This window comes from Psychroserpens luteus (assembly GCF_015319355.1).
Lineage (GTDB): Bacteria > Bacteroidota > Bacteroidia > Flavobacteriales > Flavobacteriaceae > Psychroserpens > Psychroserpens luteus.
In genome coordinates, this window is record NZ_JADILU010000004.1 from 1 (window position 1) to 57,671 (window position 57,671).

Consider the following 57,671-nt stretch of genomic DNA (forward strand, 5'->3'; position numbering starts at 1 on the left):
GTGATGATTTAAGACCTCTTTTACACAACGAAGTTTAAATTCATAATTATACTTGACTTTTCTTTCCATAAAAATACCCTCAAATAGTGTCTAACTTTTTGGGGGCAGTCTATTTTCTATTGGGTTTTTATTTGCTAAATTAGGTGCTTAATCACGCAATTAATCCCACACAGACACGTTAAACGAACCTCCTGATTTTAGTCTAAAAAATTGATTTGGTTGATTTATAAAAATTAAGAGCCAAACTTTAAGTTATCATATTTCCGAAGAAAACATTAATCAAACTTACTGATTTCCAAACCCATAACATAAAAATAATCATCTATTTTATTCCATTGTTGAGCAATTTCATATGTTTAAAAACCATTTTATCTCAAACACTTAACGCTTTAAAACTAAATAAGAAATATTTTATCATGAATGGATTCATAAAATAAATAATGAGATCCTGAAACAAGTTCAGGATGACGAGTCTTACTAAAAAAGGCTTTTCAACTCCTCAAAATCCAAACCACCATAATTACCACTACTCATTAACAACAAAGCTTTATCGTCAAAATTCTGAGAAAATAGAAAGGATTTAAAATCTTCTGGATTGGTATAAATAATCAAATCGTCACGCTCAAAAGCATTCGAAATTTGCTCATGAGTAACTTCTTCTAGTTTTTTGATTTCTACTGCATGAGGTGAGTAAAAAACCACTGCAACATCTGCAGCATCGAGAGCACCTTTATATTCTTTTAGAAACTCTGCATTTAAACTACTGTAAGTATGTAATTCTAAGCAAGCCACTAAAGTTCTATTTTCATATTGTTCTTTTACAGCGTTTGTAGTCGCTTCCACCTTGCTTGGAGAATGTGCAAAATCTTTATAAGCTACACTTTTAGAAGTTTCCGCAATTTTCTCTAGTCGTTTGCTTGCACCTTTAAATGTAGAAATCGCTTCGTAGAAATCATCTTCATCTATTCCCATATGCTGACAAATCCATTTGGCACCAGCAAGATTATTGAGGTTATGTTTTCCGAAGACTTCTATAGGCAAATCACCTTCAGATGTTGCTAATAATGTTTGTCCGTTTTCAACTCGATATTCAGGTGTTTGATATGCTATTTTACGAATTTGATTATCACTTGCTTCAACGACACGTTTTACCTCAGGATCTTCTTCGTTGTAATTTATGCTTCCGCCTTGTACAATACTATCTACAAAAATGGAGAACTGCTCCACATAATTCTCATACGTAGGAAACACATTAATATGATCCCAAGCAATCCCACTCATCAATGCAATATTAGGTTTGTACAAGTGAAATTTTGGTCGTCTGTCAATTGGTGAGCTCAAATATTCATCACCTTCTAGAACGATAAAATCATTATCCTCTGTGAGTTTAACCATCACATCAAAACCTTCTAATTGTGCGCCAACCATATAATCAACATCACGATCATGATAATGCATCACATGTAAAATCATAGATGTTATAGTCGTTTTACCATGACTTCCTCCAATAACAACACGCGTTTTATGCTTGGATTGCTCGTAGAGAAATTCTGGGTAGCTATAGATTTTAAGATTGAGTTCTTGTGCTTTTAAAAGTTCTGGGTTGTCTGCTTTGGCGTGCATTCCTAAAACGATAGCATCTAAACTAGAGGACACTTTCTCTGGAAACCAACCAAATGCTTTTGGCAATAAACCTTTAGCATCTAATCTTGATTTTGAAGGTTCAAAAATAGTATCGTCACTTCCTGTAACTTGATATCCTTTATTATGAAGTGCTAAAGCAAGGTTGTGCATGGCACTTCCTCCAATAGCTATAAAATGTACGTTCATGTGTTATGTTTTCTAGACGTTCAAATATACTAATTGAAGAGTTAAGTATAAAGTCTAAATAGATAACTTTTAATTAGAAGTTTATAAACTTTGAATCGTTGTTTTCTCTTCCTCAAAAACATCAATCTCAGGCAAATCTGTAATCGCCTTATCAATCCATTTTAAAGCATCTTCTTTATTTCTTCTGAATTTATAAATCTGCGCCAATCTATAATAAGCCCAAGCTTTTGGCACTCCGTCTTTAGCAGAATAATTATCAATATAAGTTAGCAAACACTTTTCGCCTTTATCTAACTCAATATTATACTCTGCACACACTTTCCCTATTTGATAATGCATCGCATTACGTTGATGTTTTTCTCCAGAGGCTTCTAGATTAGTGATGACTTTATCTGGTTGTTTCTCTTTTTGGTATAAATCGGTGAGTTTATCATAACAGGTTAATGAACCTCCTGTTTCTATAGCTAATTTGTAATATTTCTCTGCCAATTCTGGTTCGTCATCATATTCATAGATATACCCTTTTGCCAAATAGCCATCCACTTTAGAAAGTGCTTCCAACTCGTTTGCATATTTAAAAGACTTGCTTTTACTTCCACCAATAATTCCTGGTAGTTGCATGTATAATTCTACCAAAGCCCAACGTGTATCAATGTGTTTTGGGTCTAACTCTGCAGCTTTCAAAAAAGCATCTTTAACGTCTCCTATAATACCGAGTGCTTTTATTTTGCTTACGCTAAGTGCTTTCATACCTAAAGCACCACCATATTTATAATGAAAATTTGCATTATTAGGCTTCCCTTCTACTAATTTTTTATACTGAACGATTGCCTCATCCCATTTTTTCTGATGACCATAAGCATCTCCATATAATTCTAAAGCTTCAAGATCGCTTTGATGGATTTTAACGTATTGAGAAAGTAGTTGCTCTGCCTTTTTAAACTCTTTCTTATCAATGAGCTTTTTGGCATCATTTAATGACGACTGACTAAACATAAAAACAGGTACTAAGAAAAATAAAATAAAATGTTTCATGTATTAATATTTATAGTTTTTTTTTAAGGTCACATGCTGTTCGCTAATAATACATCATTAATGTGATAAAACATTAGCATGCTCGTTTCATACAACTACTTACGCAAAAAGGGCACCAAAAGATTTCAAACCTTAATGTGGTACTGTTTTTGATTTTCAAGTTACAAAGATAAATAGTTTACTCTAAAAATTATTAACTTCACTCAACCAAACTAAACAATCACTCATTTGTTGTTTTCTTCGGAAGAATAAAGGATTAATTTTCCTAAAATTTAAATTATGAAGCCAATTATAAGCGTATTAATGATATTATTATTTGCAAATTTTTCTAACGCTCAAACCGAAGACTATGCCAAACTTTGGCAGGAAGTCGATGAGTTTGAAAATCAAGGTTTGCCAAAATCTGCTTTAAAAATTGTAGAGGCTATTGAGAAAAAAGCGAAAGTTAGTAATAATACACCACAGGAAGTTAAGACGTTACTTTTCCGAAGTAAATATGCACTCATACTAGAAGATGAAGCGCAATTTAAAATTATTGGTGAGTTTAAAGATGCGATTGCAAAAAGCGAATCGCCTACAAAAAATGTGCTTCAAAATATGTTGGCTACATTGTATTGGCAGTATTTCACTCAAAATAGATGGAAGTTTTATAATCGAACGAAAATTGATAATTCAACAGACTCTGCAACTACTGATGTAGATTTTAGAACATGGGATTTACAGACTTTATTTGAGGAGATTCACAAAAATTATGAGCAGTCTTTACAAAACGGAATCATACTCCAACAAACCAAATTAGACGATTTTGAGGCGATTTTAACTTCACAACCTAATTCTAAAATTTACAGACCTACGCTTTTTGATTTATTATCACATCAAGCTTTAGTTTTCTATAAAACCTCTGAAACTAATATCACCAGACCTGCTTATAAATTTGAAATAGATGACCCAGAACTTATTGGGAATTCCAGTGATTTTTCTGCAATACGATTAGAATCTAAAGACACGATGTCCTTACAATTAAACGCTTTAAAAATTTATAAGAGTTTGATAAAGTTTCATTTACAGGATGAATCTCCACAAGCACTTGCAGATGTGAATCTAGAACGTTTAACGTTTGTTACACAACATGCCATTTTTGATCATAAAGAGACACTATTATTAGAAACTTTAGATCAGGAAAGCAAAAAATGGAATGCAGCAAACAATAGCGTAGCTGCACTATACGATTATGAAATTGCAAAAGTTTATCAAACACAAGGTAACAGCTATCAACCAAAAACGAATGAAACACATCGTTGGAAACTTAAAGAAGCTTTAGAACTTTGTGATACTGTCATCACTAAATATCCAAAAAGTCAAGGTGCAGAAAAATGCAACATTCTAAAATCTCAAATATTAGCGCAATCCCTTCAAATATTTACAGAAGATGTGTTACCCATAGATAAAAATGCGTTGTCATTAATTACATATAAAAATAGCAACAACATTCAATTTAAAATTGGAACGGTTACAGATGCTGAGTTAAAAATCATTCGTACGTATAATCAAACTGAAGAAAGGCTTAAGATTTTAAAAAACATGAAAGCGATTCAAAGCTGGACTTCTAATTTAAAAGACGAAAATGATTATCAAGAGCATAGCACAGAAATTGCAATTCCGAAGTTAAAAAACGGACGCTATATCATCTTCGGACAAGTACAAAACGATAACAAGACTTATGCGTTTAAAGAAATTCAAGTTTCAAATCTTGCTTACATTCAAAAAGAAGATCAAGGTGATGTCACCTATCAAATTATTGATAGAACAAACGGAAAACCTATACCGAACGCAAAAATTATTTTAGATTTTATCAAAAATTATAACGGAAATTATAGAACAGATAATTACACTACAGATGATAATGGAGAGTTCTTTGTCAAAAAAGCAGAATACAACCGTTCTCAAATTAAACTCACAATTAAAGCTAATAATGACACTGCTTTATTTGAAAGTTTACACCTGTACCGTTATTATAACTACGGAAATAATAAACCTAATTATCCGCTACACAAAGGATTCATATTCACAGACAGAAGCATCTATAGACCAGGACAGCCTTTATATTTTAAAGGAATCGCAATGACCACAAATGCCGATAAAACAGAAGTTTTAGCAAATAAAACCGTTAACGTTACACTTTACAACACCAATGGCGAAGAAGTAAAATCTTTAGAATTAGCGACCAATGAATTCGGATCTGTTTCTGGAGAATTTATCATACCTAATAATGGTTTAACAGGTAATTTCTCAATAAGATTAACTGGTGAAAATAACTTAAATGCCTATCAATCTGTTTCGGTAGAAGAATATAAGCGTCCAAAATTTGAAGCAAAATTTACACCTGTTACAAAGACCTATAAAGTTAATGATACAGTTACCGTAAATGGAAATGCGCTCGCGTATGCAGGCAGCAACATTACAGATGCAAAAGTGGTGTATCGTGTACACCGAAAAGTACAATATCCAAGATGGTACTATTGGTACAGACCTTATTTTAATTCTGAGCCACAAGAAATCGCTCATGGAGAAACGACTACAGATGCAGATGGTAAATTTGAAATAGACTTCAATGCGATACCAGATGCAAGTCAAGATAAATCTGCATTACCAACATTTAGTTATGAGATCACAGCAGATATTACAGATATTAATGGCGAAACGCGCAGTGCAACCACAAATGTAAATGTTGGGTATCATGCGTTGACTGCTCAAATTAGTATTGCCAACCAATTGGACAAACAAGATAGTAAGCAATCCATGTCTATAGATACCAGAAATCTAAATGGTGAGTTTGTAGCTGCAAAAGGAAACATCAAAATTTATAAACTTAAAGCACCAAATTCGGTTTTGAGACCTCGTCCTTGGGCAGCTCCAGATTATCAGGAGTTTACTGAAGCTGAGTTTAAAACCTTGTTTCCAAATGAAGCCTATACCAATGAACATGACTCTAAAAATTGGAAGAAAGGCGAACTTGTTTATGATAAAGATTTTAATACTGAAACCTCTAAAGAACTCCAACTAGGTAAAATCAAACGTTGGGAATCTGGAGCCTATTTGGTCATCCTAGAAAGTAAAGATCGTTTTGGTCAAGAGGTTAAAGATGAAGCTCAAACGATGGTTTATAGCAACGATGACAAAACCTTAGCAGATAATCAGCTCTTTAATATTGCTACAAATAAGACGTCCTACGGAATTAATGATACTGTAGAACTTTTAATTGGTTCTTCTGCGGAAGGGTTATTTCTTACTATAGAAGTTGAGAAAAATCATGACATTATAAGCAAGCAAGTCGTTGCAATTAATAACAATAAACAAACGATAAAAATCCCAGTATCTGCAGAAGATTTAGGTGGTTTTGTGGTGCATTATAGTTATGCATTTAAAAACAGTTTCAATAACGGAAGCTTAAATATCAACGTGCCTTATCCAAAAACAGATTTAGAAATAGAAACACAAACCTTTAGAGATAAATTACAACCAGGAACCGATGAAACTTGGCGTTTTAAAATCAAAGGCCCTAAAGGAGATAAAGTCGCTGCAGAACTTTTAGCAAGTATGTACGATGCTTCTTTAGATCAATTTAAAACACATAATTGGTCGTTTAATCCAATTCAACAAGCATCTTACTATTCGCAATACAGATTAAACTCTGGGAGAAGTTTTACAATGAATCCGTTTACAGTTAACAATTTACAAAGAGGTTCTGGTAACCATAGTGTTCAAGGATATGATGCTTTAAATTTCTTCGGACTCTATTTTAGCGATTATTACCACGGAAGGCAACAATACTTAAGACGTCAAAAAAACATAGTACCATCAACATTTACAAGTAAAAAATTAAAAAGCATAAAATCTGGTACAGTAGAAGGAATAATAAAAGATGAGAACGGAGAACCTTTACCAGGAGCAAATATTTTAATCAAAGGTACAGAAACCGGAATTACAAGCGATTTTGATGGTGAGTTTTCTTTAAAAGCTAAAAAAGGTGATGTCTTGGTTATTAATTTTATAGGAATGAAATCCTTGGAAATAAAGGTCGCGAAAGATAATTATTTTAGTGTGACACTTAATGAAGATAGTGCTGCTTTAGAAGAGGTTGTAATTACTGGCTATGCTGGTTCTACAAAGCGAAGTAAATTATCTAGTGCAGTTTCTACTGTTTCTGCAGAATCAATAGATGCTGCTGATATGGAAGCGGATGATTCTGATTACTATTTCAATATGAAAATAGCAAAAGTTATTCCTGGAGAGAATGTAGTTGGAGGTCTAACAAATCTTAATGTATTTGATGTACCAGAAAAACCAAACTTCGACGATGTAAAAATCCGTAAGAATCTTCAAGAGACTGCATTCTTTTTTCCGCAGTTACAAACCGATGCAGCAGGCAATGTGAGTTTTAGTTTCACAACACCTGAAGCTTTGACCAAATGGAAACTGCAATTGTTGGCTCATACAAAATCGTTAGAAAGTGCAATCTCTACTTTAGAAACTGTGACTCAGAAAGAGTTGATGGTCATCCCAAATGCACCACGTTTTTTGCGAGAAGGTGATAAAATTAGTATCAGTACTAAGATTGCAAATCTTACTGAAGGTACATTAGAAGGTGTTGCTATACTTCAGTTATTTGATGCGCTTACAGGAGAATCTATTGACGGTAAATTATCAAACGCTTACAATGATTTAGGATTTAAAGTTTCAGCAAAAGGAAATACAAACGTCACTTGGAATCTCGAAATCCCATTTGATGTCGACGCTGTACAATACAAAATCATAGCAAAAGCAGGTGATTTTAGTGATGGAGAACAAAATGCGTTACCAGTATTGAGTAATAGAATGTTAGTGACAGAAACTTTACCAATGTGGATTAAGAGTAATGAAACACGAACGTTTACTTTAGATAAGTTGGCTACAACAACATCTACAACGCTTAAGCACCATAAGTTAACATTAGAAATGACTTCAAATCCTGCTTGGTACGCTGTACAAGCGTTACCTTATTTGATGGAGTATCCTTATGAGTGTAACGAACAAACGTTTAGTCGTTATTATGCAAATACTTTAGCAAGTCATATTGCGAATAGTAATCCAAGAATTCAGGAGGTTTTTAATCAATGGCGAAATACAGATGCGTTGTTATCTAATTTGGAAAAGAATCAAGAATTGAAATCTATTTTAATTCAGGAAACCCCTTGGTTACGCGATGCTCAAAGTGAAACCGAACAGAAAAAACGTATCGCACTCCTATTCGATTTAAACAAAATGAAAAACGAATTAGACTCTGCAATGCGTAAACTCCAAAATGGACAAATGAGTAATGGCGCTTGGTCTTGGTTTAATGGAGGACGACCAAACCGTTACATCACTCAGCACATTATTACTGGTTTTGGGCATTTAGACAAACTTTCTGTCACGTCGAGCGAAGTCGAGATGCAAATGATTGAAAAAGCAATCTCATATCTAGATGATGAGTTCGTTCAAGAATACAAAGACATAAAAAAGTATAATAAAGATGTTGATTTAAGTAAAGATCACCTCAGTTACACACAACTGCACTATTTGTATATGCGCAGCTTTTTTCCGGAGCTGAAAAAATCGAAAGAAGTGGAGACGATCACAGATTATTACCAGACGCAAATCCAAAAATACTGGTTGAGTCGCTCGTTATATGCCAAAGGGTTAATGACGTTAGTGTTGCATAGAATGGATGATGAAAGCACATCTGCAAAGATTTTAGAATCGTTGCGTGAAACGAGTATTACTTCGGAAGAATTAGGAATGTATTGGAAAGAAAACACGAGTTCTTGGTACTGGTATCAAGCACCAATTGAAACGCAAGCCTTGTTGATTGAGACGTTTTCCGAAGTAGAAAATGACACAGCAACGATAGATAATCTCAAAATCTGGTTACTCAAAAACAAACAAACCAACCGTTGGAAAACCACCAAAGCAACTACCGAAGCTGTTTATGCATTACTACTTCAAGGTAGCGATTGGTTGAGCGTTTCAGAAATGGTAGATATCGTCATAGGTGGACAACAAATTGAGCCTTCAAAACTCGAAGATGTCAAGGTTGAAGCTGGAACTGGATATTTTAAAACGAGTTGGAATTCTTCGGAAATTGAACCAGAAATGGCAACCGTTAAATTAACAAAGAAAGGTGATGGCATTGCTTGGGGAAGTTTATACTGGCAATATTTTGAGGATTTAGATAAAATTACTTCCGCAGAAACGCCATTAAAACTAAGCAAGAAACTTTTCAAGAAAACAAATACAGATACTGGAGAGCAAATCACAGAGATCACACCAGAAACCGATTTAAAAGTTGGTGATTTGGTAAGGGTTCGCATAGAACTTAGAAGTGATCGCGCTATGGAATTTATCCATATGAAAGATATGAGAGCTGCTGGATTAGAACCTATAAATGTATTATCTCAGTATAAATATCAAGACGGATTAGGTTATTATGAAGCTACTAAAGATGCCTCAACCAACTTCTTTTTTGATTATTTACCAAAAGGCGTTTACGTTTTTGAATATGATTTAAGAGTGAATAACGCTGGAGATATGAGTAATGGAATTACGACAATTCAAAGTATGTATGCTCCAGAATTTAGTAGTCATAGTGAAGGTGTGAGGATAGAAATTAAAGAATAAGTGTAGACTTTTAATTATTATAAAAAAGCGATTAAGATAATTTCAATTTAAGAAATTTCTTAATCGTTTTTAGTTTTACTATTTTGCTAGTCCTAAAACCTAACTAAATGAAAAAAATAGTATCAATCGCGCTATTACTATTGGCGACGACATTTACTTTTGCTCAAGACATCTCAATCACTCAGAGTGAGATTTTTAAAGACAAAAAGAAAAACTCTTATTTAACTTTAACATTAGAAGCCGAAGATGGTGGTATTGTGACTATACGTCAATATCACTCAGGATTTGGGCTTAGATTAAAAGGTTATTACATTCAATATTTTGATGCTAATCTAAAGCTTGTTAAAGAATTAGATTATGAAGTAAAAAATAAAACGATAAGAAATGCTTTTTTAAAAGATGGTCAATTACATCTTATAGAAATTGAACAAGAAAAGAAAGAAGATCGAATTGCTATAAATGTATCATCTTCCGATTTGAACAATCTAAGTTTCACTTCTAGAAACCTATTGACATTTACAGAAGATAATGTTAAGAAATACTTCGGCCTTATGCTTTTCGGTAACGGTTGGAATCAGGCAGATGGAGATCATATGGGAGATGTAGTTCTGTCTGCAAATGAAAAGTTTTTTGCCATCAATTTTGATTTTAAAAACAAAGAAAAAGAAACACACAAGGTATTTGTATTCAATGATAACTTTGACATGGTTTACGAAAAACTAATTGTAAAAGATATTAAAGACAAATTATTCATTTATAGTGATTTTGATGTTGATGGCGAAGATGGAACTATTTATTTTTTAGGTAAAGCCTATGAAAATGGTAAACGTAAATCTAAAAAAGATGGTAAGGTCAACTATCACTTTGAACTCAATAAGATCAATGCCGAAGGTGAAAAAACAGTAAATTTTAAAAATGAAGAAAATTATATTCAATCCTTATCATTAGTGGTTAACGAAGATCGATTAGCATGTGTAGGATTCTACGGAAAAAAAGAAGCCTATAAACTCAATGGTGTTTGTATCTACGACCTCAACCCTAAAACTTTAGAAACCAATTATAGTAAATTTAATGAATTCTCTGCTGAGTTCATGACAGATAAATATGGTAACAAAGAGGGAAAAAAGAAACGTAAGAAAGAGAAAGGCATCAATAATATTGATTTTAAAGGTGTATATCTAATGGCCAACAATGATATTTTAGTAAATGCTGAAGAGTTTTACATCACAACGCATACAACAATGGGAGCTAATGGTTCAATGTCGACAATAACTATTTACCATTATAATGATATCATGGCAATGCGATTGGACGCTAATGGCAATTTGAAATGGGCAAGAAACATTAATAAAGCTCAAACAGGAACTGTTAATAGTTCTTTTACAACATTACCAGTTGGAGAGTCCACTTACTTTTTTATTAACTGCTCTGATAAAGTGAAAAAATTAAGTGCTGATAGAATTTCTTTTAAACAAACATCCTCTAAAAAATCTAATCTTTATGCAATCTCTATTGACAACGATGGTAATTTTGATTATAAAAAACTCATAGATGATAAAGATTCTAAGGTCTATTACAAAGTAAATGATGGTGTTATTAATATGAATAATAATACTGTCTTTTTATTAGGAGAACGCAAGAAAAAAGGACAAATCTTAAAATTAAAAGTCAACTAAACAGATTTCTTTAATGAATAATAAAGCCTGCAAGAAAACAAATCTTGCAGGCTTTTTTTTATATAAATATATTATAAACTAATAGTAAAAATCAAAAGCTCAACTGCTCTTTAAACAAGTAAGATTGTCGTCTGGAGATTTCAATTTCTTCTCCAGATTGCATTTCAATTTTCAGTTTCCCATTAAACCAGGAAATCACTTTTTTTACGTGATGGATGTTTATAATCTGTTGTCTATTGGCTCTAAAAAAAACTTCAGGTGGGAGTTTTTCTTCTATCTGCGCCAAAGATTTATAAATTAAAGGCTTGTTATTTTCAAAAAAGACACGCGTATAATTACCTACAATTTCAAAAAGCGTAATGTCTTGAATTTTGACTAACCAACACTTTTCTCCATCCTTAATGAATATTTGTTTATCGAGGTTTAAAACATCTTCTTTAGACTCATCTTCGGAAATTTTAATTTCTGGATCTTTTGTTGCATTCTCAATAACCTTTTCTATACTTTTTGAAAATCGTTTTTGATTGATTGGTTTTAATAAATAATCAAAAGCGTTGTACTCAAAAGATTTTATAGCATATTCATCAAAAGCTGTGGTAAAAATAGTAATGGGAACATCATCGAGCATTTCAAGAAGCTCAAAACCATCTTTTTCTGGCATATTAATATCCAAAAACAACAAATCTGGTTTCGTCTCATTGATAAGTTTAAAACCATCATCTACGTTTTCTGCTTCACCTAAAAGTTCAATTTCTTGATGTGTTTTTATCAACTCTTTTAACTCATTACGAGCTAAACGAGAATCTTCAACAATTACAGCTTTTAAAGTGATCATGACAACGGTATTTTTATAGTAGCAACCACCTGATTTTCTATTTCCGTTATATTGAAAGTTGCCTTTTTTGAATACAATAAATCCAAGCGTTGCTCAATATTTTTTAGGCCTAATTGGGTTGAGTTTTCATGTTTTTTAATTGTACCAGAGTTCGTGACTTCTATTTTTAAAAATTCCGAAGTAACCTCTGTAGTCAATACAACCTTACCTCCACTTTTTAAGTTTGAAACCCCATGCTTAATGGCATTTTCAATCAGCATTTGGATAATCATTGGCGGAATTTGCTTCGTCAATGATTGGTCATCAATATGAGTTTCAAATTGCAAACGATCCTCAAACTGAATTTTAGAAATCTCCACATAATTATCTACCATTTCTAACTCGTCTTCAAGTGCAATAGAGCTCACATCATTTTTTGTAAGTGAATAGCGTAAAGTTTCAGATAAACTCGTAAGCATACTTCTCGCCTTGTCAACATCTTCTAACATCAACCCTCTAATATTATTTAAGCTGTTAAACATAAAATGCGGATTGATTTGTCCTTTCAATGTATTTAGCTGAGATTCTTTTAAACTCGTTTGCAATTGTGCTTGGCGCAACTTAATTGTGTTGAGATAATAATAAATTTTTATGGCGAAAACGACAAACAACCATACAATAAAATAAGTAGTAAAATGTGGTACATTAGTCATTTTCATGAGAAACGTAACAGTTGAATCTTTTTCTAAAAAATAGTGTGCAAGAATACTAAGCATTGGCCAAAGCAAAAGATGATAGATGACCTGTGTTAGTATAAATACAGCTACCAGTTTAAATACATCCTTTTTAGTAAAATTGGCGACATTGAAATAATTCTCTAAATAAAACAGAATAATGAAAGACAAGGAAAAACCTAAAAATCCACAGACAAAACCTTCAGAAATTAAGTAATATAAACGATTGACATCCATGCTTTCAGAATAAGAAACCTTATCAAGCGTGAGCATAAAAAATGCGAAGGCAATCCATCCTATGAAATTTAAAATCCAGTATTTATAATTTGTAATTAATTTCATTTAGTGTTGTGTCATGAAATGATTGAAGTTATTGAATAACTCTTATATATAAGATGCTAACTCTAGTTCACTTTCTAGTCCTTCAATTATTTTATCCATTTTCTTATAGGCTAGATTTCCAAAAAATGATACCGCTGCAATATAACATATCATAACCAAAATTGCCTGACCTTTTGACTCCAAAAAAGATATAGCAAACGGTAAAAGTGATAGCATCCAAAAACTCATAAAATACATTTCGTATTTTTTTCGCTTTTTTATGTAGCTTTTAAAAGTTGTAATACTCGAAATTAATGATGTTTGCGTATACGATTTCTGCTTAATACCTTTTAATGATAAATACTTAACCATATAGTAAGCGAGACCTAAAATCCCAATACACAATAAGACTACTTCTAAAGTTTGATCTCGTGATAGATAAATGATTTTTAAAGACACTATAATAAGTATAAAGCAAGATAATTTCGCCATTACTGACCCTTTTAATAAGGCTCTAAATGTTTGAAGTTGCTTTTGAAAATTGTCTTTTATTTTTGGATTATTGAGTTTCATAACTATTGTTTTTAAATGGTTTTTTAATTCAGAAAAAGGATGATGATAATGTCTAGAATTGTTTTAATTATTGTAATCATAATAATGTTCGTTTAATTGATTGAGTATAAAAATAACTCCCTATGTTAAATATTCCTATGAAATTATGATGAGCGGTAAATAGGTTATGTCGAACGGAAAACCTAAATAAAAAGAGGTTGAACAACTGTTCTGTTCAACCTCTTTATTGATTGGTTATTATTTTAGATGCTGAGCAAAGAACCCTAGAATCGTTTCATACAATTCAATTCTATTAGCTTCATGTGCAAATCCATGGCCTTCATCGTACTTTACCATATATGGAACATGGATGCCTCTGGCTCTCATATTTTGAACAATTTGATCTGCTTGTTCTATTTTAACTCTTGGGTCATTTGCTCCTTGAATCACTAATAAAGGCTGTGAAATTTTATCTGCATTTAATGCTGGAGACACTTCGGTCATGATTTTATGTTCTTCGGAAACTTCTGGATCATAAAACCTGTCCTTATACCATTGTATGTAGGATTTACGTACTCCAGAGAAATTCTCTAATAAAGAAAATAAGTTAGACACACCAACATAATCTACACCACAGATGTACATATCTGGAGTTTTTATTAAACTCTGTAAGGTTGCCAAACCACCATAACTCGCACCATAAACCGCTACTTTATCTTTATCTACCCAAACGTTTTTGATGACAAAATTTACACCATCTTCTAAATCCTCAATCATAGATCGACCTATTTGCTTATGTCCAGAAATTTGAAACGCTTTACCATAACCACCAGAACCTCTGTAATTAATTTGTAATGTTGCATAACCTCTACTCGCAAATAATTGCGCTTCATTATTAAAAGTCCAACTATTTCTTACTCCAAATGGTCCACCATGCGGATTCAAAATTAAAGGCACTTGCTCTCCATTTAACGCTGCTTTTGGTAAGGTGATATAACCATGTAAAGTTTTACCATCACGACTTGTAAAGCTTATTGGCTTCATTTCTGCCAAATCCTTTTCATCTAAATGAGGCAACATATTTGCAAGCTCTTCTACTGTGTTCTTTTCTAAATCATACAAATAGTAGATCCCTCTTAATTTGTCACTTGAGATATGAACAATAAATTTAGTTTCATTTTTATCATAACTTAAAATTGAGATTTCTTTATCACCAAACTCCTTTGCAAGTCTTTTATATATCTTTTTGTAGAATTTGCTTACAGGTACCAAAGTCTTTTTTGCTCCTTCATACGAATAGAAATCAACTTCATAGTTTCTGTTTTTAGATGAAATAACCATGTTATCTATTTCATAAGTATCATTTTTGAAAACAGTTTCTAATTTTTTATTAGTTTTCATATCATACTTATAAATCTCATATTTATCACTCTCTACATTACTCACTAAATAGACATCATCGGGATTTTTTGTCGTGTAATCAAAAGCTAAAATGAGATCGTTGTTATCAAAGTCGGTTTTATTTCTGAATTCAAATTCCTTTGTTTCTGAGTTTTTAAAGAAGTTTTCAAAGTACTTTCCTTCTTTTAATTTTGAATAGGCTCTCAAAACTCCATCATTATCAAAAATATAATCAGAAATAGGAGTTTTTGGATCTGTATTTTCAAATAACTTTTCAAGTTCACCTGTATTGATATTAATTTTAAATGGTTCAAATAATTCCTCATTATCCTTATTCATAGTCACTACCATATGATTAGGATCATCTTGCAAAACGTTTTCTAATTCCACCATTGTTTTATCGTAAGGTGTCAACTCAACGTTATTAGATCCATCAGGATTAGCTCCAAATAAATGATAGTTTTCATTTCCACCTTTGTCTTGGAGATAGATTAAACGATCATTACCCTTCCAGAAATAAGCACGTACTAAATCTTCTTTTTCGTAAATGGCTGTAATCTCTTCATTAGTCTTAAGATTCTTGACAATGACGTTATTTTTTCCGTTTTCATCTTTTCTTCGGAAAGAAATGTAGTTTCCATTTGGCGAAATTCTAAACGTAGACAGCTTAGGCTTTTCAAAAAAATCTTCTACTGTATATTTAAAAGATGATGTTTCTAATGCAGCAATTCCCCTTAATTCTTCGTCACTTGATGGTAAAGAAGTATCACCTGGAAGCGTTTTTACGGTTTTGATTAAATTGAATACATAATCTTTACCCGATTCTGTGTAAGTTCCTTTTAGCTGACTTTCACTTAATTCTCCTATATATTTGAGGTCATATTCTTCAGATTCTATCGTTAGTGTTAGATTATTAAACTCTGTTTTTTCTATAGGAATACCCATTGCTCCTTGAATAGGCACGTCAAATGTAGAAGAGTAAACTCCGTTTACCTCTTCGACGTTGAAATTCATTTCTAAGGTCATGTCTTCAAGTTTTAATTCTCCTGTCCAAGTTCCTGTTATCTCTTGTGCTTGTAACAACAATGTTCCCATCAATGCGATGGTACTTGTGATGTACTTAATTTTTTTGATGTAATTTTTCATGATTTTTAATATTTATAATGTGATTATTTTATTAATAACATGATAAAACTACAGCATCACCTTTGAGAAATTATCTAAAATATGATGAACGGTAAAATGATTTATGTAAACGGAAAACAGGTCTAGAAACAAATCTTTATGACACAAAAAAAACCGTTAAATCATCTGTAAAATGACATAACGGGTCTTGAGTTAATTATATAAAAATATTAGTTACTTGGTGGTGTTTTAGGACGTACTTCTATTTTACTTGGTAAAGTTCTAGGATTCATTTTTAACAAATCGACTACCAATTCTCCAATATCTTCGATTTGAATTTTCCATGCACCTTTGTCGCTTGGCTCATTTCCGTTGAAATGAGTAGAAACAGATCCTGGCATTATAGTACTTACTTTTATTCCGTGTTTACGCAAATCAAGCATAACCGCTTGCGTAAAACCTGTGACTCCAAATTTACTAGCGTTATAAGCAGATCCTCCTGCAAAGAAATTAGCTCCTGCCAAACTTGAAATCGTAATATAATACCCTTTTGATTTTTTAAGATGATCCACACTTGCTTTTATCGAATTAAAAGCACCTGTGAGATTAGTATCTATAACATCATTCCATTGTTCGGGAGTTAAGTCTTCTATGCTTCCAAAATGTCCTAAACCAGCATTGGCAATGACGATATCTAATTGACCAAACGTATCAATAGCTTGTTTTACTGCTGCTACTTGGCTTTCTAAAAACCGAACATCTGCTTCAACACCTATTATATGTCCTTTGAATTTGTTTTCTCACCTAATTCTTTAGCTACTTTATTTGACGAAGCTTCTGTTCTACTAGTAATGACAACTTTAAGCCCTTGATTTAGTAATGCTTCTGCAATACCGTAGCCAATTCCTTTTGTTCCACCTGTGATAAGTGCAACTTTATTTTTTAATGTATTCATTATTTTGTTTTTCGGTTTAACACAAGTTACAAAACAATGAAACTAAAAAGAAGTTTAAGATGTTATGGAAATGATAAAATTATTTTTTCGGCGGAAAACCCTCAAGCACCTTTTCTACAAGCGCTATAAATTGAGCTTCGCGTTTTTCGGGAGATGCGTTAGGTTTGTAATTAGATTCAGAAACTGCTTGCCAAAAAAGTTGGTCATTACTTTCATCTACAAAGTCAAAAATGATTTCTCGTCCAAGTTGACTTTGACCTATTGGTAATCCTATTGAAATTCCGCCACCAACATTTCTTCCAGAGCCACCAACACCTACTCCAACATTGTTATTTCGTTGTTGCTGAAATTCGCTAGACTTAATATCTACTAAAAAATCTGGAGTCTGAGATAATGTATAACCTCTACTTTGCATGGCATCATCAAATGCTTTGAACAAACGTTTTGAGTCTAATTCACTCATTCCTGTATTCACATCAGAAAAATAGTTATAGGTTTTGTATTGTGTAAAATCACGCGTTTTTTCGTAATCGTAATTGACTCTAATTGAAGAACAGGAAGTCAATAGTATGACTGTTAGTAAGAGATATAGATTTTTCATTGCCTTTTTTATTTTAAAAGTAGCAAAAATTATTCCTTTATTACTCTATATGATTTATATCTATTATCAATACCAACTTTAACGATATACATTCCAGAACTTAGTGAAGATACATCTAATTCTCCTTGAGTTGTATTAGAATCCATACTCAATATATTTTGACCTACGAGGTCATAAACCCAAATTGACTCAATAGTATCATTCCCTCTAAAAGTCAATACTGAATTCACTGGGTTTGGATACATTGAAAATCCTTCAAAAACATCCTTTTTAACTGATAAAGTTGCGTCTTGAAAAGTTAAATCAAATAAGCCAGTAGCTCCAGAACTATCATTAGACCATACTTGAAGATAGTAATTGGTATTCGCTGTAATAGTAATATCATTTAAACTTCCTGCAGCACAAGCATTTTGAGTTTGGATCAAACTACTGTACTCACCTTCCCATAATTGCAAATTGTAATCATTGTCAACTATAATATCTACAAGCGATGCAGTTTCTAAGTTAAAAGTTAACCAAACATCTTCTCTATTTGATTCGTTACAACTTGGGATTTGTATTGATTCACTTCCAAACGTACTGTATATTTCAAGTGTTTGATTAAGTGTGATTGGTACTGCTAACTCAATGTCGTCATTAAAAGGCCTAGAATTACAAGCATATGCCACTTGAAAATAGCTTTTACAGCCTTCTGCATTGTCAGATATTACCAGACTGCCAAAATTAGGAGACGGATTTGGATCATTTAGATACTCACAAATAGCATCAATATTACAAACAGATAAACTAGGGTTATTACTAATTTGCAATCCACCGCCTAATGGTGAGATATTTAATTGTGAAATATCACTTAAAATTAAATTATCTCTTATATATAAATCTAGTAGGTCTGTATTAAGATTTTCAAGTCCTTCTAATGAAACCAGACTCATATTATTTTCAATTTGAAACACTAAATCTACATATGTAAAATTCTCTAATCCACTAAAATTAACTAAATTATCATTGTTGGTTATATATAAATAATCTGTCCCTTGAATACCTTCCAGTCCATTAAGATTTACTAATGAATTGTTATTAACTATATTTAAACTTTCAACATAGTTAGCATCTATACCCTCTAAACCGCTCAAACTTGTTAGTTGTGGATTACTATATATTACAAGACCAGCGCCTGTTGCACTTGCTGGTTGTGCAAAACTAGACAATGCATTGATATTTTGTAACAACAAATTATCTCCAATAGTTATAAAAAAATGATTATCTCCTATAACATTTGATAAATTAAGTCCATCAAGGCTTGTTAATAATGGATTACCAATGATTTTAAGATGCCTAACCTGAGTAAGACTAGACAAAGGACTTAAATCTGTAATATCACTTCCACTTATAGTTAAACCTACAATTAAAAATGCATCACAATTAGGATAATTGGTCCCAAAATCATTTATTTCTTCTTGACTTGTTAAAACAAAAGACTGACCAACTGGTACTTCTGGACATTGCGAGAAACAAAAAAATGGAAAAACAAAAAATAGAATAGCGTAGAAATTTTTCATAACAAATTGGCTTTAATATCCATAAGAGAAACCTTATATCAAATAACTACAAAAAATGATTATGGAAAGATTTTTTTCTTCATAATACCTAATCACCCGTTGAGTGACTCAAATCTAACATATTACGCAATATTACGATTACAAGCTCAATGACAACAATCTAAAAAGCTCAGTGACCGCAAAAATTAATCGTTAAGCATTTTCCAAAGTTTATCTTTCAATTCCATAATCCCTTTTTGAGCTACAGAGGATATAAACATGTATTGTATTGGAAGTTCTTTATCTAACTGTACTTTCATTTCTGCCTGGAGTTCGTCATCTAGCATATCGCTTTTAGAAATCGCAATCATACGCTCCTTATCCAACATTTCTGGATTATAACGCTTGAGTTCATCCAACAAGATATCATATTGTTTACGAATATCTTTAGCATCTGCAGGAATTAAGAACAGTAAAATAGAGTTACGCTCTATGTGACGTAAAAAGTAATGACCAAGACCTTTACCTTCGGCAGCACCTTCAATAATCCCAGGAATATCTGCCATGACAAACGTTTTGTAATCACGATACTCTACAATCCCTAAATTTGGTTTTAGAGTCGTAAACTCATAATCTGCTATTTTAGGTTTTGCAGCAGAAACAACAGATAGTAATGTAGATTTTCCAACATTTGGAAAACCAACTAAACCAACATCTGCAAGAACTTTAAGTTCTAAAGTAATTCTATTTTCTTCAAGGTCTTCTCCTGGTTGTGCATAACGAGGTGTTTGATTACGAGAATTTTTGAAATGCCAGTTCCCTAGTCCTCCTCGTCCACCTTGTGCGATGATTTGCTCTTCACCATCATCGGTAATTTCAAACAACGTTTCATCGGTTTCTGAATCTTTCACAACAGTTCCTAAAGGCACATCTAGATAAACATCTTCTCCATCTGCTCCTGTACTTCTACTCTTGCTTCCATGACCTCCATGACCTGCGCGTGCATGTCTTTTAAATTTTAAATGTAAAAGTGTCCAAAGGTTTGAACTCCCACGAATAATAACATGACCTCCTCGACCACCATCTCCTCCATCTGGACCACCTTTTTCAATGAATTTCTCACGATGTAAGTGTGAAGAACCTTGTCCTCCTTTTCCAGAAGATACTTGTATTTTTACGTAATCAACGAAGTTCCCCTCAGTCATAGTCTTTGTATTATATAAATTCGTTTGCTTATAAGATACCTTATAATTTATCGATTACTTTATTCAAACGTTCTGTAATATCTTCAATACTACCAACACCATCAACTCCAAAATATTTATCTTGAGCTGCGTAATAATCTTTTAATATTGCTGTTTTCTTGTAGTATTCTGTAATTCTGTTTCTAATAATAGACTCGTCAGCATCATCTTTTCTTCCACTTGTTTTTCCACGCTCTAATAAACGTCCAACAAGTACTTCATCATCAACTTCTAAGGCAATCATCGCATTAATTTGCGAATCTTTGCTATCCATCAAATGATCTAAAGCTTCTGCTTGCGCATTTGTTCTTGGGAAACCATCAAAGATAAACCCGTTAGCACCTGTATTTTTCTCAACTTCTGCATTTAACAAATCAATGGTCACTTGATCTGGTACAAGTTCACCTTTATCCATGAAAGACTTAGCTAACATGCCTAAAGCAGTTTTGTTTTTTATATTGAATCTAAACACATCTCCTGTTGAGATATGAACTAGATTATACTTTTCCTTTAAAAAATTAGCTTGTGTTCCTTTTCCTGCTCCTGGAGGTCCAAATAGCACTAAATTAGTCATGTGTTGTGTTGTTTTTAATTGATATATAGCTGGTAAATCTCTCCCTAATCCGTTGTAATCTAATCCATAACCAACTATGAATTTATTAGGGATTTCTATACCAACATAATGTAATTTAAAGTCTTTTTTATAGGCTTCTGGTTTGTAAAACAAGGTTGCGATTTTTAGCTCGTCAACATTCTCGTTTTCAAAAATGCGATGCACTTCTTTTAATGTGTTTCCAGAATCAATGATATCTTCTAGAATAACTACTTTTCTACCAGATAAATCTTGTGTTAAACCAATGAGTCTATGAATATCCTCAGTAGATTTCAAACCTTCATAAGATGCCAGCTTGATAAAAGTGACTTCACAAGGTTTAGGATATTTCTTTACAAAATCACTCACAAACATGAAAGAACCGTTCAAAATCCCTACAAACACTGGGATTTCGTCCTGTAAATCATTTGCTATCTCATCTACCAAACGTTGTACAGTAGCATCAACTTCTTCTTCAGAAATGAATGGTTTAAAGTATAAATCGTGTAGTTTAATCACTTGATTTTGTTTTTAAAAAGCCAAAGATACGGATTTGATTTACGTTTGTCTATTTTTCAATTTATGATTTTAGAATATTGTTTTATAATTAGTGTATTTTTGTGTGGTAAAAGCGTGGATTTCTTGCAATACGTGCATTTTGATTGCGCTCAATGTGACATTTAGCTAAAAAGACTAATGACGAACTATTTCTCTTCAAATTTCAAACTCGGTATTCTTGGTGGTGGACAACTTGGTAAAATGATGTTGTACAACACAAGAAAATTTGATATCACAACTCATGTTATGGATTCTAGTGATGAAGCACCTTGTAAAATTGCGTGCAATCAATTTACTTTAGGCGATTTGATGGATTTTGATGCGGTTTATAACTTCGGAAAGCAAGTGGACTTATTAACTTTTGAGATTGAAAACGTTAATGTTGCTGCGCTTGAAAAATTAGAAAAAGAAGGCGTGAAGGTTTATCCGTCATCTAAGAACCTTCGTATTATTCAGAATAAAGCTACTCAGAAATTATTTTACAGAGATCATAATATTCCAACATCAGATTTTACGCGCTTTGCTTACCTATCCGAAATTGAAGATGCTATAGACAATGGCGGACTGCAATTCCCATTCGTTTGGAAAGCTACTCAATTTGGATATGACGGTACAGGTGTAAAAATGGTAAGACAACTTTCTGACTTAGAAGGTTTACCAAAAGGCGAATGTATTGCTGAAGATTTAGTGCCTTTTAAAAATGAATTGGCAGTTATCGTAGCAAGAAATTCTAATGGAGATGTAAAAACATATCCAGTTGTAGAAATGGAATTTCATCCAGAAGCCAACCAAGTTGAGTATGTAATTTGTCCTGCTCGAATTGACCAAGCTGTAGCTGAAAAAGCAAAAAATGTGGCTCTTAAAGTTTCCGAAGCATTTAAACATGTTGGACTTTTAGCGGTAGAAATGTTTCAAACCGAAAATGATGAGATTCTAGTAAATGAAGTGGCTCCAAGACCTCATAACTCAGGTCACCAAACGATTGAAGCCAATTACACCTCACAATTTGAACAACATATACGCGCTATTTTAAATCTTCCATTAGGAAAAACAGAAAGCACAGTTGGTGGCATTATGGTTAATTTGGTTGGTGCAGAAGGCCACACTGGCGATGTTGTTTATGAAAACATAGAAAATATCATGAGTCTTGATGGTGTGACACCTCATATCTACGGAAAAAAGCAAACGCGACCTTTTCGTAAAATGGGACATGTTACCATTGTAAATGAAGATATTAATGAAGCTAGACGAATTGCTGAAGAGGTTAAGAAAACGATAAAAGTGATTTCGAAATAAGTTTTGTAATTTTGATTAAAGGGCTGATATTATGACAATAGTTGATAAGAAAAAAACCATAAAAAGAATAATAGATAAACTTCCTGATAGCACTTTAGATGAGGTTCTATTTACAGTTAAAGAACTATCTTCTAAAGACGAAAATCGCAAAGAGATACTTCTAAACTTATTAAAGACGGAACAGAAATTATTTGAAAAATTAGCGCAATGATTTCTAAAGAATTAGCCATTGAGTTAAATAAAATTATTTCAGAAGCTTCTGGTGGCTCAAGTGGTTTACGTGATGAATCGTTATTATTATCCGCTTTAAATCGACCATTTCAAACTTTTGACGGAAAAGATTTATATCCTTCCATAATTGACAAATCTGCAGCTTTATTTGAAAGTATTATTATAAATCATCCATTTATCGACGGAAATAAGAGAATGGCGTATGCCTTCATGAGAATTCTACTTACAGAAGAAGGTTTTGAGATTGAAACTTCCGAAGATGAAAAATATAATTTTGTAATTGAAGCCTCTAAAGGGAATATCAAATACAATGATATTAGAACCTGGATTATAAAAAATTTAAAAAACAATTTACATGAATAAAGTAGCAGTAATCATGGGAAGCAAAAGTGATCTTCCTGTCATGCAAGATGCGATTGACATCCTAAAAGAGTTTAAAATTGAGGTAGAAGTAGATATTGTATCTGCACATCGTACGCCTGAGAAGTTATTCGATTTCAGTAAGAATGCACATTCTAGAGGCATCAATGTTATTATTGCAGGAGCAGGTGGTGCAGCACATTTACCAGGAATGGTGGCTTCATTATCGCCATTACCAGTGATTGGTGTTCCTGTTAAAAGTAGTAATTCTATAGATGGATGGGATTCTATACTCTCTATATTACAAATGCCTGGAGGAGTTCCTGTGGCAACAGTTGCCTTAAATGGCGCAAAAAATGCTGGAATTCTTGCTGCGCAAATTATAGGTTCATCAAATGACGATGTACTCAAAACCATTATAGACTATAAAGAAAGCTTAAAAGCTAAAGTAATAGAATCTTCTAAGAATTTAGGCTAATCTACAATATAAAAAAGCCTCGCTTTTACACGAGGCTTTTTAGCTATTAATCAAAGTTATTAAATTTTTCTTCTCAGTAAGATTCAATAACTCGGCAAAGATACTATAATATCACTGTAAAAACCTTAAGAATTAGTTAATGATTTTTGCATATCAACGAATATTTTTAAATTGAATCTAACACATATGAAAAAAATTATCGTTTTATTATTTGTCTGTTTTTCAATTAGTTGCTTTGCTCAAATCCCTATAGAGGAATATAAAACTGAAATTTCCAAACTCAATTCTCAAGAAGATTATGATAAATATTGGGAAAAATTACTTGATTTAGATCAAATTACTCATCTTGAAGAGACTGAGACACAAATTGAAAGCGACTCAATTTCATTGAGTAATATGATTAGAACTGCTCTAATTTTTGAAACTCACGGTAACGGAAACTACAACCCAGATAATTTAGTTCCTATTTTACACCTAACCCACAATTACAACGCTCAAGCCAATTTAGCATTTTGGCCAATCATTATGCAAGTAAGAGCAGTAGGTGGTGTAATTGAAACCTTTGGTGGTAAATTCCCTGCATACCAATTAGAAGGTTTATCAATGAGTTTTTATAATTATTCATTGTTATATCAAGAAGACAAATATCCTGACTTATTATACCATTTAGATACTGGCAACTACAAAATTGTGAGCAAAAAACTGCTTGAGATTTTTAAAACTGAAAAATCACATCAAAAGCTTAAAGTCATAGAATCTATAGGTAAATGGACTAACAAACCATTTAAAGACATGGAAGAATATGGTTTTTTCGAATTTGTAAAAATGAGTGATAATAATCTATATATAAAACGACTAAGTAGACTCCAAAAACTAATTCTTTTATCTTCGGAAAAAGGAACAAAAACATATAAGATAGAACATGAACCTTTTGGCTGGACTTATAAATTAACCAATAACAAGCTTAGCCTGGTTGATGATTTAAACAACATACTAATTACATATAATACGCATAAATAACATATGAATATTCTAAATTCAAAATTCGAAACACCATATCATACTGCACCTTTTTCAAAAATTAAAAATGAGGATTATATGCCTGCATTTTTAAAAGCGATTGAAAAAGCGAGAGCAGAAATTGATGCAATTACATCTTCTACAGAAGTGCCAACATTTGAGAATACTATTGAAGCGTTGGATTTTTCGGGAGAAGAATTAGACAGACTTTCAAGCATTTTTTTTAACCTGAATAGTGCCGAAACTAATGATGAAATCCAAAAGATTGCTCAAGAAGTCTCTCCGCTACTTTCAGAATTTGGTAATGACATCACACTTAATGAAGATTTATTTAAACGCGTGAAAGCAGTTTATGACCAAAAATCCAATTTAGATTTAACGACAGAACAACAGACACTTCTCGATAAAAAATATAAAGGTTTTTCTAGAAATGGTGCTAATCTTTCCGAAGATAAAAAAACAAGACTTCGTGAAATAGATAAAAAATTGAGCAAGTTGAAATTACAATTTGGGAAAAATATATTAGCCGAAACCAACAAATATGAAATGCATCTCACTAATGAAAGTGATCTTGCTGGATTACCAGAAGGAGCTAAAGAAGCTGCACAACAATTAGCAGAATCTAAAGATAAAAAAGGTTGGTTAATTACATTAGATTACCCAAGTTACATTCCTTTTATGACTTATGCAGATAATCGTGAGTTAAGAAAAAAACTCGCTATTGCTGCAGGTGCTAAAGCATTTAAAGGTGATGAATTAGACAATCAGGATAACGTTTTACAAATCGCAAAATTACGTCATGAGCGTGCTAATTTACTAGGTTATAAAACACATGCGCATTTTGTTTTAGAAGAACGCATGGCTAAAACTCCAGAAACTGTTGAGAATTTCTTGAACGAACTCTTGGAAAAAGCTAAACCTGCTGCAGAGAAAGAATTTCAAGACTTAGAGCAGTTTGCAAAAGATTTAGATGGTATTGATAGACTAGAAAAATGGGATGGTTCTTACTATTCTGAGAAATTGAAGCAAAAATTATTCAGTTTAGATGATGAGCAATTAAAACCATATTTCAAATTAGAGAATGTCATCGATGGTGTTTTTACTATTGCTGAGCGATTATTCGATTTAAAATTTGAAGAGATTGATACGATAGATAAATATCACGAAGATGTTTTAACTTATAAAGTTACAGACAACAAAGGGAATTTAGTTTCTATTTTTTATGCAGACTTTTTCCCTAGACCAGGAAAACGAAATGGTGCATGGATGACGGTTTACAAACCACAATACATTAAAAATGGTGTTAATGATAGACCACATATTTCTAATGTTTGCAACTTTACAAAACCAACAAAAAGCAAGCCTTCACTCCTAACCTTTAATGAAGTGACTACTTTATTTCATGAGTTTGGTCATGGTTTACATGGCATGCTTGCTAATACAACGTATCCTAGTTTATCTGGTACAAGTGTGTTTTGGGATTTTGTAGAACTACCTAGCCAAATATTAGAAAATTGGTGTTATGAGAAAGAAGCTCTAGAGTTATTTGCAACCCATTATGAAACTGGAGAAGTCATCCCAATGGAACTCATAGAAAAAATTAAAGCGTCTGCAACCTTTCATGAAGGAATGCAAACCTTAAGACAGATTAGTTTCGGACTTTTAGATATGTCATGGCATGGACAAGATCCAACATCAATAACGAATGTAAAAGTTCATGAATTAGAAGCTTTTCAAAACACCAAACTTTATCCTGATGTTAAAGAGAATTGTATGAGTACGTCATTTTCTCATATTTTTCAAGGTGGCTACAGCTCTGGATATTATAGTTATAAATGGGCTGAAGTTTTAGATGCAGATGCATTTGAATATTTCTTAGAAGAAGGTGTATTTAATAAAGATGTTGCTGAAAAATTCAAGGATTACGTATTATCACAAGGTGGTACTGATGATCCTATGACTTTATATAAACGTTTTAGAGGACAAGAACCAAAACCAGATGCATTATTGAAACGTGCTGGATTGATTGAGAAATAAGAAAATATAAAACGGTTAATGCTTCAAAACCTTAACCGTTTTTTTTGTGCTTCCAGAAGTAATTTGAACAATATAAAGTCCAGAACTTCTTAATTTAAGATCATATAGTAATTCACCAGAATTATTAATGGTTTCTTTTTTTATGCGCTTTCCTAAAACATCATAGACGCTAAGATTATATTGTCCTTGTTTTAAAAATTTAATACTTCCGTTAAGAACTATGATATCATTAGTATTGGTATAATTGTCCACATCCAAAACCGTTGACGAATTAAAACCATAATCTGTTCCTTTTAAATCTGCCGACTGTCTAGACAAATCATTTGTAGTAATTAAAAAGTACCAATCAAAAACCTCTGTATTTTCTGGTATTGTTGTCATACTTAAAGTTGCTTCTTCAAAATATGTTCTTGTTTTAGGATTAAACGTAGCTATATAATAACCTAAAGTGTTATCATATGTCAAAGGTATCATTTGACCTAGATTAGACACTAAAAACTCGCCATCATTATAATCCCAAGTTAATGGATCTGTATCTGTTTGTAAACCTGTGTATAAATATAGATTAGGATTACTCATAGGATCAAAAATGGAATAATCTCCAAACTCTCCATACTTAAGCACAAAAGTTCCTGAGTTAATATCACTTGGGTTTGGTTGTAACTCTATTTGAGAAAACCCAAAAAGACAAGTAAAAGAAATAAATAAACTAAGTAAAGTTGTTTTCATGTGTTAATCTTTATTGTTTTAATGGTCACATGCTGTTCGCAATTAATCATCATCTTGGGTGATAAAATTTGGAACATGCTCGTTTCAAAGTATAAAATCTGGAAATCGAATGTAGTAAAAAAACAATATTTAGTAAAAATTAATAGTTTAAAAGCTTGATATGACTGAGCAAGTTACATTTCCGAAGAAATGATAAGTATTATTCTTAAAAATAAACTTTCAATAATTATTGAAAGTTTAAAATATTTAATATATTTGTCATGTAAAACAAAATTAAAAACGTGAATTACGACGAAGCTAAAATGAAATTTGTGAGTACTTGGGGAAGCTTAGGTACACTTTGGGGAATCAATAAAGCGATGGCTCAAATACAAGCTTTGCTTTTTATTTCTACGAAACCATTGTCTATGGAAGATGTTATGGAAGATCTTAAAATTTCTCGTGGTAATACAAGTATGAATTTACGACAGTTAATGGATTGGGGAATTGTGACCAAAGAAATCATTCCTGGAGAACGTAAAGAATATTTCACAACAGAAAAAAATGTACAAGAATTAGCTAGAATCATTGCTAAAGAGCGTAGTCGTAGAGAAATTCAACCTGTTATTAAAGTATTAAAAGAGGTCTCTTCAATTACAGACGACGGAACAGAAAAAACAAGAGAACTCATAAAACAAACAAAAGCATTACACGATTTAACTGAAACTGCAGATGATATGATTCATAAAATGGCAACTCAAAAACAAAATTGGATTACTAAGTCTGTACTAAAATTCATGAAATAAAAAAATTTAAACACTACTTTCAATATTTTCTGAAAGTTCTATAATACCATAAACTATGAAAACCGTACTCAAAATTTCAAAAGTCATTAATATTCTTGCATTATGTTGTTTAATTGGTCTGGCTTATGGCTTGGTCTTAACAGGAATTCTTCAGGTTTTAGCTGCAATTTTATTTTTTATCGCATTTCCGAAGGAAAAATTAATCTACATCTATTTCGCTTTTGTCGCATTCTTTTTTCTAGTGTGGGAAGGAAATCCTTTTGGATGGCAATTTATATTTCCATTGGGTTTGATGATACTTCTTACCTATACAATCCATACTAAAAAAATTTAAAACTCACTTTCAATATTTTCTGAAAGTTTAAAACAACAAATAATGAACTACAACATCCTCACATATTGCATTTACCTACCAATCATCGCTGTGATTATGGTAAAAGTTGGGTGGATGTTTTACACACATGGCGAAGTATTTCTATTGCATTTATATAAGCAAGATGAAACTATTGTAAAACCAATCAATAATCTTTTACTGATTGGCTACTATCTCACTAATCTGGGTTATGCAATTATCACACTTGCTTATTGGGAAAAAGTCAATAATCTAACCGAAACGTTAAGCACTTTAAGCCATCATTTAGGAATCATAATCATTGGCTTAGCAGTTTTGCATTACAACAATGTACTCTGCCTTAACTATCTCGTAAAATCAAAAAAACAAAAACAATAAACTTAAATAATAAATCTAAAAACTTTCAATCATGGAAAATTCTAAAATCATCATCGGTTACCTCATCTATTTACCAATCGTCATTATACTCACAATTTATGTGTCTAAAATGCTATTCAAAAATGGTAAATACTTTATGCTAGATATTTTTAAAGGTCAAGAAGACATTGCTTTAGCAACCAATAAACTCTTTGAAATTGGTTTCTATCTTATCAATATTGGTTGGGCTTTACTCATTTTAAAGATTAGTTATTCTAGTTCTTCGGAAATGAGCTCACAAACACTAATCGAGATTTTGAGTAAAAAAATTGGAGGCTTTTCTATCTATTTGGGCGTGATGTTATTCATCAATTTATTCTTCTTTTTTAGAGGACGTCGCAAATCTAGACAGAGCTTTAAAAAAGTAATAAAGACACCTGTTTATGATGTAAGAGATGAACAGTAAATATTAAATGAAGTCAAAATTGAAAAATTAATTATCATGAAAATTCTACATTACACTAACGTCATATTTTACCTCACAACACTAAGTGTTTATATATTTTGTGATGTAGCAACTGGATTAGTTTTTCAATTTTTCTTCGGAATCATACAACTTTTATACTTTTTAATATCTAAAAACAGAGTCAAATCTGAGAGCATCAAAAAACATTTACGATTATATATTGCTTTAGTAGGATTGAACTTTTTGGCTCTTGCAATATTATTTAATATTAGTCCATATGCTCCTACTCTACCTATTATAGTTTTAATAGGATTACCAATGTCAATAGCAACCTATTTTGTTTACATCACCTATTTAATTCAGAAACAATGAAAACACTAGAAAACCACACTTTGCTTTATGATGAAGATTGTCCGTTATGTCAAGTCTACACCTCTGGTTTTATAAAAACTGGGATGTTAGACCGAAACGGAAGACAGCCATACAGCACAATTTCTACGGAAAACCAAAATTTCATCAACCTTGAACGTGCATCAAATGAAATCGCTTTGGTAGACACCAAAAATAAAACGGTGATTTATGGAATTGATAGTTTGTTGAAAGTTCTCGGATTTAGATTCCCAATAATTGAAAAAATTGGACATATAAAACCTGTGAAATTTCTATTAAAAAAGTTGTATTCCTTTATTTCATATAACCGTAAAGTGATTATTCCAAGTGAGAAAAACAAATCAGAACAATTGCAATGCTTACCAAGTTTCAATGTGAAGTATCGTTTGCTTTATATTCTATTTTCTGTAGTTGTGACGATGTTTACCCTATTTCATTTTTCTAAAAACATCACCACTTTACCGCATGGATCTTTAATGAGAGAAGGTTTTATAACTATTGGGCAATTGGTGTTTCAAGGATTGCTTATCTATAAATTAGATAAGAAAATGATTCTTAATTACTTCGGAAATTTGATGACCATCTCACTCATGGGCAGTTTGATGTTATTACCTTTACTCATCATAAATTGGATGGTTCAAATTCATGAAATCATCTTTTTAATAGGATTTGGAATAACAGTCTTAATCATGTTTATTGAACATTTTAGACGAATTAAACTGCTCAAATTACCGCGTTTTCTAACGTATACTTGGGTCCTTTACAGAGTACTAATTTTATTAACCATTCTAATTTTAAACTAATGACAACAATAACAATAGCTGGTGGTAGTGGATTTCTAGGACAAGTTCTAGAAGACTACTTTACAAAAAAAGGAGATACAGTTTACATATTAACAAGAACAGTAAAACGTAAAAATAACATCTATTGGAATGCTAAAGATCTTGAAGATTGGACAAAAACTTTAGAGCAAACCGATGTACTCATAAATCTCACAGGGAAATCTGTAGATTGTAGATATACCGAAGACAATAAACAACAAATTCTCAACTCTCGTATAGATTCTACTCATGCTTTAGGATTAGCAATTAATCTTTGTGAGAATCCGCCAAAAATTTGGTTCAACTCTTCTACTGCGACAATTTACAGACATTCTACAGACAAACAAATGACTGAAGCAACTGGAGAAATTGGTGATAACTTCTCAATGAATATTGCTAAATCTTGGGAAAAAGCGTTTTACTCTATCACAAATCCTAAAACTAGAAAAATTGCTTTGAGAACTTCTATCGTCATGGGAAAACATGGAGGAGCAACTGAGCCTTTAAAAAATCTCGTTAAATTTGGTTTAGGAGGAAGACAAGCCTCAGGAAATCAAAAAGTGAGTTGGATTCATGAACTAGATTTCGCAAGAGCTATAGAATTTTTAATTGACAATGAGAAACTTGATGGGAATTTCAATTTAGCAGTTCCTAAGCCTACAGACAATAAAACGTTGATGTCTTCTTTTAGAAAAGTGATGCATGTCCCTTTTGGGATTCCTCAACCAGAATGGCTCATTAAATTTGGAGCAAAACTCATTGGTACTGAACCCGAACTGGTTTTAAAAAGTAGAAATGTAATTCCGGAGCGATTATTAAACAGTGGGTTTAAATTCATACATTCTGATATTGAAATTGCGCTAGATGATTTAATAAACTCATAATCATGACATTTTTAAAAGCCTACTGGAAAAATCTAATCCTTATCAATTACGAAGTAGATCCAAAAATCCTAGAACCATTTGTACCATTAGGAACAAAGCTTGACAGTTACAATGGTAAATACTTTGTGAGTATTGTAGGATTCCTATTTATGGACACCAAAGTGCTAGGTATAAAATTACCATATCATGTCAATTTTGAGGAGATTAACCTGAGATTTTATGTGCAACGAAATGGAGAACGTGGTGTCGTTTTTATAAAAGAAATTGTACCAAAACCATTAATTACGTTAGTCGCTAATTCCATATATCACGAGCATTATTTTACTGCGGAAATGAAACATCATTGGACAGAAAGTGAGCACTCAAAAAGCTTTGAATATCAATGGAAACTAGGAAATAAGTGGCAATCCATTTCAGTAGAAACTGAAACAGAATATACATCAATCTCAGAAGATTCAGAAGAACAATTTATTACAGAGCATTACTTTGGATACACAAAACACAAGAACAAAACTTTTGAGTATGAAGTTGTTCATCCTACATGGCGACAATTAAAAGTCAAAAATCACAATATTAATATAGATTTTGAAAATAATTATGGTATTCAATTCAAACACCTAAAAAACGTTAGACCAACATCTATTATCCTTGCTGAAGGCTCTGAAGTTAGTGTGAAAAACAAAAAAACCATACATAAGTGATTCATTAGAATTACTCATTTATTTACATTATTTTTGATTTAATATTTTTTCAGAAACAAATGCCAAAACACATTATCGATCCTAATCAATGGATTAAACTATATTCCGATTATCTTTTTAATTACACCATCACTCGTGTGAATGACAGAGAAATTGCTCAAGATTTAGTTCAAGACACTTTTGTCGCTGGTTTAAAATCTATGAAAAATTTTAAAGGAGAAGCAAGTGAACGTACGTGGCTCATTTCGATATTAAAAAGAAAAATTATAGATCATTACCGTAAAATTAATTCTAACAAAGGTAAAGCTGAAGTAAGAATGTCATATAGTAGTGACGAAAATGAAGGCGATTGGCTAGAAGAGCGTGTTGCAGATCCTTTTGATAAAACCGCAGAAGACACCATTGAGAATACAGAATTAGGTATGGCAATTGACGATTGCTTGGACAAATTACCAGAAAAACAGGCTAAAGTTTTTAAGATGAAAACACTTTTAAACTATGAAACTGAAGCGATTTGTAATGAATTAGAAATCACTGCGTCTAACCTATGGGTAATCATTCATAGAGCTAGAACCGCTATGGCTGCTTGCATGGAAAAAAATTGGTTTTAATTATGAGTAAAATGAAGTTAAAGTGTCGCGAAGCAAATCATATCTGTGACAAAGCTCAGTATAAAGAAGCTAACCTTTGGGAAAAGATCGTACTTAATATACATTTAATTTACTGTCGTGCTTGTCGTAAGTATTCTAGTAAAAATGGAAAATTAACTAAGTTAATGAAAAATCCAAAAGTAGAAACAATGGAGGCTTCTGCTAAAGAACAATTAAACGCTGCTTTTCAAAAAGAATTAGCGAATCATAAATAGGATTCCCAACCAAACTAAGGGTAAACTCTCCACCCAAAACGCACTATAATATTTACTTTGATTTTGTTTAGAAAAAACTAAAAATAATAGTGTGATTGATGAAATTATAAAATAACTTGCTAAAACGGTAGTATTGATATCGTCTTTAAAATAATTAAGAAGATAAAATACAATCAATAAAAACAAACCAACAAGTTTGGTTTGCTTCACTCCTATTTTCTGCGGAATAGTCGCCAATTTCAAACTATCATAGTTTAGGTCTCTAATCTCAAAAGGAAACATCAATACCAACACAAAAATAAAGCGCTGAATAGCTATAATTATAATATCATCTGTGATATCAAATTCATTATTGAGTAAAGGCAAGAAAACAGTAACACCTGTCCATACCACTGCAATTATATAGACTTTGAGTCCACCAATACTGCGTAAGTTCTTTTTCTTGTCTAAAAAGATTTTTTTAGGAATAATAGGAATCGCGTATAAAAATGTTGCCAGCCCAAAAACACCAATATAAATTAATGTATTAAGCTCTAGTTTGAGAGCAAAATAACCCATTATCACAAAACAAATTCCAGAAAACACTTGAATCATTTTTAACCACTTAGCTAAACTTCGATGATGAAATTTTGCTAATCCAAAATACTTCACAAAATTATACCCAGTTATAGATGCGAAAAAAATAAAATAAAGTACATTTTCATCGTACTCCATATCAAATTGCAATAGCGTAACCCATGACAATGCAAACACTGCTAAAGCAACATGGATGCTACTATAGATGTAGAAATCAAAAATGGTTTTAAGGGCACGCATTGTACAAAAATAGTCAAACTGTTAATAACCCATAATTTTGGTTGAAAAGTTTCATTTTCATTAACAATAAAAGTACAAGAATTCATTAATTTTGCTAAACAAACACAACTCAAATAATTTGATGAATACAGCAGATTTTTCACTACGTCATATAGGTCCAAGAGAAGCGGATCAAAAACTAATGTTACAAACAATTGGTGTGGACTCCATGGAGCAGTTAATCTATGAAACTATACCAGATGGGATTCGTTTAAAATCAGATCTTGATCTTGATGCACCAATGAGTGAACAAGAATATTTACTACATATTTATGACTTATCAAAAAAAAATAAAGTTTATAAAACGTATATTGGTTTAGGTTATCATCCAACTATTTTACCTGCAGTTATTCAACGTAATATTTTAGAAAATCCAGGTTGGTACACTGCCTACACGCCTTACCAGGCAGAGATTGCTCAAGGACGACTAGAAGCACTTTTAAATTTCCAAACTATGGTTACAGACCTAACAGGAATGGAAATTGCAAATGCATCGTTACTAGATGAAAGTACAGCTGCTGCCGAAGCGATGAGCTTATTATTTTCGGTTCGTGATCGTAGTCAGAAAAAAGCTGGAATCAATAAGTTTTTTGTCTCTGAAAACATTCTACCACAAACACTATCACTTTTACATACAAGAGCAACTCCTATTGGAATTGAATTAGTCATTGGTAAGGAGGAAGAATTTAATTTTTCTTCGGAATTTTTTGGTGCGATTTTACAATATCCAGGAAAACATGGTCAGGTTACAGATATCAAGTCGTTTATTGAGAAAGCAAATACAAATAATATCAAAGTAGCAATTGCTGCAGATATTATGAGTTTAATCAAACTAGAAGCTCCAGGAAAATTTGGTGCAGATGTGGTTGTTGGTACAACACAACGTTTTGGAATCCCAATGGGTTATGGTGGTCCTCATGCAGCATATTTTGCTACTAAAGATGCTTACAAGCGTGATTTACCAGGACGTATTATTGGAGTCACTAAAGATGCTAATGGCAACAGAGCTTTACGTATGGCTCTTCAAACTCGTGAACAACACATTAAGCGTGATAAAGCAACATCTAATATTTGTACTGCTCAAGTATTGTTAGCAGTTATGGCAGGAATGTACGCTGTTTATCATGGACCAAAAGGTTTAGAGTTTATTGCTAATAAAATTCACAATAAAGCGGTAACCTTAGCTAATACACTTAAAGACTTAGGCTTTGAGCAAACAAATACATCATTTTTTGACACCCTTCATTTTAAAGCAGACGCTAAAGCGATTCAAAAAATTGCTCTGAAAAACAAAATGAATTTCTACTATCCTAATGATGAAAGCGTAGTTATTTCTTTAAATGAAACTGCTACAATTATAGACATCAATAAAATAGTCTCCATTTTCGCCAAAAGCATTAAGAAAGACACTATTGTGATTTCTAAAATTTCCGAAGGAAATGTGATACAAAAAGATTTAAAACGTAACACAACGTTTTTACAAGAATCTGTTTTTAATTCTCATCATTCTGAAACGGAATTAATGAGATACATGAAAAATCTAGAGCGTAAAGATTTAGCATTAAATCACTCTATGATTTCATTAGGTTCTTGTACAATGAAATTAAATGCAGCTGCAGAAATGCTACCATTAAGTTGGTTTAAATGGGGAAAAATCCATCCATTTGTACCAGCAGAACAAGCCAAAGGATATCTTCAAGTTTTAAAAGCTTTAGAAGACCAGTTGACGGAAATTACCGGTTTTGCAGGTACATCTTTACAACCAAACTCTGGTGCTCAAGGAGAATTTGCTGGACTAATGGTGATAAGAGCTTACCATGAATCTAGAGGTGATCATCATAGAAATATTTGTCTTATTCCATCATCTGCTCATGGAACAAATCCTGCAAGTGCAGTTATGGCTGGAATGAAAGTAGTTGTTACAAAATCTACTGAAGAAGGTAATATTGATGTTGACGATTTACGTGAAAAAGCAGAATTACATAAAGATAATCTTTCAGCATTAATGGTTACATATCCATCAACTCATGGTGTTTATGAATCTGGGATTCGTGAGATTACCAAAATCATTCATGATAATGGCGGACAAGTTTACATGGATGGTGCAAATATGAATGCTCAAGTAGGATTAACAAATCCTGGAAATATTGGTGCAGATGTTTGTCACCTTAATTTACATAAAACATTTGCTATTCCTCATGGTGGTGGTGGACCAGGAGTTGGACCAATTTGCGTTGCAAAACAATTGGTTCCTTTTTTACCTGGAAATCCTTTAGTAAAAACAGGAGGAGACAAAGCAATCACAGCAATTTCAGCTGCGCCTTTTGGATCATCTTTAGCCTGTTTAATTTCTTATGGATATATTAAGATGTTAGGTGCTTCTGGATTAAAAAAATCTACAGAAATGGCTATTCTTAATGCTAACTACATTAAAAAACGCCTTCAAGGTTCTTTTGAAACTTTATATTCTGGAGAACGTGGACGTGCTGCTCACGAAATGATCATTGATTGCAGACCATTTAAAGCTCACGGAATTGAAGTTGTTGATATCGCAAAACGTTTAATGGATTATGGTTTTCATGCACCTACAGTATCATTTCCAGTTGCAGGAACTATGATGATTGAACCTACTGAAAGCGAAAGCAAACAAGAAATGGATCGTTTTTGTGATGCTATGATTTCTATCAAACATGAGATTGATGAGATTTCTAAAGAGGATGACAATAATATGCTTAAAAACGCACCACATACCATGGCAATGGTAACTGATGATGAATGGTTATTACCTTATACACGTCAGCAAGCTGCATTCCCTTTAGAGTACGTTAGGGATAATAAATTTTGGCCTAGTGTACGTCGTGTTGATGATGCATATGGAGACAGAAACCTTATCTGTACTTGTGCTCCGATAGAAGCTTATATGGAAGAAGTATAATTATACGATTTTGAACATCGTATAATTTGAATAATAGATATTAACATTTAATTTAATGTTAGTATATTGTCATGTTTGTTTATTTCTTAAAGGAAAACTTAATTTATGAGTATTAAAATAACAGGAACAGGAAGCTTTATTCCTAGTCGTATTGAGAAAAATGAAGATTTCTTTAATCATGAATTTTTAAATGCAGATGGTTCTACCATAAATAGCACCAATGAAGTTATTGTTGAGAAATTCAAGGCTATAACTGGTATTGAAGAACGACGTTACGTAAAACCAGAATTATTAAATTCTGATATTGCTTTTTATGCTGCGGAAAAGGCTATTGCTGATTCTAAAATAGATAAGGAAACTTTAGATTATATCATCGTTGCCCATAATTATGGTGACTTAAAACATGATTCAGAACAAAGTGACACTGTACCAAGTATTGCATCAAGAGTAAAACACTTATTAAAAATCGCAAATCCAAAATGTGTTGGATATGATTTATTATTTGGATGTCCTGGTTGGATTGAAGGTGTCATTCAAGCCAAAGCTTTTATTGCATCTGGTATCGCTAAACGCTGTTTAGTCATTGGATCTGAAACTTTATCTCGTGTAATTGATAAACATGATCGCGATTCTATGATTTACAGTGATGGTGCAGGAGCGGTAATTATTGAAGAATCTACTGAAGAAGGTGGAATCATTTCTCACGAATCTGCAACTTACGCTTTAGATGAAGCACATTTTATCTTCTTTGGAGAGACAAATCATCCAGAAATCACAGATAAACGTCGATATATTAAAATGTACGGTCGTAAGATTTATGAATTCGCATTAACTAATGTGCCTTTAGCCCTTAAATCATGTTTAGAGAAAAGTGGCTATGACATTAAAGATGTAAAAAAGATACTAATCCATCAAGCTAATGAAAAAATGGATGAAGCTATTGTAAAACGCTTTTACAAACTTCATGATATGGACATCCCAGAAGGCATCATGCCAATGACCATAAATTTACTTGGAAACTCTAGTGTTGCAACCGTACCTACACTTTATGATATGATTTTAAAAGGTGAAATTAAAGATCAAAAAATCAATAAAGGTGATATAATTATGTTTGCTAGTGTTGGTGCTGGAATGAATATCAATGCGATTGTATATAAACAGTAAATAAAAATAGCTTGCAATTACTTTATAAGTTTATCTACAATCCGTTTTTTAATTATGTTCTTCGGAATTTAAATAAATCATTATCTCCAATACTTCCAAATAGTATAAAACTTCCTCCATCTGGAATTCTTAAACTAAAGACAAATTCTGGAATTTTAAAAATCGCCACCAACCAAACCAGCTATTTAACCCAATTATTGTTTTGGAATGGATATAAAGATTTTGAATACTCTGAGCTATTTGAAACACTTTCAAAAGATGTAGACACATTTTTAGATATTGGCTCAAACATTGGCTACTACTCATTACTAGGTGTAAAATCAAATCCTAAAATGAAAGCTTTTGCATTTGAGCCAGCACATGGTCCTAAATACTTTTTAAAAAAAAATATAAAACTTAACAATTTCTCTAATCAAATACAACCTGTTGATCTTGCACTTTCAAATACAATTGGTAATATAGATTTTTATGAAGTTGAGAGTTTAAAATACAACTACATAACTCACAACTTGGCTGGAGAAGGGAATGCTGGTACAAAAAAGACCTCCCGCAATTTCATTAAAAACACAGTTATAGCAGATACACTCAAAAATTTCGTTGAAAACCATTCGATTGACAAAATTGATTTAATAAAAATTGATACCGAAGGTACAGAAGTAGATATCCTAGAATCTGGAAAAGACATCATTAAACAGCATCAACCTATCATCATTTGTGAAACTTTATTTGATACTATTGAGGATCAATTAGAAGTCTTTTTTACAGACCTCAATTATGATTTTTACAACCATGATGACAAAGGACTTCACAAAGTATCAACTATAAAACGTGATAATGATAATGGAATTCGTAATTGTTTTTTCGTTCCTAAATCTAAAACAAAATTAATATCTAAATTTGTTCAAAACTAAAACTGTTGAACTTCTACATCATTATTCCTGCACATAACGAAGAAGATTCCATCGCTCAAACTTTAGAGTCTTTGGTAGATCAATCGTTACCTGCAAAACAGATTGTGGTTGTGAATGACAATTCTACTGATGACACTCAACACATCGTAGAGAAATATGTTAATCAACATTCAAATATTTCGACTGTAAATACAACTTCTTCTAATGAGCATTTACCAGGTTCTAAAATTATTAACGCGTTTTATAAAGGTTTTGAAACCCTAGACCAAGATTATGATGTGATTTGCAAATTTGATGCAGATTTGATATTTCCGAAGCATTATTTAGAGCAATTGTCAAATCGTTTTAATCAAAATGAACGTTTGGGAATGGTCGCTGGCTTTTGCTATATAGAGAAAAACAACAATTGGATTTTAGAGAATCTCACCCGTAAAGATCACATTAGGGGTGCATTAAAAGCTTATAGAAAACAGTGTTTTTTAGATATAGGAAAACTCAAACCATCAATGGGTTGGGATACGGTTGATGAGTTGCTCGCAAAGTATTATGATTGGCAATTGCTAACCGATGAATCACTACATGTTAAACATTTAAAGCCAACAGGAATTAGCTATAATAAATCATCCAAATATTTGCAAGGTGAAGCGATGTACAAAATGCGTTACGGATTTACAATAACTCTAATTTCGGCATTGAAACTAGCCTACAAAAAGAAAAGTTTTACGCTTTTTAAGAATTATATGGCTGGATATTTTAGAGCTAAAAAACAAGGTATCACTCCTCTTGTCACTAAAGAGCAAGGTCAATTTATAAGAAAATTACGTTGGAATGGAATGAAAGAGAAATTGAAATAGATTTTAAATAATGAGATCCTGAATCAAGTTCAGGATGACATTGTCTTATCAATTAAAACTCCAATCTTTATAACTACTAGAAGCCTCTAATTTATTTTCTATACTATCCTCTAATTCTGCAAAAAAGTCAATACCTGTTAGTTCTTCAATGGCATCAACTGATACCACAAATTTATAAAGTGGCTGGTTAGAATTTTTATGAGGCATTAAAAAAGCAATCATTTTAGTTTTACCTGTATTATTATCAATGAGCACTTTGTAGAACTGATTAGGAACACTGACTTTTTCATCTCCAATGGTTTTCATATCTCCTTGTAAAACCCCTCCTGTCACTACAAAAACGCCATCGTATTTACTTGCCCAATATCTTACTTTCTGTTCTAAAGTATTCCAAACTCCAGCATTGAAATTATGCTCTTGCGGACTTATATTACTCGTTAAAAAAGTTTCATCATGTGCAAATTGACTATACTTTCGATCTCCTGCAGGACATAAATGCCCACGATCGTAACCAGATTTTTTATAATTTTTCCAATGTGCAGCTCCAGATTTGACTGCTTTATCAATTTCAAAATATGGTCTTTTAAAATTGGAATTTGATAGGTGCGATTTTTTTAATTCGTATGCAACCCATTCTGCTTGTTCATGTGGTTCGCTATATGATAATGAATAACCTTCATGATGTACAATTTGACCTGTTGTGCTTGTAGGTAGAAAATACTCGTTGGTATCTGTTTTAACGGATTCTCCTTCTTGGATGATTTCATTAGTTTCTTCAGACTTTAAAAAGTGCTCATAGCCATAAACACCAAAGATGATTAAGATTGCTATTAAAGAATAGATTGTTTTTTTAGTCATATTTGTTTCTAATCAATCACAAATCCCAAAGGCTTCCCAGTCGCAGCATTAGGAAAACTAATCCCTAAAAGCGCAGACATCGTTGGTGCAATATCTGGAATTACTGTTTTATCGTACGTTTCTCCATGGTTAATCCCTTTTCCGAAGAACAACAAAGGCACATGTGTGTCGTAATTTAAACCACTACCATGTGTAGAACCTGTTTTTCCGTAGGAAATATATCCAGGATCTGCTACCAATATTATATCGCCAGATCGTTTTTGGTTATAGCCATTTTGTAATAAGGATTCAATACCATTAGTGAAATTTGAAGTTGTCATTGTATGTGCAGAAAACACTTTCTCGACATGCGTATAGCCAATCAGCTCATTAACCATGGCTTCTTGAACGTCATTAATATTTAAACCCAAGCTATCAATGTGTTTTCTATTTAAAAATATTTGGTCATTGCTTATATTCTCAATAAGGTCTGATGACTTGAACTTCGCATTTAAATAATCTGTAAAACGCGTTCTTGTCTCTTTATTATTTAAGTATCCAGATGGTATTTTCATACTCTGTAAATATGAAGGTACTTCTACTGCTCCATGATCTGCAGTTAAGAAAACTGTATAATTCCCCTCGCCTACTTGTTGATCTAAGAATTTAAAAAAGCGTTCTAAATCCTTATCTAGTCTAATATAAGTGTCTTCAATTTCTTTAGAACTTACTCCAAAGTTATGACCTACATAATCGGTTGCCGAAAAACTAACAGTCAACACATCTGTAATATCATCTTGTCCCAATTGCTCTCCTTTTATAGCTTCTATAGCAAAATCTGTAGTTAGAGAATTTCCGTAGGGAGTAGCTTTAAGGATATCAAAACCACGATTATCATCTTTTAATTTTGCCAAATCATAAGGAAAGTTTGCTTTTTCTTTTCCCTTGAAACCGCCTTCAAATGCATTCTCATCACTACCACTTTCGGTATAAGTTGAGATATCATAATAAGTATCCCATACTTTCAGGTAAGATTCTGCAGCTTCCGAAGCATTAAAATCTGACACCCATTTAGGCAACTCATTTTGATAGAATGTGCTAGAAATCCAAACGCCTTCATCTCTACCATGAAACCAATACGCTGCATTTGCTGTGTGACCAGCTGGTAAAATTGCGCCTCTATCTTTTAGCGATACACCTATCGTTTTACCTTGCATTTGGGTGAATAATCTATTCTCATCGCCAAAAGTGGTTGTCTTCATTCTATTTGGAGACATTTTTCCTGCATTATGATTTGTACCAACCGACTGCACATTATCATCTTGCGCACAATAGACCATTTCTTTGGTATCTTTATCATACCAATTATTACCAATAATACCATGATATTTAGGCGTTGTACCTGTATAAATTGAGGCATGACCAGGACCTGTATATGTTGGGATGTAATTAAAGTGATTGTTTTTACAATTGAAACCTTCGTTGATCATACGCTTAAATCCGCCATCACCATATTTACTATCAAACCTCGTTAAGTAATCGTAACGCATTTGATCCACAACAATTCCAACGACTAACTTAGGATTACCACCATTATTAGAATCCATTTTTTTTTCTACGGAAATTGGCTTTTGTGCATTACAAGACGTTATTATCAAAAACACGACTAGGAGATTAATTATAGCTTTCATCTGTATAGATTTATAGTTTTTTAAAGTTCACAAACTGTTAGTTATTCATCATTTTATAGAATGATAGAACTCCTAAAACGTTTATTGTATAAGATTGTTTATTTATAGTTTCAAAAATACAGATTTTTGTTTAGCATCTTTTTACTTTAACGTTAAATAAGTCTCTCTATTTTTTTACTTTTACCATAACAAATTTTACTATGTCATACCTCCATAATATTGGCGCTTATTTTTTAATGATTGCAGAGATGTTTCGCAAACCAACCAAATGGTCTGTTATGCGTACATTAATATTAAAAGATATTGACGATTTAATTATTGGCTCTTTAGGTATTGTTGCCTTTATATCCTTTTTTGTTGGTGGTGTTGTAACTATACAAACCGCCTTAAACATTGATAATCCATTAATACCCAAGTACCTTATAGGTTTTGCTACCAGGCAATCTATTATATTAGAGTTTGCTCCTACATTTATATCCATTATTATGGCTGGTAAAGTGGGTTCGTTTATCACTTCTAGTATTGGTACAATGCGAGTTACAGAACAAATAGATGCATTAGAAGTTATGGGTATCAATGCTTTAAATTATCTTGTGTTTCCAAAATTTATAGCTTTAATGTTATACCCTTTTGTGATTTCTATTGCTATGTTTTTAGGAATTTTAGGAGGAATGGCTGCAGTAATATTTGGTGGCTTTGGGACTTTAGATGATTTCATTACAGGTATCCAAATGGATTTTATACCATTCCATATTATTTATGCATTTATTAAAACCTTTGTATTTGCTTTTGTTTTAGCAACAATACCATCTTTTTATGGATTTTACATGAAGGGTGGAGCTCTCGAAGTTGGTAAAGCTAGTACAACCTCTTTTGTTTGGACTAGTGTCGCTATTATCCTTTTAAATTATATATTAACTCAACTCCTTCTTGCCAAATGATAGAAGTCAAAAACATACACAAGTCTTTTGGAGATGCTCATATTTTAAAAGGTATATCTACAACTTTTGAGAAAGGAAAGACAAGTTTAGTCATTGGACAAAGTGGCTCAGGAAAAACAGTATTCTTAAAATGTCTACTGGGATTATTTACTCCTGATGAAGGTGAGATTCTATATGATGGAAAAGCTTATTCTAGTCTCACAGATGATGAAAAACGAAATCTTAGAGCAAAAATGGGTATGGTATTTCAAGGTAGCGCACTATTTGATTCTATGACTATTCTAGAGAATGTGATGTTCCCACTGCAAATGTTTACTAAGCAAAGTAAAGCTGAGATGGAAGAACGTGCAGACTTTGTTTTGAAACGTGTCAACCTCGAAGATGCACATCATAAAATGCCTAGTGAAGCTTCTGGAGGAATGCAAAAACGTGTCGCAATTGCAAGAGCTATCGTAAATAAGCCTAAATATTTATTTTGTGATGAACCTAACTCTGGATTAGATCCAAAAACTGCGATTGTGATTGATAATTTGATTCAGGAAATTACAGATGAGTATAACATCACAACCATAATCAACTCTCATGATATGAACTCTGTAATGGAAATTGGTGAGAAGATCGTATTTTTAAGAAACGGACTTAAAGCATGGGAAGGTTCAAAAGAAAACATCTTTAAAACCGATAATGAAGTTGTAACAGATTTTGTTTACTCTTCTAACTTATTCAAAAAAGTACGTCAAATGTATTTGGAAGAAAAAGGTTAATTTCTTCTTATCATTACAGTATCTACTTTTAATTGTTTTTTAAGCCAAACTTGTAAATCTCTTTCTTTAGCTAAAATCAAACTGTCCTTAAGAGACACTTTCCATCTAACATTAGCAACAGAGACTGTATCAATATTTATAAAATCTTTAGATTCCAACATTTTAGAATACCCAAAATACTCTAAATCGTTAAATCTTAATTTTGTATCGCGAGATAGATTAGTGAATGACACAGTATTTGTAGAAGACGATTTTGACTCAATTTGCTTATTCAAATTCGTAATCCCAGTTTTTAATTCTTCAACTTGCTCTTGAAGCCCTTTAATTATTATATCTTTTTGATCTAAATCTCTAATAGCTCTGTCATAAGCATCAGAAATTTTATCAAAACTTCTATTCTTGTTACCTTTTATCTCTAATTCAAAGTCTTTAATTTTATCGTACTTCTTAATTTCATTTTTCAAATCTGCAATAGTAGCATCTGGCACTTCACCATTAAAATACAATGCAATGGTTTTATCATTCCAATTAGGTGTTCCGTTTTGGAACCAAAGTTCGCGGTTAGACTCTACCTCATCAGCAACAAAATTATTATAATCATTTTCTAAACCACTATTTTTAAGTACTCTTAAAAATGTAATCGTAGGATAAATCATAACGATAACAGCAACAAGAGCAGCAAACCTAGCAGTTCTTCTACGCTTAGCAGAATTGGCATATTTAAGCATAGGAAATCTTAACACCTTTAAAACTATAAAAGTTGCCAATGCAATAAATATAGTATTAATGGTAAACAAATTCATTGCACCTAAGAAGTATGACCAATTCCCTTTTGCAAGTCCATAACCTGCTGTACATAATGGTGGCATTAAAGCTGTTGCTATTGCCACACCAAATATTACAGAAGCAATTGTTCCTTTTTTTGTTCGGGCAATTATTAATGCTAAACCACCAAAAAACGCTATTAGAACATCCCTAATATCTGGACTAACACGACCTAAAAGCTCTGAAGTATCTTCACTTAATGGAAAGAAATAGAAAAATAAAAATGCTGTTAACAAACTCAGCACAATCATGATAGCCAAATTAATTAGTGACCGTCTTAACGTATCTATATCATTGATTGCTATAGACAAACCTACTCCTAAAATAGGTCCCATTAGTGGAGAAATTAACATGGCTCCAATAACTACTGCAGGAGAATTTGCATTTAACCCAACTGATGCAACCATTATAGAACATACTAAAATCCAAGCAGTGGCTCCTTTAAAAGGGATATCTCCTTTAATAGCCAAAATTGTAGCATCACGATCTGTATCTTCTCTAAAATCAAGAAGCTCGTTAAGAAAAGTTGTAATACTCTTCCACAAACCTTGGGCATCTTTTTTTACTGCTTCCTTTTTTTCTTCTACAGCTTGCTCACTATTTTTTTGAGCTTCTTCTTCCTCAGCAAAGTTGAATTTATTTTCGTCACTCATATTCTAACCGTATTGCTCTCCGTATTTGTCTTTAACTTTTTGGAGTACTTTTTTAATATCTTGTTCTTTTGTCTTCGGAAAGATAAGCAAAACTTCATCTTTATCAACAATAATGTAATCTTGAAGTCCGTCAACAACCACTATCTTGTCGCTTTTAGTTCTTATCATATTACCAGAAGCATCCTCAGTCAAAGTTCGCGCATTTACAACAGCATTGCCATCGTTATCTTTATCTAACTTATCATATAAACTTCCCCAAGTACCTAGATCATTCCAATCAAAAGTTGCTGGAATTACGTACACATTTTTAGATTGCTCCATAAGAGCGTAATCTACTGATATGTTTTCTGCTTTAGCATAATTATCTCTAATGAAATCATCCTCAAAATCAGTATTATAAACTTCACAACCTGATTCAAAAAGGTTATATAATTTAGGTTGATTGTTTTTAAACGCTTTGATCACACTACTCGCACTCCACATAAAAATCCCTGCATTCCAGAGAAAATTTCCTTGTTCGATAAATGATTTTGCAGTGTCATAATCTGGTTTTTCTCTAAATTGATGAACAGGTTTGATATTTTCTTCGGAAGTTTTATCAAACTCAATATAACCATAACCTGTATTTGGAAACGTTGGCTTAATACCTAAAGTCATCAATGCATCATTTTTTGAACAAAAATCAAATGCTTGTTGTATATTATTTGTAAAAGCAGTTTCATCTTCTATCCAATGATCACTTGGAGCTACAATCATTACTGCGTCTTCATTCTCTTTTTGAATTTTTAGAGCAGCATATAAAATACATGGTGCTGTATTTCTCATTGCTGGTTCCAAAACGACTTGGCGTTTGGTAACTTCTGGCAGTTGCTCAAATACCAAATCATTATAACGCTCATTGGTTAAAATAAAGATATTTTCCTTCGGAATTAAATTCGCTAGCCTGTTAAACGTTTTTTGAATCAAAGTATCTCCAGTTCCCAACATATCATGAAATTGTTTTGGAAAATCCTGTGTACTTACAGGCCAAAATCTTGATCCTACTCCTCCTGCCATCAATATGGCATAATAATTTTTATTCTGCATCTAATTTTATTTCTATTAACCCTTTAAGTTACTTAATTTAAAACAATTAAATCAACTTCAACATTGGCATTAAATAAGTAAATTTTACCCGTTTTTAACTCCATACATTCGTAACGTGTACGTCGTTTTTGCCCCTTTTTAAATACACGTCCATTGTATATTTTAAAAGACTGATGCAAAGGTACCTCAAATATAAATGTTTTATCGTTTGGTTCGTCGAATTGCTTTAAAGCATAGGCCAGATTAATGTCTGTATCGCTAGATGCTTTCGGGTTTTTAAAATGTTTTGCTAATAATGGCAATATTTCCGAAGGGAAAATTTCAGGATTAATAAAAGGTAACATTAAATGCTGAAATGTGCGTTTCCATTCTAATCCGTGAGGTTTTATTGACCTTCCGTAATTTTTATAGGCTTCAAAATGTGCGATTTCATGAATCAATGTTATTAAAAATCTGTAATGATTTAAGTTAGCATTTACTGTGATTTGATGATTTCCGTTAGGTAAACGTCTATAATCTCCATGTCTTGTTTTACGTTCATTTTTGACCTTCACACTTAAGTGGTCATGATCTAAAAGCTCCATGATTTTTGGTATTGCCTGTTCAGGAATATACTCTAGTAGTGTATCTTGCATATTAATAATTACCCCTTAACAATTAATAGTTGTGACTTAGCATTAATATTCAAAAAATACAGTCCTGCAGCAGTTCCTTCAGGAATTACAAGTCTAGTGACACTCCCAAATTCATTAAATTCTTTTTTAAGAATATTGACTTGCCTACCTCTAATATCAAAAATAGTTATAACATCATTTTGAGCAGAGTTTGTAATAAACACCTCATTATTCATTACAGGGTTTGGATACACTAATTGTTCTGTATTTTCATTGACAATCACTTCTCCACTAAAATAAGGTACAGCAAAAGTAAAAGCATCATTACCTACTTTTTCTCCAATAAATCGACCAGGAATATCATCTGCAGGTGGATGAATTCCACCCCAAATCCTCGACAAACTCGTTTGGTCAGATGCATCTCGATAAGTTGCCCATTGTAATTTCACATCTACCGAAGGTCCTTGCTCAAATACCAAAAAATCATTTTGTTTGGCTGTAAATTCTCCTAAACCTCCTGGAAAAAATGCACTTCCTGTAATTTTTGTCATTACTTCGGAAGCTGCTCGAGAAAACGTAGAATGACCTGAAACAAAACCTGCAAATGGAGGTGTTACAAATGTTGGTCTTTGATATGGCCACCAATTTTCGGCAAGAATCCAACCAACTCCTGCATCATCGATAGTTTCATCTTCTATATAGTCTGGACCTCTCCAAGTGTATAATTTTATTTTCATAAGGTTAACTCCTTCTTCCCCAACCAAAGGATCATTCTCTCCAACAACCTCAATATAACCATCTAGTAAAGGAATACCAGCAACATTATAATTACTAAATGACTCATCTGTGCTTTGACCTAAAAGTGCCATATTTCTAATTGCTGAAATTGGCCTCACATAATCATACCATCCTTTTATACTCCATGCTGAAATTGCAGAATCGTGCATTGCTCCTCCCAAAATAAAATATGATTTTACATCCCATTCTAAATCATCAAGGATAGCACCTTCGCCTTCAAATTTCTTTTCTAATTGTTCATGATCACTTACATAATTTAATATGGTGAACCAATGTCCTGGAGGTGTTTCTGAGTCTGGACCATCTGCCCAAAACTCTGCTAAGACTCTTGTGTAATCACCTCTTGGAACGATCTGGGACTCATAAGCTTGACCTATAATTGGATTAACAGCATGACCTTGACCAATATCTCCTCCTTCAATAAGATTATAAAAATTTGGATAGTCGCTATAATTTGTTGGGAACTCATTAATATGTGTATTTCCAATAGCTCCAGGAGAAATATCCCAAAGCACATTATCACTTGGATCTAAATGAGATCCCCAAATTGAGACCATAGAAAAACCTAGCTTGTAAGCATCACTAGATTCATCATTTGTTGTTAGATTTAAATATGGAGGATCACTTGGATCGTTATATACTTTATAAGCATCTCCATCTCTTGAATATGTCACTTCATCTTCCGAAGACATTGCAAAAGCATGAACATTTCCCCATTCTGGACTTAAAAACTCTATCGTTGTTCCTTCTATCAAATTTCCGCTTTGATCAATAAAAGTATCCAAACTTAATGACTGCCAACGGTTGGGATCATTCATTAACGTTGTCGTGGCTACAGCTGGTCCCAAAGGTGAATTCACCGAAGCATAATACTCATTATTAAAGAAATCTAGTTCTCTTGAGCCATCACCATTTCCATAGTTAATCATTGTTTCTGCAACGTAATTTCCTAGAGCTGCAGCATTTCCAAATTGATACAAAGTAGATCCTGATGTGGTTTCGTAACCTAATTGCTCCATGACTAAATCGAAAAGAGTCTGAGATTCTTCGGCATTTGGCGAGTTTTGGAATCGGTAAGACAACAAACGATACATCGCGTAGCTGATTGCTTTATGTCTTGAATCTTCTATGCTTTCAATAGGTGAAAACTCTAATAATTCCGTAGAAAAATTATTGACTGTATTACCAATGAGATAAGGTTTTGCTTCCTCATCATAGATTGCCCAAATATCATACATAGCGACACTAGAATGGAATAAATTACGAGCATGAACTGTTGGTCTTGCAAAATCACTTCTAATGGCTTCGAGTAAAACTTCATTCCATAATCTTGCAATAGAAACATCATCGGGAAGATCATTAGCACTTAATTGAACTGTTAACTCTTGTGCTTCACTAAAACAACTTCCGTTATTTTCTCTAACGCTAATTGTTCCTGTTTCGTTTAATCCCCATTTTATAGATACTGTACTTGTATTTTGACCATTTACGATTTCTCCTCCTGTGACCATCCAATTTACTGTAGAACCTACACTTACCGGGTAATTGTAATCTTCTATTCTAAAAAATCCTGAACTCGTAACTCCAGAGATTGCATTAGCATCGAGATACGTACAACTGCCATCATCTAAAGTCGCATCAGGATTATAAGTACACGAAAACGGATCTAAACAACCATAAATTTTTTGACTAGGCAGAATATCTAAAACCGTAAATCCTTGACCTTCTATTGCTAATATAGTTGTGTTCTCCTCTAAATTTTCATGAATTTCTACTAAGCCAGAAGGCCATTTTATTTCTAATTTATCAATTTGGATATCATTAGACAATCCAAAATGAACTGCTTGTAAACTCTGTGATAAAAAACCAACTCCTGTATAATGTCTTACATAATTTTGCTCATTTGTTCGCAACGTTAATTTTGCACCAATCGCATCTCTGTTAGATACAATGCCTTGAAGCTTGACTTTAAACCATTGCAACGTACTTTCTTCATCAAAATTGAGCAATTTATTCTCGTATAAAATAGATTGTTGATCTGAATTGGTGACATAAATATCTAAATCGCCATCGTTATCATAATCCCAATCTATAGCTTCTACACTTACTGTTAGTGCATTAAAGTTTAATGCTTCGGAAATATCTTCAAAGCCAATTGAGCCTTCCGCAGTTAAATTTTTATAATACACATTATTTTGAGTGCTGATATCTTGAAATTCAAATCCGTTAACAATAATTAAATCTTCATCACTATCGAGATCAAAATCCGCTAATTTTGTTCCCCAAGACCAGCCAGTTTCAGTAAGGTTATTATGAATATTGTCATTAAAAAAGTGGTTTGTACCATCATTTACCAGGATGTCATTCATTTCAATACCTGTAATGAAAAAATCAAATTTCTCATCTAAATTAACATCACCAACAGCAATTCCCATATCGTCTATCATATTATCAAGACCGTAGAGTTGTGCTTTTTCTATGAATGAGTTTCCGTTTTGATTGACGAATAAACTATTAGGTTGATTAAAATCGTTGGATACATATAAATCCATCCAACCGTCTTCATTGATATCAAAAGGCATTGCCATAAAACTCGCATTATTACCTGTGTCTTGCATATTGGTTTCTACGGTAACATTGGAAAATGTCCCATTGGCATTATTAAGATAGAGCGAGTTGGTTTCGCAAGCATCCCAATCGTTAACGTATAGATCAAGAAAGCCATCGTTATTATAATCAAACCATGTTGCTCCTGTATGTCTGCAATCACTAAATTGTGTGAGTCCTGCTCCTACTGTGACTTCTGTGAAAATTCCGTTTTGATTGATAAAGAGTTGGAGTTTATTAGAATGTGTAAAAACAAGATCTGGAAAACCATCATTGTTATAATCTCCCCAAGAGACACCATGTTTAAAACCTTTGAGACCATAAAAATCATCAATCTCATCAATTACAGGATGTAAATTGGCTAAACCAACTTGTGCAGTGACATCTGTAAACGAGCCATTATTATTGTTTCTATAGAGTTTACTTTGAGTTGTTTCATCACCTTCTATATCTTGAGCCCAAGCCACAACAAAAATATCGAGATCATTGTCGTTGTCATAATCTGCAACTGCAACACCATTATTGTTTTCTAAATCCCCCAATCCTGCCATCACTTGTGCTTGCTCAAATATTTGAGCATTAAGTGACGAACAACATATTATAAAAAGTAAGATTAACACACTAGAAAGTGTGTTAGGATGTAATCTTGAATTCACTTTAACAATTTTTTTTATAAATATAAGGATAAGTCTCAACTTTTACTGCGTTTAAAACAGTCATATCTTAACACATTAGTAAACATTGAAATTCATCATAAAGCATGATATAAGTCTAATTTAGAAAACTTGATATAATGTAGTCATTATAACACCCTTGTTATCATCTAAAGTAATGGATGATAATTGTTTTTCTTCTTTTACCTTAAAATTAAATGGTGGAGCCAATAAGTTTAATCCACTTTGTTTTTTTAATCTAATGCCTTGCCCAGAAATGATATCTTTATTGGGAGTGAAGTGACCTTCTGGCAGATGTTCCGTTAGAATAATGTATTCAAAACTGGTTAACTTATTCAAGATATTTTGTATTTCAGTATTGGATAAGTGTTGCAATACTTGTCGTAACACTGCACAATCTCCAACTGGTAAATCATCTACAGCTAGATCTAAACAGTGAAATTCTAAGTTATCTTCTTTATATTTCTCTTTATTATGTTCAATAAGATCTTTGACTATATCTACTGCAATATACTTTCTTGTATGCTTGACCAATTCTTGTCCAACATTAAAATCGCCACAACCTAAATCACAAACTACTAGAGGTTTTTTAAAAGACGTTAAAAATGATGTAACAACTTTTAAATAGGGATTTACAATTTCAGGATGATGTGATCCATCACCAGAATAATAACGAGATGCGTTATCTCCCCAAAGTTTCATGTCATAAACCTGTTCCATGGCATCTTTTGTTGGCCAAGGTGTTTTTATTTTATTAGGTTCATTTTTTTTCTTATTCATCAATATAATATTGGTTTATACTGTAAAGCAAAGTTACATGTAATCAAATGCAATATTAAAACAAACCCATATATTATAAACTGAAAACTGATTACATTAGAAATATTTTAAAACAATGTATATATTTAATTGCTAAATAATTCTTAGCTTCAATACAATTAATAACAACAAAATGATTCACCTCATCGTAGGAAATACAGGGTCTGGAAAAACCACTTACTCCAAACAATTAAAAGGTAAAACTAATGGTATCATTTTCTCAATAGACACATGGAACAACACCTTATTTCTACCTGATAAAAAACCAATAGATTCTCTAGATTGGTTTCTTGAAAGAATAGACAGAGCAGAAAACATCATCATGGATTTAGTTAAGCAGCTAGAAAATTCAAAAACAGATGCTATTCTTGATTTAGGCTTATCAAAATTTGAACATCGCGAGAAATTCAGACGGTTTGCCAAACTTAATAATTTTGAGCTACAACTTCATTTTTTAGATATTTCAAAAGAAACACGCTTTAAAAGAATTATGAAAAGAAATGAAGACAAAGGAGATACTTTTGAATTTGAAGTGAGTAAAGACAACTTTGATTTCATGGAAACTTGGTTTGAAAAACCAACGGAAAGCGAAATGATTAAAGGCGTCTTGATTACTGAATAAATTATGTGCCTTTTATATCTCGAAATACAATATCTATGGCTTAAAAATTTATAAATACATCAATTCTCACAACTCATCCATAAAAATTTACAGTTGGGTAATTCTATTTTCGTAATCGTGTTGTTTCGTTAGATATTTGAATCATCAATAACAAACAAACCATTAAAACCACATATTATGAAAACTTTATTCTTATCTATCGCATTAACAATTATCTCAACTTTAGGATTTGCTCAAGAGACAAAAGGTCAAACCATTACAGTAACTATTGAAAACGCAAAAAGTGACGATGGCAAAATAGTTTTAGCTTTAAATACTGAAGATACTTTTATGAAAAAGCAACCAATACAAAGTGCTTCGGCAGACATTAAAGATGGAAAAGCAACTATAACCTTTGAAAACATTCAACCTGGAGACTACGCAATTATTGCATTACATGATTTAAATGGAAACCAAAGTATGGATTTTGAAGCTAACGGAATGCCTAAAGAATCTTTTGGAACATCAAATAATCCAAGAAGTTTTGGACCTCCAATGTATGACGATGCCAAATTTAATGTGGCAAATGAAGATTTAGAATTATCAATTAGATTTTAAAATACCTCATCCCTTAATCAATCAAATCATCAATCAATTATTAAGCCTAAGAAAGAGCCTCATTATGAGGTTCTTTTTTATTTAATTCGTTTACCAATACAACCTAAACATCATATTAGGTGTAAAACCTATTGAAAACTTATCAATTGTTTCTATCTCGTTATCAAAATCATTGTTACCACGATATTCTCGACTAATAAAATTAGTCTTGTTATATACATTACGTATAGACAAACCTACTTTTGCTCTCAGCTTACTATCTTTTGAAAACTTAAATTTATAAGTACTAGAAAAATCAAGTCTGTGATAATCTGGCAATCGTTTTGTATTAATCCCATTATTAAACTCTAAACCATCATCTCCAACTGTAGATTCTGTATAAGGTTTACCTGTTTGCCATCTCCAACCTAATGCGACTTGAAAATCAGAGATTTTATAGCTTAATGATGTTAAAAAAGCATGCCTAACATTAGACGTAGACCTAAAATAATTATCATCATTTAGAGTATCATACTTGCTTTTAGAATTATTAAATGAATAACTCAACCATGTATTAAAACCGTTAAAACGTTTTCTCAAAAACAAATCAATACCATAAATATTCTGCTCACCCATATTAAAATTACTGTTTTCTGGATTTAAAAAACCAAGTGACAATGCAGTAATATGATCTAATGTTTTGTAATAATTATCAATATCAACGGTCCAACCATTATTTGTATATATAAATCCTGCGGAAATTTGCTTACCATTAATTATTGGGAATTCATCACCATTAGCTAATCTCCAAACTCTATTTTCTAATGACAAATCACTAATAACTGTTTCATCAATTTCACTAATAATTTGATTTTTTATTTCTGCGGAAATTTGAAGTTTCACATTTTTAAAGACGTTTTTATACACCAATAATCGAGGTTCAATTCTAAACGCTTCTAGTTCTTCAAAATAGGTAGCTCTTGCTCCTACTTCAACATCAAACAATTTTAAATTATTGTAAACATAATTCCCATAAAAACTATGAGTTTGTACAACCGTCTTGTCTTCATCTAAAATAAACTGAAGATTTGTAGTATTTAAAAACGCATAGGCTACATCCTTTAAAACGTACTGATAACCAAATGTAGAACTGTTATTCTCATTGATTTCCAGATTAAATTCCGTAGAAATCCCAGAATCAAAAATAATATTACGCTTTTCAAAATCTGATGTTTGTGTATCATTTTCCGAAGTAATAAAATTATAATTCAATTTATATTCTGAAAAATAGGCAGATGTATGTTGCTTTAAATTAGTGTTCCAAATGGTCGTCCAGCCCAAACCATAACCTGTGTTTTTAATTGACATACGATCATTAAATGTTTCATTAGTTTCGGCATTATCAAGTGCATAATCTAATGTATTATCAATAGAAATTATACTAGCAAATATGTTATTATTTGCATTTGGTTTATAGTTTAGTTTGATATTATAATCTAAAAAATCAAAACTATTGTTTGGGTTATCTCCTCTTCTAATCTTAGTGTTTTCAAACACCTTATCTGCAAGCTTATCAAATGTAAAAGATTGATATGTATTGGTGTAACTCGACCTAACAGAAGCTTGAACAGCCAACTTATCTTTGATGATTGGCGCTTCAATATAAGCATCTCCACTAATACCATTAAAACCCAATTGCGCTTTAAATTCGTTATCTATTTTGGAGGTCGTAGTCATAGAAATAACGCTTGACACACGTTCTCCATATCTTGGATTGGAACCTTTATTTATGAAAGTGACTTTTTTTGTAGCGTTTGGGTTAAATGGTGAAATCATACCAAACAAATGTCCTTTGTGATACATATTAATTCCATCCCAAATTATCCTATTCTGATCCATTTTACCACCTCTAACTAAAAAACCAGAAGCTGTTTCGTTTGGACTCACAACACCTGGCAACATTTGAATACTTTCTAAAACATCTGGCTCTGTGAGTCCTGGAAGAATCCCTAAACTAGCTGGATTAATTTGGTAAGATGTGTTTCTGTTTTTAGATATACCTTTTGTGAGATAACTATTGACAATGACTTTATCTAATTGATGTAAAGTCACCTCATTTTTGAATTTATTAACGATGATGTACCTGTTGGCAATTACTTCAAAATCTAGTCGTGTTTCATTTTTGAGCTCCTCTAAAAGTTGGATTAACGTTCGCTCTTTATTTTTTAAGGTAATCTTCAGGCCTGTAATACCATCATTTTGATAAGAAAATCGTACATCATATACATTCTCAATCTTCTCAAAAGCATCGTCTAAATTGGTATTATTAAAAAAAATGAAAAATTTAGCCTCTTCTTGCGAAAAGGCTAAAAATGGTAGAATTAACAAAATGTTGATTATCAATTTCTTCACTTCGAGCTCAAATAGATGTTTCCTTTTTCTTTTTCAATGTATCTTATTTGTAAAGAATTAAATACTGTTTTTAATGCAATATCTAAATCCTTATGAGTAAAACTACCAGTATAAATTAAGTTGCTATTAATCTCTTTTGATTCTATTTTAATATTGTATTGAGACTCTATACTTGTAATTACATATTTTAATGGTACACTTTTAAATGTACTTTCTCCGTTAATCCATGATGGATTAACGTCTAATGTTTTCCATTGCTCTGCATCAAAGCCATTTATTCTTCTCACTGAATTTGTAGGTAATAATATATAATTTTCTGCTTTTGAGGTTACACTCACTTTACCTTCAAAACAGCTTACTTCAAATAAATCATTTAAAGAATTCACATTAAATTGGGTACCTAGAACTTTGACATCTCCATTATCTGTAACTACTGTAAATGTGCTTCCTTTTTTAACTTTGAAATACCCTTCACCTTTTAGGTTTAGAATTCTATTATTTTCCCAGTCATCTTCATCATAGGTTAAGGTAGATTTGGAGTTTAAGATAACCTCAGATCCATCTAAAAGCACAATTGTTTTTTGTTCTCCATAATTGGTTTCTATAGTAACTATATCATCACCAAGAATAAAAAACAAACCAATTAAAACAACAATAGATGCTGCTATACCTAGCAACCAACTGTTAGAATTTAACTGTCGTACTTTACCCTTTTCTTTCTTTTTAGAAATATGATCTTGAATTTTACTAAAAGATGCATCTGTAGATGACTCTAAATTCTCATAAGCATTAATCCCTTTTCTAATTTTTAAAAAAGAATGATACTCGTTTTCAGAAACTAAAGATTTTAGCGCATCATCAGAGAGTTCTCCCTCTAACCATTTTGCTAAAAACGTATCATTTTCGCTATTTAAATTTTGATCTTTCATAATATTCTACTACTAATACAACTACATTACATAAAACCCTACCTTAGTTTTAAATATTTCCAATTTTTTCTCTTATCACCACTAATGCTAAATGCATTCTTTTCTCCACAGCTTTAACAGATATATCTAAATGATCTGCAATTTCTTTATATTTCTTTTTTTCTATTCTACTTAATAAAAAAACTTCTTTTTGTTTTTCTGGCAATGCATCTATGGTTCGTTCTAATTTATCCATAAACTCCTTTTCTAACATTATAAACTCTGGTGATTCATTATTTTTATGCATCACTAAAGCGTCTTGATGTTTTCTTACAACTTTGTCATGCTTAATCGTGTTTAAAAAAGTATTAGTCGCTATTGTATATAAATAGCCCTTAACACTATCATAGTTTACTTTACCACAATTGTCCCAAAGTTTAATAAAAGTCTCTTGTAAAATATCTTCTGCCTTATCAAGGTCTTGAGTCTTAAAGAAGATAAAACGTCTTAACTCTTTTGAATACTGCTTGTAGACAGCTTCAAAAGTTTTCTCCTGACATATTTTTTGTTGATCTTTAGACACTAGTTGGTTTATAATTATTGGTCAAAACTAATTAAAAAATAGTTAGAGAAAAAAGTAGGGTATTTTAAAAGTGTGTTGTCTTAGTTATGATTAATCGC

At 32.2% G+C, this 57,671-nt stretch carries 48 protein-coding genes and 1 pseudogene; 26 read left to right on the plus strand and 23 right to left on the minus strand.

What is annotated here, in order from left to right; genetic code table 11:
• Positions 1-477: 477 nt before the first annotated feature.
• Both IM744_RS09840 and IM744_RS09845 read right to left on the minus strand, forming a co-directional pair.
• Positions 478-1,830: a UDP-N-acetylmuramate--L-alanine ligase gene (locus tag IM744_RS09840; protein ID WP_194507974.1), complete on the minus strand. Its 1,353-nt coding sequence runs from the start codon at positions 1,828-1,830 to the stop codon at positions 478-480.
• Between the two features lie 81 nt (positions 1,831-1,911).
• The gene (locus IM744_RS09845) at positions 1,912-2,865 is read right to left on the minus strand and encodes a tetratricopeptide repeat protein (protein ID WP_194507975.1); all 954 of its coding nucleotides are present in this window, start codon (positions 2,863-2,865) and stop codon (positions 1,912-1,914) included.
• Positions 2,866-3,144: 279 nt separating this feature from the next.
• On the opposite strand from IM744_RS09845, the gene IM744_RS09850 reads away from it, so the two are divergent.
• Together IM744_RS09850 and IM744_RS09855 are read left to right on the plus strand one after the other, a co-directional pair.
• A complete protein-coding gene (locus tag IM744_RS09850; protein WP_241738313.1) occupies positions 3,145-9,561 on the plus strand; it encodes an alpha-2-macroglobulin family protein in 6,417 nt (2,138 codons plus the stop codon).
• A 107-nt stretch (positions 9,562-9,668) separates the two neighbouring features.
• Positions 9,669-11,237, plus strand: coding sequence for a hypothetical protein (locus IM744_RS09855; RefSeq protein WP_194507976.1), 1,569 nt, complete (start codon positions 9,669-9,671; stop codon positions 11,235-11,237).
• A 91-nt stretch (positions 11,238-11,328) separates the two neighbouring features.
• On the opposite strand, the gene IM744_RS09860 is transcribed toward IM744_RS09855, so the two are convergent.
• The 9 genes and pseudogenes from IM744_RS09860 to IM744_RS09900 all read right to left on the minus strand — a co-directional run bounded on the left by IM744_RS09860 (position 11,329) and on the right by IM744_RS09900 (position 21,633).
• The gene (locus IM744_RS09860) at positions 11,329-12,072 is read right to left on the minus strand and encodes a LytR/AlgR family response regulator transcription factor (protein ID WP_194507977.1); all 744 of its coding nucleotides are present in this window, start codon (positions 12,070-12,072) and stop codon (positions 11,329-11,331) included.
• The gene (locus tag IM744_RS09865) at positions 12,069-13,127 is read right to left on the minus strand and encodes a sensor histidine kinase (RefSeq protein ID WP_194507978.1); all 1,059 of its coding nucleotides are present in this window, start codon (positions 13,125-13,127) and stop codon (positions 12,069-12,071) included. Before IM744_RS09865 ends, IM744_RS09860 begins: the two co-directional genes overlap by 4 nt.
• 42 nt (positions 13,128-13,169) lie before the next feature.
• Positions 13,170-13,679, minus strand: coding sequence for a hypothetical protein (locus IM744_RS09870; RefSeq protein WP_194507979.1), 510 nt, complete (start codon positions 13,677-13,679; stop codon positions 13,170-13,172).
• Between the two features lie 237 nt (positions 13,680-13,916).
• Complete coding sequence (locus tag IM744_RS09875; RefSeq protein WP_194507980.1) at positions 13,917-16,205, minus strand: alpha/beta hydrolase family protein; 2,289 nt, start codon at positions 16,203-16,205, stop codon at positions 13,917-13,919.
• A gap of 209 nt (positions 16,206-16,414) precedes the next feature.
• Positions 16,415-17,139, minus strand: a pseudogene (locus tag IM744_RS09880) (SDR family oxidoreductase).
• A gap of 79 nt (positions 17,140-17,218) precedes the next feature.
• Positions 17,219-17,740 (minus strand): DUF4136 domain-containing protein, encoded by a 522-nt coding sequence (locus tag IM744_RS09885; protein ID WP_194507981.1) that lies wholly within the window; start codon positions 17,738-17,740, stop codon positions 17,219-17,221.
• A 29-nt stretch (positions 17,741-17,769) separates the two neighbouring features.
• On the minus strand, positions 17,770-19,299 hold the full coding sequence (locus IM744_RS09890) for a T9SS type A sorting domain-containing protein (RefSeq protein ID WP_194507982.1): 1,530 nt from the start codon (positions 19,297-19,299) through the stop codon (positions 17,770-17,772).
• Positions 19,300-19,484: 185 nt separating this feature from the next.
• The gene (gene obgE / locus IM744_RS09895; protein WP_194507983.1) at positions 19,485-20,483 is read right to left on the minus strand and encodes a GTPase ObgE; all 999 of its coding nucleotides are present in this window, start codon (positions 20,481-20,483) and stop codon (positions 19,485-19,487) included.
• 40 nt (positions 20,484-20,523) lie between these two features.
• Positions 20,524-21,633 (minus strand): adenylate kinase, encoded by a 1,110-nt coding sequence (locus IM744_RS09900; protein ID WP_194507984.1) that lies wholly within the window; start codon positions 21,631-21,633, stop codon positions 20,524-20,526.
• Positions 21,634-21,810: 177 nt separating this feature from the next.
• On the opposite strand from IM744_RS09900, the gene IM744_RS09905 reads away from it, so the two are divergent.
• From IM744_RS09905 to IM744_RS09930, 6 genes are all read left to right on the plus strand, one after another.
• The gene (locus IM744_RS09905; protein ID WP_194507985.1) at positions 21,811-22,968 is read left to right on the plus strand and encodes a 5-(carboxyamino)imidazole ribonucleotide synthase; all 1,158 of its coding nucleotides are present in this window, start codon (positions 21,811-21,813) and stop codon (positions 22,966-22,968) included.
• Positions 22,969-22,999: 31 nt separating this feature from the next.
• Complete coding sequence (locus IM744_RS09910) at positions 23,000-23,179, plus strand: hypothetical protein (RefSeq protein WP_194507986.1); 180 nt, start codon at positions 23,000-23,002, stop codon at positions 23,177-23,179.
• Positions 23,176-23,562 (plus strand): type II toxin-antitoxin system death-on-curing family toxin, encoded by a 387-nt coding sequence (locus IM744_RS09915; protein WP_194507987.1) that lies wholly within the window; start codon positions 23,176-23,178, stop codon positions 23,560-23,562. Before IM744_RS09910 ends, IM744_RS09915 begins: the two co-directional genes overlap by 4 nt.
• Complete coding sequence (purE, locus tag IM744_RS09920) at positions 23,555-24,037, plus strand: 5-(carboxyamino)imidazole ribonucleotide mutase (RefSeq protein ID WP_194507988.1); 483 nt, start codon at positions 23,555-23,557, stop codon at positions 24,035-24,037. Before IM744_RS09915 ends, purE begins: the two co-directional genes overlap by 8 nt.
• A 186-nt stretch (positions 24,038-24,223) precedes the next feature.
• Positions 24,224-25,057: a hypothetical protein gene (locus IM744_RS09925; RefSeq protein ID WP_194507989.1), complete on the plus strand. Its 834-nt coding sequence runs from the start codon at positions 24,224-24,226 to the stop codon at positions 25,055-25,057.
• Between the two features lie 3 nt (positions 25,058-25,060).
• Positions 25,061-27,094, plus strand: a complete 2,034-nt coding sequence (locus IM744_RS09930; RefSeq protein WP_194507990.1) for a M3 family metallopeptidase — start codon at positions 25,061-25,063, stop codon at positions 27,092-27,094.
• Between the two features lie 15 nt (positions 27,095-27,109).
• On the opposite strand, the gene IM744_RS09935 is transcribed toward IM744_RS09930, so the two are convergent.
• Positions 27,110-27,823 carry a T9SS type A sorting domain-containing protein gene (locus IM744_RS09935; protein ID WP_194507991.1) on the minus strand — a complete coding sequence of 238 codons (714 nt, stop codon included), beginning with the start codon at positions 27,821-27,823 and terminating at the stop codon, positions 27,110-27,112.
• A gap of 281 nt (positions 27,824-28,104) precedes the next feature.
• On the opposite strand from IM744_RS09935, the gene IM744_RS09940 reads away from it, so the two are divergent.
• From IM744_RS09940 to IM744_RS09985, 10 genes are read left to right on the plus strand one after another with little or no spacing between them, the layout of a single operon-like run.
• Entirely contained in the window at positions 28,105-28,608 is a 504-nt protein-coding gene (locus IM744_RS09940; RefSeq protein ID WP_194507992.1) for a GbsR/MarR family transcriptional regulator, read from the plus strand.
• Between the two features lie 55 nt (positions 28,609-28,663).
• Positions 28,664-28,942: a hypothetical protein gene (locus IM744_RS09945; RefSeq protein ID WP_194507993.1), complete on the plus strand. Its 279-nt coding sequence runs from the start codon at positions 28,664-28,666 to the stop codon at positions 28,940-28,942.
• Between the two features lie 42 nt (positions 28,943-28,984).
• A complete protein-coding gene (locus IM744_RS09950; RefSeq protein ID WP_194507994.1) occupies positions 28,985-29,338 on the plus strand; it encodes a hypothetical protein in 354 nt (117 codons plus the stop codon).
• A gap of 31 nt (positions 29,339-29,369) precedes the next feature.
• Positions 29,370-29,783, plus strand: a complete 414-nt coding sequence (locus tag IM744_RS09955; protein ID WP_194507995.1) for a hypothetical protein — start codon at positions 29,370-29,372, stop codon at positions 29,781-29,783.
• Positions 29,784-29,819: 36 nt separating this feature from the next.
• Entirely contained in the window at positions 29,820-30,155 is a 336-nt protein-coding gene (locus IM744_RS09960; protein ID WP_194507996.1) for a hypothetical protein, read from the plus strand.
• Positions 30,152-30,976 (plus strand): thiol-disulfide oxidoreductase DCC family protein, encoded by an 825-nt coding sequence (locus tag IM744_RS09965; protein ID WP_194507997.1) that lies wholly within the window; start codon positions 30,152-30,154, stop codon positions 30,974-30,976. Before IM744_RS09960 ends, IM744_RS09965 begins: the two co-directional genes overlap by 4 nt.
• Positions 30,976-31,878, plus strand: coding sequence for a TIGR01777 family oxidoreductase (locus IM744_RS09970; RefSeq protein ID WP_194507998.1), 903 nt, complete (start codon positions 30,976-30,978; stop codon positions 31,876-31,878). Before IM744_RS09965 ends, IM744_RS09970 begins: the two co-directional genes overlap by 1 nt.
• A gap of 2 nt (positions 31,879-31,880) precedes the next feature.
• The gene (locus IM744_RS09975; protein WP_194507999.1) at positions 31,881-32,579 is read left to right on the plus strand and encodes a YqjF family protein; all 699 of its coding nucleotides are present in this window, start codon (positions 31,881-31,883) and stop codon (positions 32,577-32,579) included.
• Between the two features lie 59 nt (positions 32,580-32,638).
• The gene (locus tag IM744_RS09980) at positions 32,639-33,190 is read left to right on the plus strand and encodes a sigma-70 family RNA polymerase sigma factor (protein WP_194508000.1); all 552 of its coding nucleotides are present in this window, start codon (positions 32,639-32,641) and stop codon (positions 33,188-33,190) included.
• Between the two features lie 2 nt (positions 33,191-33,192).
• Positions 33,193-33,444, plus strand: a complete 252-nt coding sequence (locus tag IM744_RS09985) for a hypothetical protein (protein WP_194508001.1) — start codon at positions 33,193-33,195, stop codon at positions 33,442-33,444.
• Here IM744_RS09985 and IM744_RS09990 read toward each other — a convergent pair.
• Positions 33,427-34,260 (minus strand): UbiA prenyltransferase family protein, encoded by an 834-nt coding sequence (locus IM744_RS09990; RefSeq protein WP_194508002.1) that lies wholly within the window; start codon positions 34,258-34,260, stop codon positions 33,427-33,429. The genes IM744_RS09985 and IM744_RS09990 overlap by 18 nt on opposite strands.
• Before the next feature lie 121 nt (positions 34,261-34,381).
• On the opposite strand from IM744_RS09990, the gene gcvP reads away from it, so the two are divergent.
• The 4 genes from gcvP (at position 34,382) to IM744_RS10010 (ending at position 40,163) form a co-directional block, all read left to right on the plus strand.
• Complete coding sequence (gene gcvP / locus IM744_RS09995) at positions 34,382-37,234, plus strand: aminomethyl-transferring glycine dehydrogenase (protein WP_194508003.1); 2,853 nt, start codon at positions 34,382-34,384, stop codon at positions 37,232-37,234.
• Between the two features lie 105 nt (positions 37,235-37,339).
• Positions 37,340-38,398 carry a 3-oxoacyl-ACP synthase III family protein gene (locus tag IM744_RS10000; RefSeq protein ID WP_194508004.1) on the plus strand — a complete coding sequence of 353 codons (1,059 nt, stop codon included), beginning with the start codon at positions 37,340-37,342 and terminating at the stop codon, positions 38,396-38,398.
• An 11-nt stretch (positions 38,399-38,409) separates the two neighbouring features.
• On the plus strand, positions 38,410-39,309 hold the full coding sequence (locus tag IM744_RS10005) for an FkbM family methyltransferase (RefSeq protein WP_194508005.1): 900 nt from the start codon (positions 38,410-38,412) through the stop codon (positions 39,307-39,309).
• Positions 39,310-39,314: 5 nt separating this feature from the next.
• Entirely contained in the window at positions 39,315-40,163 is an 849-nt protein-coding gene (locus IM744_RS10010; RefSeq protein ID WP_194508006.1) for a glycosyltransferase family 2 protein, read from the plus strand.
• Between the two features lie 48 nt (positions 40,164-40,211).
• On the opposite strand, the gene IM744_RS10015 is transcribed toward IM744_RS10010, so the two are convergent.
• Both IM744_RS10015 and pafA read right to left on the minus strand, forming a co-directional pair.
• The gene (locus tag IM744_RS10015) at positions 40,212-41,021 is read right to left on the minus strand and encodes a DNA/RNA non-specific endonuclease (protein ID WP_194508007.1); all 810 of its coding nucleotides are present in this window, start codon (positions 41,019-41,021) and stop codon (positions 40,212-40,214) included.
• An 8-nt stretch (positions 41,022-41,029) separates the two neighbouring features.
• Positions 41,030-42,691 (minus strand): alkaline phosphatase PafA, encoded by a 1,662-nt coding sequence (pafA, locus tag IM744_RS10020; RefSeq protein ID WP_194508008.1) that lies wholly within the window; start codon positions 42,689-42,691, stop codon positions 41,030-41,032.
• A 200-nt stretch (positions 42,692-42,891) separates the two neighbouring features.
• On the opposite strand from pafA, the gene IM744_RS10025 reads away from it, so the two are divergent.
• Both IM744_RS10025 and IM744_RS10030 read left to right on the plus strand, forming a co-directional pair.
• Complete coding sequence (locus tag IM744_RS10025; protein WP_194508009.1) at positions 42,892-43,632, plus strand: MlaE family ABC transporter permease; 741 nt, start codon at positions 42,892-42,894, stop codon at positions 43,630-43,632.
• On the plus strand, positions 43,629-44,396 hold the full coding sequence (locus IM744_RS10030; protein ID WP_194508010.1) for an ABC transporter ATP-binding protein: 768 nt from the start codon (positions 43,629-43,631) through the stop codon (positions 44,394-44,396). Before IM744_RS10025 ends, IM744_RS10030 begins: the two co-directional genes overlap by 4 nt.
• Here IM744_RS10030 and IM744_RS10035 read toward each other — a convergent pair.
• The 5 genes from IM744_RS10035 to IM744_RS10055 form a co-directional block, all read right to left on the minus strand.
• Complete coding sequence (locus IM744_RS10035) at positions 44,393-45,874, minus strand: DUF389 domain-containing protein (protein ID WP_194508011.1); 1,482 nt, start codon at positions 45,872-45,874, stop codon at positions 44,393-44,395. The genes IM744_RS10030 and IM744_RS10035 overlap by 4 nt on opposite strands.
• Before the next feature lie 3 nt (positions 45,875-45,877).
• Positions 45,878-46,960 (minus strand): mannose-1-phosphate guanylyltransferase, encoded by a 1,083-nt coding sequence (locus tag IM744_RS10040; RefSeq protein ID WP_194508012.1) that lies wholly within the window; start codon positions 46,958-46,960, stop codon positions 45,878-45,880.
• A gap of 32 nt (positions 46,961-46,992) precedes the next feature.
• A complete protein-coding gene (locus IM744_RS10045) occupies positions 46,993-47,595 on the minus strand; it encodes a SprT-like domain-containing protein (RefSeq protein ID WP_194508013.1) in 603 nt (200 codons plus the stop codon).
• An 8-nt stretch (positions 47,596-47,603) separates the two neighbouring features.
• Entirely contained in the window at positions 47,604-51,635 is a 4,032-nt protein-coding gene (locus IM744_RS10050) for an FG-GAP-like repeat-containing protein (RefSeq protein WP_317175390.1), read from the minus strand.
• Between the two features lie 120 nt (positions 51,636-51,755).
• On the minus strand, positions 51,756-52,433 hold the full coding sequence (locus tag IM744_RS10055) for a class I SAM-dependent methyltransferase (RefSeq protein WP_194508014.1): 678 nt from the start codon (positions 52,431-52,433) through the stop codon (positions 51,756-51,758).
• Between the two features lie 172 nt (positions 52,434-52,605).
• Here IM744_RS10055 and IM744_RS10060 point away from each other — a divergent pair, with 172 nt between their 5' ends.
• Both IM744_RS10060 and IM744_RS10065 read left to right on the plus strand, forming a co-directional pair.
• On the plus strand, positions 52,606-53,094 hold the full coding sequence (locus tag IM744_RS10060) for an AAA family ATPase (RefSeq protein ID WP_194508015.1): 489 nt from the start codon (positions 52,606-52,608) through the stop codon (positions 53,092-53,094).
• Positions 53,095-53,271: 177 nt separating this feature from the next.
• Entirely contained in the window at positions 53,272-53,691 is a 420-nt protein-coding gene (locus IM744_RS10065; protein ID WP_194508016.1) for a DUF2141 domain-containing protein, read from the plus strand.
• A 90-nt stretch (positions 53,692-53,781) separates the two neighbouring features.
• Here the strand turns inward: IM744_RS10065 and IM744_RS10070 are convergent, their stop codons facing one another.
• Genes IM744_RS10070 through IM744_RS10080 form a run of 3 tightly spaced genes read right to left on the minus strand, consistent with a single transcriptional unit; the run spans position 53,782 to position 57,573 of the window.
• Positions 53,782-56,073: a TonB-dependent receptor domain-containing protein gene (locus tag IM744_RS10070; protein WP_194508017.1), complete on the minus strand. Its 2,292-nt coding sequence runs from the start codon at positions 56,071-56,073 to the stop codon at positions 53,782-53,784.
• A 5-nt stretch (positions 56,074-56,078) separates the two neighbouring features.
• Positions 56,079-57,011, minus strand: a complete 933-nt coding sequence (locus tag IM744_RS10075) for a FecR family protein (protein WP_194508018.1) — start codon at positions 57,009-57,011, stop codon at positions 56,079-56,081.
• A 49-nt stretch (positions 57,012-57,060) separates the two neighbouring features.
• Positions 57,061-57,573 (minus strand): RNA polymerase sigma factor, encoded by a 513-nt coding sequence (locus IM744_RS10080; RefSeq protein WP_194508019.1) that lies wholly within the window; start codon positions 57,571-57,573, stop codon positions 57,061-57,063.
• Positions 57,574-57,671: the final 98 nt, after the last annotated feature.

Bases quoted from the DNA above. Each gene is read 5' to 3' on its own strand.
- IM744_RS09840 (WP_194507974.1), bottom strand. From the start codon at position 1,830: ATGAACGTACATTTTATAGCTATTGGAGGAAGTGCCATGCACAACCTT.
- IM744_RS09845 (WP_194507975.1), bottom strand. From the start codon at position 2,865: ATGAAACATTTTATTTTATTTTTCTTAGTACCTGTTTTTATGTTTAGT.
- IM744_RS09850 (WP_241738313.1), top strand. From the start codon at position 3,145: ATGAAGCCAATTATAAGCGTATTAATGATATTATTATTTGCAAATTTT.
- IM744_RS09855 (WP_194507976.1), top strand. From the start codon at position 9,669: ATGAAAAAAATAGTATCAATCGCGCTATTACTATTGGCGACGACATTT.
- IM744_RS09860 (WP_194507977.1), bottom strand. From the start codon at position 12,072: ATGATCACTTTAAAAGCTGTAATTGTTGAAGATTCTCGTTTAGCTCGT.
- IM744_RS09865 (WP_194507978.1), bottom strand. From the start codon at position 13,127: ATGAAATTAATTACAAATTATAAATACTGGATTTTAAATTTCATAGGA.
- IM744_RS09870 (WP_194507979.1), bottom strand. From the start codon at position 13,679: ATGAAACTCAATAATCCAAAAATAAAAGACAATTTTCAAAAGCAACTT.
- IM744_RS09875 (WP_194507980.1), bottom strand. From the start codon at position 16,205: ATGAAAAATTACATCAAAAAAATTAAGTACATCACAAGTACCATCGCA.
- IM744_RS09885 (WP_194507981.1), bottom strand. From the start codon at position 17,740: ATGAAAAATCTATATCTCTTACTAACAGTCATACTATTGACTTCCTGT.
- IM744_RS09890 (WP_194507982.1), bottom strand. From the start codon at position 19,299: ATGAAAAATTTCTACGCTATTCTATTTTTTGTTTTTCCATTTTTTTGT.
- obgE (WP_194507983.1), bottom strand. From the start codon at position 20,483: ATGACTGAGGGGAACTTCGTTGATTACGTAAAAATACAAGTATCTTCT.
- IM744_RS09905 (WP_194507985.1), top strand. From the start codon at position 21,811: ATGACGAACTATTTCTCTTCAAATTTCAAACTCGGTATTCTTGGTGGT.
- IM744_RS09910 (WP_194507986.1), top strand. From the start codon at position 23,000: ATGACAATAGTTGATAAGAAAAAAACCATAAAAAGAATAATAGATAAA.
- IM744_RS09915 (WP_194507987.1), top strand. From the start codon at position 23,176: ATGATTTCTAAAGAATTAGCCATTGAGTTAAATAAAATTATTTCAGAA.
- purE (WP_194507988.1), top strand. From the start codon at position 23,555: ATGAATAAAGTAGCAGTAATCATGGGAAGCAAAAGTGATCTTCCTGTC.
- IM744_RS09925 (WP_194507989.1), top strand. From the start codon at position 24,224: ATGAAAAAAATTATCGTTTTATTATTTGTCTGTTTTTCAATTAGTTGC.
- IM744_RS09930 (WP_194507990.1), top strand. From the start codon at position 25,061: ATGAATATTCTAAATTCAAAATTCGAAACACCATATCATACTGCACCT.
- IM744_RS09935 (WP_194507991.1), bottom strand. From the start codon at position 27,823: ATGAAAACAACTTTACTTAGTTTATTTATTTCTTTTACTTGTCTTTTT.
- IM744_RS09945 (WP_194507993.1), top strand. From the start codon at position 28,664: ATGAAAACCGTACTCAAAATTTCAAAAGTCATTAATATTCTTGCATTA.
- IM744_RS09950 (WP_194507994.1), top strand. From the start codon at position 28,985: ATGAACTACAACATCCTCACATATTGCATTTACCTACCAATCATCGCT.
- IM744_RS09955 (WP_194507995.1), top strand. From the start codon at position 29,370: ATGGAAAATTCTAAAATCATCATCGGTTACCTCATCTATTTACCAATC.
- IM744_RS09960 (WP_194507996.1), top strand. From the start codon at position 29,820: ATGAAAATTCTACATTACACTAACGTCATATTTTACCTCACAACACTA.
- IM744_RS09965 (WP_194507997.1), top strand. From the start codon at position 30,152: ATGAAAACACTAGAAAACCACACTTTGCTTTATGATGAAGATTGTCCG.
- IM744_RS09970 (WP_194507998.1), top strand. From the start codon at position 30,976: ATGACAACAATAACAATAGCTGGTGGTAGTGGATTTCTAGGACAAGTT.
- IM744_RS09975 (WP_194507999.1), top strand. From the start codon at position 31,881: ATGACATTTTTAAAAGCCTACTGGAAAAATCTAATCCTTATCAATTAC.
- IM744_RS09980 (WP_194508000.1), top strand. From the start codon at position 32,639: ATGCCAAAACACATTATCGATCCTAATCAATGGATTAAACTATATTCC.
- IM744_RS09985 (WP_194508001.1), top strand. From the start codon at position 33,193: ATGAGTAAAATGAAGTTAAAGTGTCGCGAAGCAAATCATATCTGTGAC.
- IM744_RS09990 (WP_194508002.1), bottom strand. From the start codon at position 34,260: ATGCGTGCCCTTAAAACCATTTTTGATTTCTACATCTATAGTAGCATC.
- gcvP (WP_194508003.1), top strand. From the start codon at position 34,382: ATGAATACAGCAGATTTTTCACTACGTCATATAGGTCCAAGAGAAGCG.
- IM744_RS10000 (WP_194508004.1), top strand. From the start codon at position 37,340: ATGAGTATTAAAATAACAGGAACAGGAAGCTTTATTCCTAGTCGTATT.
- IM744_RS10015 (WP_194508007.1), bottom strand. From the start codon at position 41,021: ATGACTAAAAAAACAATCTATTCTTTAATAGCAATCTTAATCATCTTT.
- pafA (WP_194508008.1), bottom strand. From the start codon at position 42,691: ATGAAAGCTATAATTAATCTCCTAGTCGTGTTTTTGATAATAACGTCT.
- IM744_RS10025 (WP_194508009.1), top strand. From the start codon at position 42,892: ATGTCATACCTCCATAATATTGGCGCTTATTTTTTAATGATTGCAGAG.
- IM744_RS10030 (WP_194508010.1), top strand. From the start codon at position 43,629: ATGATAGAAGTCAAAAACATACACAAGTCTTTTGGAGATGCTCATATT.
- IM744_RS10035 (WP_194508011.1), bottom strand. From the start codon at position 45,874: ATGAGTGACGAAAATAAATTCAACTTTGCTGAGGAAGAAGAAGCTCAA.
- IM744_RS10040 (WP_194508012.1), bottom strand. From the start codon at position 46,960: ATGCAGAATAAAAATTATTATGCCATATTGATGGCAGGAGGAGTAGGA.
- IM744_RS10045 (WP_194508013.1), bottom strand. From the start codon at position 47,595: ATGCAAGATACACTACTAGAGTATATTCCTGAACAGGCAATACCAAAA.
- IM744_RS10055 (WP_194508014.1), bottom strand. From the start codon at position 52,433: ATGAATAAGAAAAAAAATGAACCTAATAAAATAAAAACACCTTGGCCA.
- IM744_RS10060 (WP_194508015.1), top strand. From the start codon at position 52,606: ATGATTCACCTCATCGTAGGAAATACAGGGTCTGGAAAAACCACTTAC.
- IM744_RS10065 (WP_194508016.1), top strand. From the start codon at position 53,272: ATGAAAACTTTATTCTTATCTATCGCATTAACAATTATCTCAACTTTA.
- IM744_RS10075 (WP_194508018.1), bottom strand. From the start codon at position 57,011: ATGAAAGATCAAAATTTAAATAGCGAAAATGATACGTTTTTAGCAAAA.